Source organism: Rhodococcus sp. ACT016 (assembly GCF_050477185.1).
Classification (GTDB): domain Bacteria; phylum Actinomycetota; class Actinomycetes; order Mycobacteriales; family Mycobacteriaceae; genus Prescottella.
The window spans coordinates 2332723-2390393 of record NZ_JBEAET010000001.1; the positions used below are offsets into that span (position 1 = coordinate 2332723).

General features: G+C 68.1%; 59 protein-coding genes, 1 tRNA gene and 1 riboswitch (2 of these 61 only partly in view). Of the genes, 17 read left to right on the plus strand and 43 right to left on the minus strand.

Annotated elements, in window-relative coordinates; genetic code table 11:
- The 4 genes from ACQ5DX_RS10775 to ACQ5DX_RS10790 form a co-directional block, all read left to right on the plus strand.
- On the plus strand, window positions 1-66 hold the final stretch of the coding sequence (locus tag ACQ5DX_RS10775) for a hemolysin family protein (RefSeq protein WP_430332618.1). Its footprint begins 1023 nt before the window's first position; the window shows 66 of its 1089 coding nt (coding positions 1024-1089); its start codon lies off the left edge, out of view; its stop codon occupies window positions 64-66.
- A 4-nt stretch (window positions 67-70) separates the two neighbouring features.
- On the plus strand, window positions 71-943 hold the full coding sequence (locus tag ACQ5DX_RS10780; RefSeq protein WP_430332619.1) for a 3-methyladenine DNA glycosylase: 873 nt from the start codon (window positions 71-73) through the stop codon (window positions 941-943).
- Window positions 944-1128: 185 nt separating this feature from the next.
- On the plus strand, window positions 1129-1659 hold the full coding sequence (locus ACQ5DX_RS10785; protein ID WP_430332620.1) for a hypothetical protein: 531 nt from the start codon (window positions 1129-1131) through the stop codon (window positions 1657-1659).
- 164 nt (window positions 1660-1823) lie between these two features.
- Window positions 1824-2039 (plus strand): hypothetical protein, encoded by a 216-nt coding sequence (locus tag ACQ5DX_RS10790; protein WP_430335815.1) that lies wholly within the window; start codon window positions 1824-1826, stop codon window positions 2037-2039.
- On the opposite strand, the gene ACQ5DX_RS10795 is transcribed toward ACQ5DX_RS10790, so the two are convergent.
- Window positions 2012-2323 (minus strand): EthD family reductase, encoded by a 312-nt coding sequence (locus ACQ5DX_RS10795; RefSeq protein ID WP_430332621.1) that lies wholly within the window; start codon window positions 2321-2323, stop codon window positions 2012-2014. The two genes, ACQ5DX_RS10790 and ACQ5DX_RS10795, sit on opposite strands and share 28 nt — an antisense overlap.
- A 150-nt stretch (window positions 2324-2473) precedes the next feature.
- On the opposite strand from ACQ5DX_RS10795, the gene ACQ5DX_RS10800 reads away from it, so the two are divergent.
- Window positions 2474-3376: a LysR substrate-binding domain-containing protein gene (locus ACQ5DX_RS10800; RefSeq protein ID WP_430332622.1), complete on the plus strand. Its 903-nt coding sequence runs from the start codon at window positions 2474-2476 to the stop codon at window positions 3374-3376.
- Between the two features lie 65 nt (window positions 3377-3441).
- Here the strand turns inward: ACQ5DX_RS10800 and ACQ5DX_RS10805 are convergent, their stop codons facing one another.
- Window positions 3442-4491, minus strand: coding sequence for a lipoate--protein ligase family protein (locus tag ACQ5DX_RS10805; protein ID WP_430332623.1), 1050 nt, complete (start codon window positions 4489-4491; stop codon window positions 3442-3444).
- Window positions 4492-4597: 106 nt separating this feature from the next.
- On the opposite strand from ACQ5DX_RS10805, the gene ACQ5DX_RS10810 reads away from it, so the two are divergent.
- Complete coding sequence (locus tag ACQ5DX_RS10810; protein ID WP_430332624.1) at window positions 4598-5074, plus strand: hypothetical protein; 477 nt, start codon at window positions 4598-4600, stop codon at window positions 5072-5074.
- Window positions 5075-5119: 45 nt separating this feature from the next.
- Here ACQ5DX_RS10810 and ACQ5DX_RS10815 read toward each other — a convergent pair whose 3' ends face one another.
- Together ACQ5DX_RS10815 and ACQ5DX_RS10820 are read right to left on the minus strand one after the other, a co-directional pair.
- Window positions 5120-5455 (minus strand): VOC family protein, encoded by a 336-nt coding sequence (locus ACQ5DX_RS10815; RefSeq protein ID WP_430335619.1) that lies wholly within the window; start codon window positions 5453-5455, stop codon window positions 5120-5122.
- 141 nt (window positions 5456-5596) lie between these two features.
- On the minus strand, window positions 5597-6841 hold the full coding sequence (locus ACQ5DX_RS10820) for a methyltransferase domain-containing protein (protein WP_430332625.1): 1245 nt from the start codon (window positions 6839-6841) through the stop codon (window positions 5597-5599).
- A gap of 413 nt (window positions 6842-7254) precedes the next feature.
- Here ACQ5DX_RS10820 and ACQ5DX_RS10825 point away from each other — a divergent pair, with 413 nt between their 5' ends.
- The 3 genes from ACQ5DX_RS10825 (at window position 7255) to ACQ5DX_RS10835 (ending at window position 14085) form a co-directional block, all read left to right on the plus strand.
- The gene (locus ACQ5DX_RS10825; protein ID WP_430332626.1) at window positions 7255-9438 is read left to right on the plus strand and encodes a malate synthase G; all 2184 of its coding nucleotides are present in this window, start codon (window positions 7255-7257) and stop codon (window positions 9436-9438) included.
- Window positions 9439-9579: 141 nt separating this feature from the next.
- A complete protein-coding gene (locus ACQ5DX_RS10830; RefSeq protein ID WP_430332627.1) occupies window positions 9580-11328 on the plus strand; it encodes a substrate-binding domain-containing protein in 1749 nt (582 codons plus the stop codon).
- 144 nt (window positions 11329-11472) lie between these two features.
- Window positions 11473-14085 (plus strand): LuxR C-terminal-related transcriptional regulator, encoded by a 2613-nt coding sequence (locus ACQ5DX_RS10835; protein WP_430332628.1) that lies wholly within the window; start codon window positions 11473-11475, stop codon window positions 14083-14085.
- Between the two features lie 96 nt (window positions 14086-14181).
- On the opposite strand, the gene ACQ5DX_RS10840 is transcribed toward ACQ5DX_RS10835, so the two are convergent.
- The 14 genes from ACQ5DX_RS10840 to ACQ5DX_RS10905 form a co-directional block, all read right to left on the minus strand.
- Window positions 14182-14622 carry a hypothetical protein gene (locus ACQ5DX_RS10840; RefSeq protein ID WP_430332629.1) on the minus strand — a complete coding sequence of 147 codons (441 nt, stop codon included), beginning with the start codon at window positions 14620-14622 and terminating at the stop codon, window positions 14182-14184.
- A gap of 36 nt (window positions 14623-14658) precedes the next feature.
- Window positions 14659-15498, minus strand: a complete 840-nt coding sequence (locus ACQ5DX_RS10845) for a class I SAM-dependent methyltransferase (RefSeq protein WP_430332630.1) — start codon at window positions 15496-15498, stop codon at window positions 14659-14661.
- A gap of 256 nt (window positions 15499-15754) precedes the next feature.
- Entirely contained in the window at window positions 15755-18598 is a 2844-nt protein-coding gene (gene gcvP, locus ACQ5DX_RS10850) for an aminomethyl-transferring glycine dehydrogenase (RefSeq protein ID WP_430335620.1), read from the minus strand.
- Window positions 18599-18799: 201 nt separating this feature from the next.
- Window positions 18800-18904: riboswitch (glycine riboswitch) on the minus strand.
- A 53-nt stretch (window positions 18905-18957) separates the two neighbouring features.
- Window positions 18958-19575, minus strand: coding sequence for a MerR family transcriptional regulator (locus ACQ5DX_RS10855; protein ID WP_430332631.1), 618 nt, complete (start codon window positions 19573-19575; stop codon window positions 18958-18960).
- A 234-nt stretch (window positions 19576-19809) separates the two neighbouring features.
- Window positions 19810-20283, minus strand: coding sequence for a bifunctional nuclease family protein (locus tag ACQ5DX_RS10860; RefSeq protein WP_348605439.1), 474 nt, complete (start codon window positions 20281-20283; stop codon window positions 19810-19812).
- Between the two features lie 98 nt (window positions 20284-20381).
- Complete coding sequence (locus ACQ5DX_RS10865; protein ID WP_430332632.1) at window positions 20382-21119, minus strand: MerR family transcriptional regulator; 738 nt, start codon at window positions 21117-21119, stop codon at window positions 20382-20384.
- Window positions 21116-21613 (minus strand): oxoglutarate dehydrogenase inhibitor Odhl, encoded by a 498-nt coding sequence (gene odhI / locus ACQ5DX_RS10870; RefSeq protein ID WP_430332633.1) that lies wholly within the window; start codon window positions 21611-21613, stop codon window positions 21116-21118. The genes ACQ5DX_RS10865 and odhI overlap by 4 nt, the downstream gene beginning before the upstream one ends.
- A 211-nt stretch (window positions 21614-21824) precedes the next feature.
- Window positions 21825-22229 carry a glycine cleavage system protein GcvH gene (gene gcvH / locus ACQ5DX_RS10875; protein WP_430332634.1) on the minus strand — a complete coding sequence of 135 codons (405 nt, stop codon included), beginning with the start codon at window positions 22227-22229 and terminating at the stop codon, window positions 21825-21827.
- Between the two features lie 42 nt (window positions 22230-22271).
- Window positions 22272-23066, minus strand: a complete 795-nt coding sequence (locus ACQ5DX_RS10880; protein ID WP_430335621.1) for a DUF881 domain-containing protein — start codon at window positions 23064-23066, stop codon at window positions 22272-22274.
- Window positions 23067-23080: 14 nt separating this feature from the next.
- The gene (locus ACQ5DX_RS10885; protein WP_280763927.1) at window positions 23081-23440 is read right to left on the minus strand and encodes a small basic family protein; all 360 of its coding nucleotides are present in this window, start codon (window positions 23438-23440) and stop codon (window positions 23081-23083) included.
- Window positions 23437-24243, minus strand: coding sequence for a DUF881 domain-containing protein (locus tag ACQ5DX_RS10890; RefSeq protein ID WP_430335622.1), 807 nt, complete (start codon window positions 24241-24243; stop codon window positions 23437-23439). The genes ACQ5DX_RS10885 and ACQ5DX_RS10890 overlap by 4 nt, the downstream gene beginning before the upstream one ends.
- A gap of 56 nt (window positions 24244-24299) precedes the next feature.
- Window positions 24300-24923: a CDP-alcohol phosphatidyltransferase family protein gene (locus ACQ5DX_RS10895; protein WP_430332635.1), complete on the minus strand. Its 624-nt coding sequence runs from the start codon at window positions 24921-24923 to the stop codon at window positions 24300-24302.
- Between the two features lie 106 nt (window positions 24924-25029).
- Window positions 25030-26073 (minus strand): SMP-30/gluconolactonase/LRE family protein, encoded by a 1044-nt coding sequence (locus ACQ5DX_RS10900; protein WP_430332636.1) that lies wholly within the window; start codon window positions 26071-26073, stop codon window positions 25030-25032.
- A gap of 42 nt (window positions 26074-26115) precedes the next feature.
- Window positions 26116-26733 carry an NUDIX hydrolase gene (locus tag ACQ5DX_RS10905; protein ID WP_430332637.1) on the minus strand — a complete coding sequence of 206 codons (618 nt, stop codon included), beginning with the start codon at window positions 26731-26733 and terminating at the stop codon, window positions 26116-26118.
- 116 nt (window positions 26734-26849) lie between these two features.
- On the opposite strand from ACQ5DX_RS10905, the gene ACQ5DX_RS10910 reads away from it, so the two are divergent.
- The 4 genes from ACQ5DX_RS10910 to ACQ5DX_RS10925 are packed head-to-tail and all read left to right on the plus strand — an operon-like array spanning window position 26850 to window position 29422.
- Window positions 26850-28082 carry a hypothetical protein gene (locus ACQ5DX_RS10910; protein ID WP_430335623.1) on the plus strand — a complete coding sequence of 411 codons (1233 nt, stop codon included), beginning with the start codon at window positions 26850-26852 and terminating at the stop codon, window positions 28080-28082.
- A complete protein-coding gene (locus tag ACQ5DX_RS10915; RefSeq protein WP_430332638.1) occupies window positions 28082-28546 on the plus strand; it encodes a GyrI-like domain-containing protein in 465 nt (154 codons plus the stop codon). Before ACQ5DX_RS10910 ends, ACQ5DX_RS10915 begins: the two co-directional genes overlap by 1 nt.
- Before the next feature lie 56 nt (window positions 28547-28602).
- The gene (locus tag ACQ5DX_RS10920) at window positions 28603-29097 is read left to right on the plus strand and encodes a DUF732 domain-containing protein (RefSeq protein WP_430332639.1); all 495 of its coding nucleotides are present in this window, start codon (window positions 28603-28605) and stop codon (window positions 29095-29097) included.
- Between the two features lie 7 nt (window positions 29098-29104).
- The gene (locus ACQ5DX_RS10925; protein ID WP_430332640.1) at window positions 29105-29422 is read left to right on the plus strand and encodes a hypothetical protein; all 318 of its coding nucleotides are present in this window, start codon (window positions 29105-29107) and stop codon (window positions 29420-29422) included.
- Here the strand turns inward: ACQ5DX_RS10925 and ACQ5DX_RS10930 are convergent.
- Window positions 29357-30274: a LysR family transcriptional regulator gene (locus ACQ5DX_RS10930; RefSeq protein ID WP_430332641.1), complete on the minus strand. Its 918-nt coding sequence runs from the start codon at window positions 30272-30274 to the stop codon at window positions 29357-29359. The genes ACQ5DX_RS10925 and ACQ5DX_RS10930 overlap by 66 nt on opposite strands.
- Window positions 30275-30364: 90 nt before the next feature.
- On the opposite strand from ACQ5DX_RS10930, the gene mqo reads away from it, so the two are divergent.
- Complete coding sequence (gene mqo, locus ACQ5DX_RS10935; protein WP_430332642.1) at window positions 30365-31840, plus strand: malate dehydrogenase (quinone); 1476 nt, start codon at window positions 30365-30367, stop codon at window positions 31838-31840.
- Here mqo and ACQ5DX_RS10940 read toward each other — a convergent pair.
- The 3 genes from ACQ5DX_RS10940 to ACQ5DX_RS10950 form a co-directional block, all read right to left on the minus strand.
- The gene (locus tag ACQ5DX_RS10940) at window positions 31837-32220 is read right to left on the minus strand and encodes a hypothetical protein (protein WP_430332643.1); all 384 of its coding nucleotides are present in this window, start codon (window positions 32218-32220) and stop codon (window positions 31837-31839) included. The two genes, mqo and ACQ5DX_RS10940, sit on opposite strands and share 4 nt — an antisense overlap.
- Window positions 32221-33532: 1312 nt before the next feature.
- Window positions 33533-34519 carry an ABC transporter substrate-binding protein gene (locus ACQ5DX_RS10945; protein ID WP_430332644.1) on the minus strand — a complete coding sequence of 329 codons (987 nt, stop codon included), beginning with the start codon at window positions 34517-34519 and terminating at the stop codon, window positions 33533-33535.
- Window positions 34520-35537: 1018 nt separating this feature from the next.
- Window positions 35538-36701, minus strand: coding sequence for a hypothetical protein (locus ACQ5DX_RS10950; RefSeq protein WP_430332645.1), 1164 nt, complete (start codon window positions 36699-36701; stop codon window positions 35538-35540).
- Between the two features lie 1054 nt (window positions 36702-37755).
- Between ACQ5DX_RS10950 and ACQ5DX_RS10955 the strand changes: the two genes are divergently transcribed.
- The gene (locus ACQ5DX_RS10955) at window positions 37756-38289 is read left to right on the plus strand and encodes a hypothetical protein (RefSeq protein WP_430332646.1); all 534 of its coding nucleotides are present in this window, start codon (window positions 37756-37758) and stop codon (window positions 38287-38289) included.
- A 344-nt stretch (window positions 38290-38633) separates the two neighbouring features.
- Here the strand turns inward: ACQ5DX_RS10955 and ACQ5DX_RS10960 are convergent, their stop codons facing one another.
- From ACQ5DX_RS10960 to ACQ5DX_RS10980, 5 genes are all read right to left on the minus strand, one after another.
- A complete protein-coding gene (locus ACQ5DX_RS10960) occupies window positions 38634-38870 on the minus strand; it encodes a hypothetical protein (protein ID WP_430332647.1) in 237 nt (78 codons plus the stop codon).
- Window positions 38871-39171: 301 nt separating this feature from the next.
- Complete coding sequence (locus tag ACQ5DX_RS10965; protein ID WP_430332648.1) at window positions 39172-39540, minus strand: tyrosine-type recombinase/integrase; 369 nt, start codon at window positions 39538-39540, stop codon at window positions 39172-39174.
- 388 nt (window positions 39541-39928) lie between these two features.
- Window positions 39929-40054 (minus strand): hypothetical protein, encoded by a 126-nt coding sequence (locus ACQ5DX_RS10970; protein ID WP_430332649.1) that lies wholly within the window; start codon window positions 40052-40054, stop codon window positions 39929-39931.
- A gap of 393 nt (window positions 40055-40447) precedes the next feature.
- The gene (locus ACQ5DX_RS10975) at window positions 40448-41077 is read right to left on the minus strand and encodes an isochorismatase family protein (RefSeq protein ID WP_430332650.1); all 630 of its coding nucleotides are present in this window, start codon (window positions 41075-41077) and stop codon (window positions 40448-40450) included.
- Between the two features lie 297 nt (window positions 41078-41374).
- The gene (locus ACQ5DX_RS10980; RefSeq protein WP_430332651.1) at window positions 41375-41674 is read right to left on the minus strand and encodes a hypothetical protein; all 300 of its coding nucleotides are present in this window, start codon (window positions 41672-41674) and stop codon (window positions 41375-41377) included.
- 77 nt (window positions 41675-41751) lie between these two features.
- Between ACQ5DX_RS10980 and ACQ5DX_RS10985 the strand changes: the two genes are divergently transcribed.
- Window positions 41752-42069 carry a hypothetical protein gene (locus tag ACQ5DX_RS10985; RefSeq protein WP_430332652.1) on the plus strand — a complete coding sequence of 106 codons (318 nt, stop codon included), beginning with the start codon at window positions 41752-41754 and terminating at the stop codon, window positions 42067-42069.
- Here the strand turns inward: ACQ5DX_RS10985 and ACQ5DX_RS10990 are convergent.
- The 15 genes from ACQ5DX_RS10990 to ACQ5DX_RS11060 form a co-directional block, all read right to left on the minus strand.
- A tRNA-Pro gene (locus tag ACQ5DX_RS10990) sits at window positions 42051-42124 on the minus strand. The two genes, ACQ5DX_RS10985 and ACQ5DX_RS10990, sit on opposite strands and share 19 nt — an antisense overlap.
- A 186-nt stretch (window positions 42125-42310) precedes the next feature.
- Entirely contained in the window at window positions 42311-43753 is a 1443-nt protein-coding gene (gene der / locus ACQ5DX_RS10995) for a ribosome biogenesis GTPase Der (RefSeq protein ID WP_430332653.1), read from the minus strand.
- Window positions 43750-44442, minus strand: a complete 693-nt coding sequence (cmk, locus tag ACQ5DX_RS11000) for a (d)CMP kinase (RefSeq protein WP_430332654.1) — start codon at window positions 44440-44442, stop codon at window positions 43750-43752. Before cmk ends, der begins: the two co-directional genes overlap by 4 nt.
- Window positions 44439-45413, minus strand: a complete 975-nt coding sequence (locus ACQ5DX_RS11005) for a pseudouridine synthase (RefSeq protein WP_430332655.1) — start codon at window positions 45411-45413, stop codon at window positions 44439-44441. The genes cmk and ACQ5DX_RS11005 overlap by 4 nt, the downstream gene beginning before the upstream one ends.
- Before the next feature lie 13 nt (window positions 45414-45426).
- Window positions 45427-46122, minus strand: coding sequence for an SMC-Scp complex subunit ScpB (scpB, locus tag ACQ5DX_RS11010; protein ID WP_430332656.1), 696 nt, complete (start codon window positions 46120-46122; stop codon window positions 45427-45429).
- The gene (locus ACQ5DX_RS11015) at window positions 46119-46958 is read right to left on the minus strand and encodes a segregation and condensation protein A (protein WP_430332657.1); all 840 of its coding nucleotides are present in this window, start codon (window positions 46956-46958) and stop codon (window positions 46119-46121) included. Before ACQ5DX_RS11015 ends, scpB begins: the two co-directional genes overlap by 4 nt.
- The gene (locus tag ACQ5DX_RS11020) at window positions 46955-47836 is read right to left on the minus strand and encodes a ParA family protein (protein ID WP_430335624.1); all 882 of its coding nucleotides are present in this window, start codon (window positions 47834-47836) and stop codon (window positions 46955-46957) included. Before ACQ5DX_RS11020 ends, ACQ5DX_RS11015 begins: the two co-directional genes overlap by 4 nt.
- A gap of 156 nt (window positions 47837-47992) precedes the next feature.
- Window positions 47993-48922 (minus strand): site-specific tyrosine recombinase XerD, encoded by a 930-nt coding sequence (xerD, locus tag ACQ5DX_RS11025; RefSeq protein WP_430332658.1) that lies wholly within the window; start codon window positions 48920-48922, stop codon window positions 47993-47995.
- Window positions 48919-49569, minus strand: a complete 651-nt coding sequence (locus tag ACQ5DX_RS11030) for an NUDIX domain-containing protein (protein WP_430332659.1) — start codon at window positions 49567-49569, stop codon at window positions 48919-48921. The genes xerD and ACQ5DX_RS11030 overlap by 4 nt, the downstream gene beginning before the upstream one ends.
- 9 nt (window positions 49570-49578) lie before the next feature.
- Window positions 49579-51309, minus strand: a complete 1731-nt coding sequence (locus ACQ5DX_RS11035) for a CTP synthase (RefSeq protein WP_430332660.1) — start codon at window positions 51307-51309, stop codon at window positions 49579-49581.
- 145 nt (window positions 51310-51454) lie between these two features.
- Window positions 51455-52399: a copper transporter gene (locus ACQ5DX_RS11040; protein ID WP_430332661.1), complete on the minus strand. Its 945-nt coding sequence runs from the start codon at window positions 52397-52399 to the stop codon at window positions 51455-51457.
- The gene (gene steA / locus ACQ5DX_RS11045) at window positions 52396-53580 is read right to left on the minus strand and encodes a putative cytokinetic ring protein SteA (protein ID WP_430335625.1); all 1185 of its coding nucleotides are present in this window, start codon (window positions 53578-53580) and stop codon (window positions 52396-52398) included. The genes ACQ5DX_RS11040 and steA overlap by 4 nt, the downstream gene beginning before the upstream one ends.
- A 104-nt stretch (window positions 53581-53684) precedes the next feature.
- Window positions 53685-55463: a DNA repair protein RecN gene (recN, locus tag ACQ5DX_RS11050; protein ID WP_430332662.1), complete on the minus strand. Its 1779-nt coding sequence runs from the start codon at window positions 55461-55463 to the stop codon at window positions 53685-53687.
- 2 nt (window positions 55464-55465) lie between these two features.
- Complete coding sequence (locus ACQ5DX_RS11055) at window positions 55466-56407, minus strand: NAD kinase (protein ID WP_430332663.1); 942 nt, start codon at window positions 56405-56407, stop codon at window positions 55466-55468.
- Window positions 56404-57237 (minus strand): TlyA family RNA methyltransferase, encoded by an 834-nt coding sequence (locus ACQ5DX_RS11060; RefSeq protein WP_430332664.1) that lies wholly within the window; start codon window positions 57235-57237, stop codon window positions 56404-56406. Before ACQ5DX_RS11060 ends, ACQ5DX_RS11055 begins: the two co-directional genes overlap by 4 nt.
- Window positions 57238-57280: 43 nt before the next feature.
- On the opposite strand from ACQ5DX_RS11060, the gene ACQ5DX_RS11065 reads away from it, so the two are divergent.
- Window positions 57281-57448, plus strand: a complete 168-nt coding sequence (locus ACQ5DX_RS11065; protein WP_430332665.1) for a hypothetical protein — start codon at window positions 57281-57283, stop codon at window positions 57446-57448.
- Between the two features lie 83 nt (window positions 57449-57531).
- Here ACQ5DX_RS11065 and ACQ5DX_RS11070 read toward each other — a convergent pair whose 3' ends face one another.
- Window positions 57532-57671: the final stretch of an HAD-IIA family hydrolase gene (locus ACQ5DX_RS11070; RefSeq protein WP_430332666.1), read on the minus strand. 883 nt of this gene lie beyond the right edge of the window; only the last 140 of its 1023 coding nucleotides appear in the window; its start codon lies off the right edge, out of view; the stop codon is at window positions 57532-57534.

Consider the following 57671-nt stretch of genomic DNA (forward strand, 5'->3'; position numbering starts at 1 on the left):
GTCGGCACCGTGCGCGACGGCACCCACCGGATCGACGACGTCGTCCCCGGTCAGAAGGCGAGCTGAGGTTGTGAGTTCGGCGGTTCTACCGGAAGAGGTGTGGACTGCCCGACGGGACCGCCACCGCGATGCGGTGGCGGTTCTCGTCGGGGGGCACCTGCAGCGCCAGGCGGCGGGCGTCAAGCATCCGGTGCACGACTTCCTGTTCACCTACTACAGCGTGCGGCCGAACCATCTGCGCCGCTGGCACCCCGGCTTCGGGACCATGCTCGCCGGCCCGGCCGCGAAGGACTACCTGAAGTACGCGGGGTACGTCGGCACCGACGACGGCGTGACCGTCTCCCCCGACCTCCTCGAACGGCGACGCTCGACGGTCGAGTACGTCGCCGCGCTGCTGTCGGCCACCGCGTCCCGGCGCCCGCACCTGAGCTGCTTCGGCCTGCACGAGTGGGCGATGGTGTACCGCGGCGGCGAAGACGCGGTACGGCACTCGCAGGTGCCGCTGCGGCTGGGACACACCGGCACCGACGAGGTGGTCGAATCGATGCAGTTGCGCTGCACGCACTTCGACGCGTTCCGGTTCTTCACCCCCGATGCCGTGCCCCGCAACGAGATCCCCCTCTCGCGCGACGAGCAGGTCGCGCGCGAGCAGCCGGGCTGCCTGCACGCGGGCATGGACCTGTACAAGTGGGCGACCAAGCTCGGCCCGCTCATCGAGTCCGAGTTGGTCGTCGACTGTTTCCGCCTGGCAACGGCGGCGCGCGAACTCGACATGAGGGCCAGCCCCTACGACCTGTCCGAGTACGACTACGCGCCCATCCGGATCGAGACCCCGCAGGGCCGCGCCGACTACGTGCGCGAACAGGTGGCGCTGTCGGAGTGGGCCTCGGCGTTGCGGGCGCGCCTGCTCGAGCGGTGCCAGGGCCTGCCGTCGGCCTGCTGACCGCCTGATACCCACGGCACCAGGCGATTTCACGATTCGCCGATCGGCGCGTTAACGCACTCCCCGGTCTGGGGGGGACATTTCACGCAATTTCTCGCGCGTCACCGCAGCCTGCGGCGCCCGCCCGGGACGCCGATGACACCATCGCCGCGTCCCACGCGGCACCGAATTCAGGGGGAATTCTCATGGCTCGCCATGCTGCGAAGCAGAACAACTGGGCGCGACGCGCCCTCATCGCCGGCGCACTGCCCGTCGCCATCGCCGCCGCATCCACCGGCACCGCCCAGGCACAGGACACCGGATCCGCGAACATCCCGGGGCTGCCGAACGTCCCGCAGGTCCAGGTCCCGCCGCTGTGGAATCCGTACGACCTGACCGCGCATCCGTTCGCCGTTTTCATTCCGGGCTACGCACCCACTCCCGGGCAGCGGATCGCCGACTACAGCGACAGCGGCCGACACTTCGGCGGCGAGCTCGGCATGCTGGTCGGCGGATCCCTGGTCGGCGTCGCTGCCGGCGCCATCGCTACCGGAGCCACCGCGTTCGCTGGACCCGCGGGTGCGGCGGTTTTCGGCCCGGCGGTGGGAGCGGCCATGGCGGCCACTGCCGCCGGCACCATCGCCGGCGGCTCCGTGGGCGCCGAGCTGGGTGCGCAGGCGGGCGCCGACCTCGCCCACCAGCACAACGCCGAAGGCCGCGTCGGCTCGTTCTCGTAGTCGAAGCACCGTCGTCCGCGCTGCCGCGCGCGAACTGGCGTCCCGCGCACACGATCAGGGGTTCCGGTAGTAACCGCCGAAAATCAACGGATATGGCGTTGCCGCAGCGGAGCCTGGGTGAATCGAGGGTTCGGCCTGCGGGGGATGACTGGCTGCAGGTTGGCTTGGCTCCCAACGCTGTTGGTGAGGAGTTGGCGCGTCTGCGGGAGTTCCCGGAGATCAGCCGCGATGAGCTGTTCCGGTTCTTCACTCCGACTCCGGCCGACGTCGCGTTCGTCGATCCTGGGCGCGGCCGAGGGCCGGGTGACCGGCTCGGGATCGACGAACGCGTCCCGGAGCGTGCCGTCCTGCCTCAGCTGGTGCCGTCCTGCACCGGATAGTGGATGACGACCGCACCGCCGGTGGCGTAGTTGACGACATCGGCGGCCATCCGCCGGCCTTGCTGCGACGCCCGCGCCGCGGCCATGGCGGCGGCGTCAGCGAAGTCGCCTTCGAAGACCGCGAAATACGGCGCTTCTCCGTTGGTCGCCGCTACGTCGAAGCTGTAGCGCCACGCAAGCAGGCCGGGCATCTTCATGACCAGTGGAAGGTGGCTGGTCTCGTAGTAGTCGCGGAAGTGGTCAGGGTCGGCGGGCTCGGAATACAGAACTACCAACTTATGCATGACTGCCTCCCGGTGTGTGTGAGTGCGGTGTCCAGTACCGCGGTCGGTTGAATCGGCATATGCGCAGGTTAGGGCTTGATGTGTGGTCGAGGGAAAGACCGGGACGGGATAGACTCAGAACGGATCGTTATCAATCGGCGGGGAGGGCATGTGGCGCCGGATACGGTGAGCCTGCGGTACTTTCTGGTGCTGGCGCAGGAGTTGAACTTCACCCGCGCGGCCGCACGGATCGGTATCGCGCAACCCGCACTCAGTGCCCGGATGCGCCGATTGGAGGCGGAACTCGGTACGAGCCTGCTGGTTCGCAACACGCGTAGCGTCGTATTGACCACGGCCGGTGCGGCTTTGGCGGAGTCCGCGCCGCCCGCGCTGGCGGCGCTGGACCGAGCATGGGACACCGCCCGGAATGCGGGGGCCGGTGAACTGGGCACGCTGCGCATCGGATACAGCCTCAGCACGGGGGCCGAGACGGCACCAGCACTGGTGGACAGGCTCATTCGCAGCAGCCCGGGACTCGAGGTCGGCGCGGTCCCGATGGCGACACCGGAGATCTCTCCCGCGGTCGCCGACGGCCGCATCGATGCGGGGATCACCCGCGGTGAACAGCCGGGTCGTGGCGTGCGCCGGTTCCTGCTGCGGCGTGAGCGCGTCGGGGTCCAATTGGCACAGCATCATCCGCTGGCCGGACACCCGGAGATCGAGATCGCCGATGCGGCCGCGTATCCGCTGCGACTCCCCGACCGTACGGCCAACCCCGTGATCCACGATCAGCTGTCCGCACTGTTCCGCGACACCCGGCCGAGCCCCCGATTCCACACGCCCGCAGTCTCTTTCGACATGTCTCAGCGCGACCTACGCGACGGGCTCACCCTCGCTCCGGCCGGTGAAGTCGCGGTCACGACACAACCGGCCGGTCTCACGTGGCGACCGCTGCAGGGCGCACCCACCTTGACCATCCACCTGGTCCTCCCGCGCGTGCAGTCACCACTACACCGCCGCATCCGTACCGTAGCCAAATCCCTGGCACACGAGCTGCACTGGCTGCCGGACTGACGCGCAGCAGGTCACGCAGATTGCCGACGACGATGACGATCCCCTGCACCGCGCGGCGCAAGCGATCACGGCACTCGGTAGGTCCACTCCGGGTTGGCGAACTTCGCCTCGACCAGCTCGCGCGCGGCGGCCAGCTCGGCGTCGGTGTAGGCACTCGTGTGGGTGTCGTAGCGGGCGCGGAAGTGCGCGAGGAACGCGGCGATGATGTCGGCGCGGGCCATGCCGGTCTGCGAGCGCATCGGGTCGACCCGCTTGCCGGAGCTGGTGATGCCCTTGTCGGAGATCTTCTCCCGCCCGATCCGCAGCACGTCGGTCATCTTGTCGGCGTCGATGTCGTACGACATCGTCACGTGGTGCAGCACCGCGCCGGCGGCGAACCGCTTCTGCGCGGCGCCACCGATCTTGCCCTGCTCGGAGGCGATGTCGTTGAGCGGTACGTAACGTGCCTTGATGCCGACGTCGGCGAGCGCCCCCATCACCCACTGGTCGAGGAACGCGTACGACTGCTCGAAGCTGAGCCCGTCGACCAGCGAGGTCGGCACGGACAGCGAGTAGGTGATGCAGTTGCCGGGCTCCATGAACATCGCGCCGCCGCCGGAGATGCGTCGGACGACGCCGATGCCGTGCCGGGCCGCGGCCTCCTCGTCCATCTCGTTGCGCACCGACTGGAACGAGCCGAGCACCACCAGTGGGGAATCCCACTCCCAGAACCGCAGCGTCGGGCGGCGCTCGCCGGTGGCCACCTCGCGGGTGATCACCTCGTCCAGCGCGACGTGCATCGCCGGGTCGAGGACCACCGGTTCGATCACGTCGAAGGTGTGGTCGTGCCAGCCGGTCGCGTGGCCGAGGGCGCGGCGGATCGCGATGCCGACGGATTCGGGGGTGAACCCGATCATCGCCACCTGGCCGTCGAGCGCGTCGGAGATGGCATGACCCAGCTGAGCGGCATCCGCGGTAGTGGACATGCCGGTCACCGCGGCCGTGATGTCCTCGAGTGCCTCGTCGGGCTCGAGGAAGAAATCCCCCGACAGCGACACCCGGGACAGACGCCCGTCCTCCGCCTCGACGTCGACCACCACGAGCTTGCCACCGGGAACCTTGTACTCACCACGCACGACAGAAAGCGTATCGGTGACAGAGACACGACCGTGGCGCGGGAACCCCACGCCCCTATGGTGAGTTCGGCGGATCCGCCGAACTCACGGGACGAAGAGGGTGTCGATGACCGATATGACGACGCAGGAGGCGGCTGTAGAGCTGCAGGCGACGATGTTCGACCTGCTCGGTCGGATGGCGGCGCTCGAGCGCGACGTGTTCCGGGCGATCGGCGCCGACGACCCCGAGTTCGCGGCCACGCACCGCGCCGTCGTCGACTTCGCCGAGTTCACGCTGCGCCCGTGGCACCGCGCCGCCGAGGAGGCGCTGTACCCCGCGGCCGCGCCCGTCGTCCGGGCGCAGCTTCTGGTCGAGGGACTGCTCGGCGAGTGGCAGACGGTGGAGCAGGCGTACTCGCGACTGTCGTGCGTGAGCACCGACCGGGTCCGGATCGCCGCCGACATCAGCGCACTGCGGGTATTGCTGGTGGTGATGCTGGGCAAGTGCATGGACCTGCTGATTCCGGCGCTCGCCGACGACGGCGTCGAGCTCGCGGACGCGGCCGAGAAGCTGGCCACGGCAGCCGCCGGGCAACAGGCGTAGAGCAGTGACGGCCCGCCGCGTCGCACGCCGCGGGCCGTCACCGGATCACTTGCGGGCGAGCGGGCTGTAGAACACCAGGCCGTTGCCGTTGTTGTCGTACACCACGGCGCGACGCTCGTGCGCATCGTCGTACGGACCCTTGACGATGGCACCGCCGCCGGCCTCGATGGCCTTCGCGGCGGCATCGACGTCCGTGGTCTTGATGCCGACGACGACCTTGCCGGGGATCGGGTGGTCGACTGCGGTCGCGAGCGCGATCGTCACCGATCCCCCGTCGAGGGCGGCGAAGTGCGCGCCGTCCCGGAACTTGAGCGTCATCCCGAGGGTCTCGATGTAGAACTTGATCGCCTCGTCCAGGTTCTCGGTCGAAAGCATGATCATCTTGGCGTCGTAGTCGCTCACTTGGTACCTCCCTAGTGCTTGATCAACTTCAGTTGCACACGAAACGGGACGGACAACGCGGCGTCAACCGCCGGTCCCCGGTATCGAGACTGGCGGGCCGATCGCCGGGGTTCGCGGGAGTCACACGATGCCCACCCTCATGTTGACCGGCCAGGTGACCGAGCGAGTCGCTGCGGGGTCTCCCCAGAGCTCGGTCAGGTCGTCGGCAAAGGCCTGCAGCACTTCGGACTTTCCGGCTTCGTCGGCCCGGCGCACCGCAGACCAGGTGGAGAGGTAACCGAGGAGTTCATCGAGCGACCAGATCTTGCCGATCTCCATGGGTGGTGCGGAGAACTCGCTGAAAGGAAATTCGATGTCCGCGTACCCGTTGTCGACGAGCTTGCGTTCCGGTGGCCAGTAGGGACCGATTTCGCGCCGGTAGAAGCGTTGGAACCGTTCGTGGAGTTCGGGTTCGAGTTGCATCAAGCCGTAACTGATCAGCGCGATCACCGCACCCTCGGCGGCGATCCGTCGGGCCTCGGCGTAGAAGGCGGGCCGGTCGAACCAGTGTGCCGACTGCGCCGCAGTGATCAGCGCGGCACTTCCGTCCGGCACCGGGAGGTCCTCGGCCGGCGCCTGGACGTAGCGGATCCGCTCCTGGGGCCGGGCGTTCTCGAGCTGGTCGCCGCTGGGGTCGATCCCGATCGTCGTGTCGAAGTACCGCGCGAGCTGCGATGTCAGTTGCCCACTGCCGCAGCCGACGTCGACGGCGAGATCCGTGGACGGAGCCAGTGACGCGAGGAACATCGAGAGCCGCGCCGGATACTCGGGCCGGAATCGTGCGTACGCTTCGCCGCCGTGGTCGAACCAGTTCGTTCGGGGCGCGGTCGACCTTGCCGCCACCAGAGCCTCGCGCGCGTCGCGTCGTCGTCGAGCGTCGTCGATCCTGCCGGCGAACCCCCGGTTCTCCAGCGCCGCTGCGGTGTCGCCGAGAACCCGCCGTATCGGAAAACCGATCTCCTTCTCGAGCTCGACGATCGCGGTGAAGGTGATCTCCCAGTGCGGCCTGAGCAGCTCGACGAGCTCGCTGCCCATCTCGGTCAAGTGGATGGCGCTCTTCCGCCCATCCGCCAGTTGACGACGCTCGACGAGACCGTCGGTCACCATCAACCCGACGGTCTGGCTGATCGCGCCCTGCGTGACGTGGGTGGCCGTCGTGATGTCGGTGACGGTGGAGGCACCCAGGCTCATCGCTCGCAGTACCGGCGTGTATCTCGGGCGATAGGACATCCCGAGAGAGCTGTAGACGTCCTCCGCTCCGCGGTCGACGAGTTCGCCGACGTAGCGAAGCAACTCACCGAGACCCGGCGCTGCTCGTACGATCATGCCACCAAAATACATTAGTGCTAATCCACTTTGGTGGAGGTCTTCCGGCCGGCATGCGCGGCGCCGCTCGCCGCACGCCCACGACCGCTCGGCGCCCGTCGCCAGCCAGCGCGCAGCCCGTCGCGCGGCGGCCACGACCGGCCAGTATCATCTGTGCACGATCGGCCAACTCGCCTTTCATGATCGAGTCTGCATCCGGACGCGAACCGTTCGTCCCACCGCAGTCGGCGCCCACCTCACGCGCCTCAGCTCTTCAGCTGTATTCGTCGATGCCCTGGCAGCCCTGACCGGACTGATCTCCTCCGGAAGCTACCGCCGGGTAACATTGTTGTCGTCCCGTTCGGCGTCCGCGCATGTTCCAGGCACATGCCCATGTCGGTGCGCCGCTGGTACCGGAAAAGTGAGGCAGTTTCATGACTGAACGCGTGCAGGTCGGTGGTCTTCAGGTCGCCAAGGTTCTCTACGACTTCGTGAACGATGAGGCTCTTCCGGGCACCGGCGTGAGCGCCGAGTCGTTCTGGGAGGGTGCGGGCAAGGTCTTCGCCGACCTGGCCCCGAAGAACAAGGCGCTGCTCGCCAAGCGTGACGATCTGCAGGCGCAGATCGACGCGTGGCACCGCGAGCGCGCGGGCAAGCCGATCGACGCCGCCGAGTACAAGGCGTTCCTGCAGGACATCGGCTACCTGCTGCCCGAGCCGGCACCGTTCCAGGTCGCGACCGCCAACGTCGACGCCGAGATCGCCACCACCGCCGGACCGCAGCTGGTGGTGCCGGTCCTCAACGCCCGCTTCGCCCTGAACGCGTCCAACGCCCGCTGGGGTTCGCTGTACGACGCGCTGTACGGCACCGATGCCATCTCGGAAGAGGGTGGCGCCGAGAAGGGGAAGGGCTACAACAAGGTCCGCGGCGACAAGGTCATCGCGTGGGCGCGGAACTTCCTCGATACCGCCGCACCGCTGGCGAAGGGTTCGCACGCCGAGGCCACCCGCTACTTCGTGGTCGACGACAAGCTGGCCGTCGAGCTGGGCGGCGAGGTCGTCACGGGGCTCGCACAGCCGGAGAAGTTCGTCGGATACCTGGGCGACAAGGACTCCCCGACGTCGGTGCTGCTGCGCAACAACGGCCTGCATGTCGAGATCGAGATCGACCCGACCTCGCCGATCGGCCGGACCGACGGCGCCGGCGTCAAGGACGTCGTGCTCGAGTCCGCGATCACCACGATCATGGACTTCGAGGACTCCGTCGCGGCGGTCGACGCCGACGACAAGGTGGTCGGCTACCGCAACTGGCTGGGCCTGAACCGCGGTGATCTGTCCGAGTCGTTCGACAAGGGCGGCAAGACCGTCACCCGCACCCTCAACGGCGACCGCACCTACAGCACCCCGGACGGCGACGAGCTTGCGCTGCACGGCCGCTCGCTGCTGTTCGTCCGCAACGTCGGGCACCTGATGACCAACCCGGCGATCCTCGACGCCGACGGCAACGAGCTGCCCGAGGGCATCCTCGACGCGCTGATCACCAGCGCGTGCGCGGTCCATGGCCTGAGCATCGACGACGACCACGGCCCGCTGAACAACTCGCGCACCGGCTCGATCTACATCGTCAAGCCCAAGCAGCACGGCCCCGAGGAGGTCGCGTTCACGACCGAGCTGTTCGGCCGCGTCGAGGACGTCCTCGGCCTGCCCGCGAACACGCTCAAGGTCGGCATCATGGACGAGGAGCGCCGCACCACCGTCAACCTCGCGGCCTGCATCAAGGGCGCGGACCAGCGAGTGGTGTTCATCAACACCGGCTTCCTCGACCGCACCGGCGACGAGATCCACACCTCGATGGAGGCCGGCGCGATGGTCCGCAAGGCCGACATGAAGAAGCAGACGTGGATCACCGCGTACGAGGACTGGAACGTCGACACCGGCCTGGCGACGGGTCTGCAGGGCAAGGCGCAGATCGGTAAGGGCATGTGGGCCATGACCGATCTGATGGCCGACATGCTCGAGCAGAAGATCGGCCACCCCAAGGCCGGCGCCAACACCGCGTGGGTGCCGTCCCCGACCGGCGCGACCCTGCACGCGACCCACTACCACCAGGTGGACGTGTTCGCGGTCCAGGATGCGCTGAAGGGCAAGCCGCGCGCCACGGTCGACGAGATCCTCACGATCCCGCTCGCCCCCAGCACCGACTGGTCCGACGCCGAGAAGCAGCAGGAACTCGACAACAACTGCCAGTCGATCCTCGGCTACGTCGTCCGCTGGATCGACGCCGGTGTCGGCTGCTCCAAGGTGCCCGACATCCACGACGTCGCGCTGATGGAGGACCGTGCGACGCTGCGCATCTCGAGCCAGCTGCTGGCGAACTGGCTGCGTCACGGCATCGTGTCCGAGGCCGACATCGTCGCGAGCCTCGAGCGCATGGCACCGGTCGTCGACCGCCAGAACGAGGGGGACGCGGCCTATCGGCCGATGGCCCCGAACTTCGACTCCAACATCGCCTTCCAGGCGGCCAAGGAGCTGATCCTCGAGGGCGGCAAGCAGCCGAGCGGCTACACCGAGCCGATCCTGCACCGCCGTCGTCGCGAGTACAAGGCCGCCAACGCCTGATCCTCGCACTGCGCGCGGCCCCGGCACCTGCCCAGGTGTCGGGGCCGCGCGCATCCAGGATGTCCGTATTCGTCACTAGACTGCGTTGGTCAGGGCCGGTCGGGCGCCCGCCCGACGGCTAGAAGGCAAGGCGGTTTTCCAGTGGGGCAGCATCGCAGTGATCGGCGCACCCGCGGCGTCAGCAAGGGACCGATCATCGCGCTGGTGTCCGTGCTCGTGCTCGTGCTCGGTGTCGTCGGCTGGTTCCAGCTCCGGGACCACGCGAGCAGCGAGGGCAACGCCGCCGCCGGGGCGTGCGTCGAGGGCGACGCCACCCTGCAGGTGACCGCCGACCCCGACATCGCCCCACAGATCCGCGACCTCGCGGCCCGGTTCACCGCCACGAATCCGGTCGTGCGCGACCACTGCGTCACGGTGTCCGTCACCGACGGCGCATCGGGGCCGATCGCCGACGCGCTCGCCGCCGCCCCCCGCGGACCCTGGAACGAGAATCTCGGTCCCGCACCGGCACTGTGGATTCCCGCCTCGGGCGCTGCGATCAACCGGGTGTCCCCGGTGCCCGGTGTGCTCGACGGCCAGCCCAAGCCCATCGCAACCAGCCCCGTCGTGCTCGCCGTGCCCGCCGAACTCGGCCTCGCGCTCGACGCGGCCCGCTCCGGATGGCAGAACCTGCCGGCCCTGCAGACCGCTTCGGATTCGCTGACCGGGATCGGTCTCGCCGGCTGGGGCAGCCTGAAGCTGACGCTGCCCGCGGACTCCCCCACCGGCCACGCCCTCGACGCCGCCGCCGCGGCCGTCACAGACGCCGGGTCGGGACCGCTCGACGAGCCCCGGGCCGCGTCGCCGAAGGCCACCACCGCAATCTCCGGGCTGGCCATCGGGGCCGCCGCGATCCGCGACGCTCCCACCTCCACCACGGACGCCATCGCCGCGCTCTCTCGTCAGGCGAGCCCCGCCGGCGGTCCCTTCCACGCCGTCCCGGCCACCGAACAGCAGATCCGGGCGGCCGGCGACGCCGCATCCGGTCTCGTCGCGTTCGCCCCCGCCGGCGCCACACCCGTCGCCGATCACCCGGCCGCGATCCTCGCGACCCCGTGGGTCGACGAGACGCTCAGCCGGGCCGCCGCCCAGTTCGTGGACTTCGTGCGCCAACCGGATCAGGTGCAGTACCTCGTCGACGCCGGATTCCGGGTCGGCAACAAGACCCCGCCCGCGACCGACCGCACCCCGATGCCGTCGCTGGGACAGGTCCTCGCGCCGGCCACCGGGCCCGCGGCCGCGCGGCTGGCGCAGACCTTCGCCGATCCCGCTGTCCCGCAGGCCACGACGATCCTGCTCGACGTCTCCGGTTCCATGGGCGACACCGACGGAACCAAGCCCCGGCTGAGCAACACCGTCGACGCGCTGTCCACGCGCATCGCGGCACTGCCCGACTCGTCGAACGTCGGCCTCTGGGTCTACAGCCGCGGCCTCGACGGCTCCAAGCCGTACCTGGTCAAGGTCTCGACCGGTCCGATGTCCGACGGCGATCGCCGACAGCGCATCACGACCGCTCTGCAGTCGCTGCGCCCTGCCACCGCAACGTCCACGTACGCATCCGTGATCGCCGCCCACAAGAGCGCCGTCGACGGCTTCGTCGACGGTCGACCCAACTCGGTTCTGCTCATCACGGACGGACCGAACGACGACACCTCCACCTCCGCACGCCAGCTGACGACCGCTCTGGCCAACTCGAACCACCCTGTCCGGGTGGACGTCGTCTCGATCGGCGAGAACAGCGACCAGAAAACGCTCCGGTCGATCGCCGACCAGACCGGCGGGACGTTCGTCGCGGTGCAGTCCTCCGACGGCCCCGAACTGTCGGGCGCGCTCGAAGAAACACTGTCGTAGCCCTCGACGACATATCGTCCGAAGGCGCATAGCACGGTGAGGCAAAACCGACCGGCCGTTTGCCTTGTCCGATCCGCCCTGCTTGGATCGAACTGTTCGACCTTTTGACCATCCGAGCATGCGACCGGGACCCGAAGGACGGCGATGATCGAGCCTCGAGGCGGCCACCATTCCCGCGGTACCCGGCTACCTTCACGGCTGTCGGCGCGGCTCGGACGCAGCACGCCGCTCACCGTCGTCCGGGCACCCCACGGTTTCGGCAAGTCCGCACTCGCGGCGGCCTGGGCACTGTCCGCAGCCGACGCCGACCGAACCGGCGTCCTCGTGTCGCGGCCAGTCCCCGGAATCGGATCCGAGCAGTTCTGGCAGCACACCGCTGCGCACCTCGTCGCGGCCGGTGTGCTCGACGCCGAGCACCGCGCCGGCGGCTGGACGTACCCCGCCATCCGCGACGCGCTGGTGCGGACCGGCCGGCCCGTCAGACTCGCGCTCGATCGGGTCGATCTGGCCGCAGACCCCGAACTCGAGAAGCAGGTGCTCGAACTCGTCGACGACTGCGATTCTGTCGACGTCGTCGCGACCGTCGTCGGCCGATCGACGTTCGGCGACCCGCTCGCCCTGGGACCGACGCACGACGTCCTGTGCGGTGACGACCTACTGCTGACGCTCGACGACCTCGGCGAGGTGTTCGCAACCGACGGTGCCGAGCTCGACAACGACACGCAACTCACCGACGACCAGATCCACCTCGTCCACCGGCTGACCGGCGGCATGCACTCGCTCGTCGCCATCGCGCGCGAGATCGCCGGACACCTCACCGACCCGGAGGTCCGTCCGCGGCTGCTGGAACCCCGGCTCACCCAGGCGATCTCCCAGTACGTGCGCACGACGCTCCTCGACGCGCCGGATGTCACCCCGCACCGAGGATTCCTCGTCGACACCGCCACAGCGCACACCGTGACGGTCGAGACGGCACGCTTCCTCGGCGCCTCGGAGGACCCGGCCGGGCACCTGGAGGCCCTCGAGGCGACCGGTGTCGCGGACCGCCGCGAGACCGACCGCGGGCCGGAATGGCAGGTCCCGACCGCCGTGCGGCGAGAACTCCGCACGATCCAACGCGAGGACGGGATGGATCCGTCCGCCAGGTCCACACGGCTGGCACTGCGTCAGCGCGACCGGGCGGATTTCGCTGCCGCGGTTCTCTGCGCGACCGAGGCCCAGAACTGGCCCCTGGCGGTCGATCTCGTCGAAGAACACTGGCTCGCACTGATCGGCACCCACCTCGACCTGCTCCGCGACATGCTGTCGCAGCTTCCGGAGGAATTCCTCGACGCCCATCCGGGGTTTCGCGAGGGTCGGGAACTCGCGGTCGGACTCGGCGGCGATGCCCGGCCCGGCGGATCTCTCTCACTCGATCCGGACGAACTGCGACTCCTGGGCTCCGTAGAGAACGTCGGACTGACGATCGGCGTCCTCTCACATCGGACGTTGATGCAGCGCCTCGCCGGCCGGTACGAGACCGCGGCCGACTCGACCCGCCGCCTCTGCCGCGCGGTGGACGAGCTTCTCGAAGCCCACCCCGACGACCTGGCCGACTTCCTGCCCTTTCTGCGGATGCAGTGGGGCCTCACGTTCCAACTGGCCGGCGACTTCTCCGAATCGAGCGAGATGTTGCGACTGGCCTACCTTCTCGGCAGCGCTCGGGGCCTCGACTACATCTCCCGCAATGCTGCCGGGAATTCCGCGCTCAACTGGGCGCTGGCGGGCGAACCCGGACGGGTCCACGAATGGCTCGAGCGCGAACTCGCGCACCCCCCGACCGAAGACGCGGTGGAATCACTGATCGAGATCGGCGGGCTCACCGCCAGGGCGCTCACCGCACTCGATCGACTCGACGTGGTCGCGGCGGCGACTGCCCTCGGTCAGCTCGACGAACTTCCGGTGGTCGCCGAGCTGTGGCCCTTCGTCGTCTACGCCCGTTGCCGCCACGCCGTCGCGGCCGGTGAACCCTCTCGCGCGCTCGAGGCTCTGGCCTTGTTCACCGAGGAGTGGGAGCGTGCGGAGGGCAACTTCGTACGTTCCCTTCTGACGGCAGCGGAAATCGAGGCTCACCTCGCTGACGGAAACGGCAGTCGCGCCTATCTCCTCGCAACACGAGCTCCCGGCGATCACCCGTGGTCGGTCGTAGCCGCCGCCCGCACCCACCTGATCACCGGCAATTACCACGCCGCAATCAACACCGCTCGCCGGTACGACTGGTTCGCCACCCCCTACACCCGGTCGCATCTCGAGGCCCTCGTCATCGAATCGGCCGCCCAGCACGCACTCGGCCGGAGCGACCGCGCAGCCCAGCTGTGGCGGCGTGTGTGCGAACTTGCCGACCGCACCCAGATCCTGGCGGCGTTTGCCGGCATTCAACGCGAGCTCGTGATTGCTCTCGATGCGTCCGTGGCCGTACCTTCCACGTCGGTCGACGGCTTTCTGGCTACGGACGTCGCCGACCATTATCCGCAGTCGCTCAGCCACCCCGAGCTGACCGACCGCGAGAAGGCCGTCCTCGACGGGCTCGCCGACGGACACACCGCATCCGCCATCGCCGACGCATTGTTCGTCTCGCTGTCCACCGTCAAATCCCACCGGACCAGCCTCTACCGCAAGCTCGGCGCCCACTCCCGGCGCGATGCCGTCGCTATCGCCCGCGAGTTCGGCCTCCTCCCTGTCAGGGCTTCTGGCGACGGGCAACGTCGGAAACGGTAGATATTTCGACGAGCCGCTTGCTCTTTGTTCCGATATTCCGAGGATTCCGTCCCCTACTGACTTCTGCACGCGGTCCACCCCGGCGGCTCCGAACTGTCAGGCCGACGGACAGAGAACGCGCCGGGCCTGATCCCAGAACGGGAACAGCTGCGGACTCGACGCCTCCGGATGATCGATGCGCGCCTGCTCGGAGAACTCCAGGAACGTCTCCCCCGGCACGCTGGACGTCTCGCACGCCTCGAGTCCCAGCTTCGCGGCCTCCGGGCGGCTCACCCCCCTACCCCACGGCCCGAGGTCCGTCGCCCCGAAGACCTCGAGATGCCCACCCCATCGGTCGAAGGCAAGCTGCAGATCGAAGGTGCACCCGCCGGGAAACAGCTCCGCGCAGGTGACCGTCCGGCCGTCGAAGGGGACCGCCCGCTGCTCCAACGAGCGAGTTGCGTTCGTGCTGGACACATCCGACATCGCCCGAACGACGAGGACGCCACCGCCGAACATCGCCGCGACGATCAACACCGCAACCAGAATGCGCGACACGCCCTCCCCCTTTCGTCCGGCCGCGATGCGGCAGCGCTAAGGGCGCTGTGCGAGCGTCAACCTGATGCCGTGATGCGACGTGATGCGCCCCTCGTCGTCCCGCCAATCCTCGAGACGCTCGAACACCTGGCTCCGCACCTCGTCGAGTTCGTCGGCCGGAATCGAGTCCCACATCAACCGTTGTCCGTGGGACCGGGTCCACGCGTACCACTGGTCGGCGTCGTCGAACCGGAGCGCGAGATCGAAAACGGCCGACCGGGCGTCGACCAGGCCGGCGGAGCGCATCAGCCCCTCGACTGCGGCGTCGGATCCGAACGAACCGTTCGGATCCCGGGGATCGACGGTGAAGAACTGCTTGTCTCGGTACCGCGCGAACAGGTCCTCCATCTGCTCCCACCGTGGATCCCACGCGCTGAATGTCGACACGCCGACGGTCCCCCGCGGCACGAGTAGCGACCGCCATCGCGTCAGAGCCGCGGCCGGATCCGGCAGGAAGAAGATCATGAAGGATGCCGTTATCGCGTCGAACGTGCCTTGCGGGAGTACGGGATCCATCGCGTCCATGACCTGCACATGCACGTTCCCGAGCCCCCGCGCTCTCGCTTCGTGCGCCGTCGTCGCGACCATTTTCGGCGACAGGTCGATGCCCGTCACCTCCCCCGTCGGCCCGACCGCGGCAGCCAGACGGAACAGCACCGCCCCGCGGCCGCATCCGATGTCCAGCACCCTCGAGCCGGGTTTCGGACCTACCGCCGCCACCAGGCGTTCGGCGATGGGCCCGAAGAAGGAGACGCCGACGTTGTCGTAGCTGTCGACCACGAGATCGAACAGATCGGCGATCATCTCGGACCGTCTGGCGTCCGGTACCTCGACCATCCATCGATCATCTGCCCGGCTGTTCACGGTCGTCAACGACGATTTCGTATCGGCCGCCCACCGAGTAGATGACTTTCGAGACCCGGTGGCGTCGGAACGTGCGGTACGTCGGAAGTGGTCGGGTCGGCGCGCCGGATTGGCCTAGATTCGGTAATTCCATTGGTTCCGTCTCGTACCGACTTCCGCCCAAGTCTGTCGTCGGAACGACTGCGGCCCCGGACACTCGACGTGAGTGCCCGGGGCCGCAGACTGCGAATCAGCTGGTGAACGCCTCGATCGGCGGGCACGAGCAGATAAGGTTGCGGTCACCGTGCGCACCGTCGATGCGGCGAACGGCCGGCCACACCTTCGGCCGACCCTTGCCCCGCGGGTAGACCGCGATCTCCCGTGAGTACGGGTGATTCCATTCGGAAACGAGGCATTCCGCGGTGTGCGGGGCGCCGCGCAGCGGGTTGTCGTCGACCGGCCACTCCCCTGCCCCGACGCGGTCGATCTCCTTACGGATCGCGATCATCGCGTCGCAGAACTCGTCGATCTCGTCGAGGTTCTCGCTCTCGGTCGGCTCCACCATCAGGGTGCCGGCCACCGGGAAGCTCATCGTCGGGGCGTGGAACCCGTAATCGGCGAGACGCTTGGCGACGTCGTCGACCGTCACACCGGTCTCCTTGGTGATCGGCCGCAGGTCGAGGATGCACTCGTGCGCGACCATGCCGTTCTCGCCCGTGTAGAGCACCGGGAAATACTCGTCGAGGCGCCGCGCGATGTAGTTGGCCGACGCGATCGCCGTCAGCGACGCGCGGCGCAGGCCCTGTGCGCCCATCATCTTGATGTACGTCCAGGTGATCGGAAGGATCGAGGCGCTACCGTAAGGCGCCGCGGACACCGGCCCCGCGCCACCGAGTTCGGGGGCCATCGGATGGCCCGGCAGGAACGGGGCGAGGTGTGAACGCACGCCGATCGGGCCGACGCCCGGTCCGCCACCGCCGTGCGGGATGCAGAACGTCTTGTGCAGGTTCAGGTGGCTCACGTCGCCGCCGAAGCGGCCCGGACGGGCGAGACCGACGAGCGCATTGAGGTTCGCACCGTCGACGTACACCTGGCCGCCGGCGTCGTGCACGGCCGCGCAGATCTCCCCGACCTCCTCCTCGTACACGCCGTGCGTGGACGGGTAGGTGATCATGATCGCGGCAAGACGTTCGGCGTGATCGGCGATCTTGGCGCGCAGGTCGTCCAGGTCGACGTCGCCGTTCTCGCGGCACGCAACCACCTCGACGCGCATGCCGGCCATCACCGCCGACGCGGCGTTGGTGCCGTGCGCGCTCGACGGGATCAGACAGGTGTCGCGGTGGTCGTCACCGCGGCTCAGATGGTAGTTGCGGATCGCCAGCAGGCCCGCGTACTCGCCCTGGCTGCCGGCGTTGGGCTGCAGGCTCACCGCGTCGTAGCCGGTGATCGCGACCAGCCAGTCCTCCAGATCCGAGATCACCTTCAGCATGCCGGGGACGTCCGTCATCGGAGCGAAGGGATGCAGCTTCGAGAAGCCGGGCCACGTGATGGGTTCCATCTCGGCGGTCGCGTTGAGCTTCATCGTGCATGAGCCCAGCGGGATCATGCTGCGGTCGAGCGCGATGTCCTTGTCCGACAACGCGCGCAGGTAACGCAGCATCGCGGTCTCGGTGCGGTACTTCGTGAACGACTCGTGCTGCAGGTACACACTGGTGCGGTCGCCGAACGGCGCCGCCGTGTACGCGATCGCGGCACCGGTCGGCAGCCCGAACGCCGCCAGCACCGACGCCACGTGCGCCGCGGTGGTCGCCTCGTCGCACGCGATGCCGACGTGGTCGCCGTCGACCGGTCGCAGGTTGATGCCCCACGCCTTCGCCTGCGCGACGACGTCCGCAGCGCGGCCCGGCACCCGGGCGAGGACGGTGTCGAAGAAGTTGTCGTGAACGACCTCGACCCCGGTCGCACGCAGTCCTGCCGCGAGGCGTGCGGCGTGGTCGTGAACGCGCTGCGCGATGGCCTTCAGTCCCTCGGCGCCGTGGTAGCTCGCGTACATCGCGGCAACGACCGCGAGAAGCACCTGCGCGGTGCAGATGTTGCTGGTCGCCTTCTCGCGGCGGATGTGCTGCTCACGGGTCTGCAGCGCCAGCCGGTACGCCTTGTCGCCGTCGGCGTCCACCGAGATGCCGACGAGGCGGCCCGGGAGCTGACGGGCGTGCTTGCCGTGGACGGCGAGGTAGCCGGCGTGCGGACCGCCGAAGCCCATCGGGACGCCGAATCGCTGCGTGGTGCCGAAGCACGCGTCGGCACCCATCTCGCCGGGCGGGGTGAGCAGCGTCAGCGCGAGCAGGTCGGCGCCGACGGCAACCAACGCACCGCGTTCGTGCGCCGCATCGATCATCGCGGCGTGGTCGACGATCCGGCCGGACGCACCGGGCAGCTGCGCCAACACACCGAAGAACTCGCCGTCGGGCAGGCCCTGCGTGAGGTCGGCCTCGACGATCTCGATTCCGAGCGGTTCGGCACGGGTGACCACGATGGCGCGGGTCTGCGGGAACAGGTCGGTGTCGAGCACGAAGCGCGGCGACTTGCTGCGCGACGCGCGCCGCAACAGCGTCATCGCCTCGGCCGCGGCGGTGCCCTCGTCGAGCATCGACGAGTTCGCGATCTCCATTCCGGTCAGGTCACCGACCATGGTCTGGAAGTTCAGGAGGGCCTCGAGCCGGCCCTGGCTGATCTCCGGCTGGTACGGCGTGTATGCCGTGTACCAGGCCGGGTTCTCGAGAATGTTCCGGACGAGCACCGGCGGGGTGAGCGTGTCGTAGTAGCCTAGGCCGATCATCGAGGTGGCCGGCGTGTTCGACGCCGCCAACTCGGACAGTGCCGCAAGCGCGTCATGTTCGCCCAGCGGCGCGTCGAGCGCGTCCAGGCCTGCGGCGACGCCCTCCGTCGTGGGGTCGAGGATGCTCGCAGGCACCGCACGGGCCGCGAGTTCGTCGAGCGAGCCGACGCCGACGACGTCGAGAATCCGCGTCAGTTCGGCCGAGTCGGGACCGACGTGACGGTCGGCGAACGAATGGCTACGAGCGTCGATCAAGTGAACTCCCAGGCGGTTCGTCAGGTGCAGGATGCGCTCCACGAATGGAACGGTCCTCCCCCTCTGTCGCCTGCTCGGGATTCCCGAGCGCCTGAGAGATTCGGTCGCTGTGCTCGCCCCTGGACGTCCGAGACCTCCGTGGACGCTCACGCGCCTTTCCCCGTGGGCGGGTGGGTGCTCCCACCGCTTTCCAGAGGCGTCGGAGCCCGTACGGTCCTCGGTGCCTGAGAGATTGACGGGGAGGTGTTGCTCCTTCGGCGTCCGCGCAATCTACTGCCCTGCGCGGAACTCTCCCGTACGACGGCGACGCCCCGTCAGTCTATGCCACCTCGGGGCACCTGGACGAAAGCCCAGAACAGTCAGCCGGTCTTGCGGTCGCCGCGATTCCTGCGGCGGGACGCCAACTCGTCCTCGGGCCGCTCGGTGGCGTCGCCGCCGTCGGCTCGCTCGGCCGGGAAGTCGGCGATGGTGCCGGTCAGCTCGCGCATCGCACCGCTCACCGCGATGCCGAAGACACCCTGGCCGCCCTGCAGCAGGTCGACGACCTCCTCCGCGGAGGTGCACTCGTACACGGTGGTGCCGTCGGAGAAGAGGGTGATGCGGGCCAGGTCGCGCACACCGCGCTGACGGAGATGGTCGACGGCGACGCGGATGTTCTGCAGCGAGATGCCGGTGTCCAGCAGGCGCTTGACGATCTTGAGGACCAGGATGTCCTTGAATGAGTACAGCCGCTGGCTACCCGAACCGGCGGCGCCGCGGATCGAGGGCACGACGAGATTCGTGCGGGCCCAGTAGTCGAGCTGGCGGTACGTGATGCCCGCGATCTGGCAGGCACTCGGCACCCGGTAGCCGACGAGTTCGTCGGGAACGGAGTCGTCGGGGAACAACCCGGGCTGCATGTCCTCATCGATGCGCGGCGCCCCGACGGTCGTCTCGCCAGCGAGGTTCAACTCGTCCTGCTGCGGCCGATCTCCCACGGACTACTCCCTCTCGCGTGTTCAGCGGTGACCCGCGGGGATGGGGATATCCGCTTCCCCGCTACCTGCAAGTCACCCACTCGTGACATCGAGTAAACCCGAACGGTGGATCCACTCAGGGTACGCCCTGGACATTCAGCGTGGCGGGCGTTCAGACCGAGACGGTATGACCCCGACGCTGCGGGGTCAACGCGACACACCCAAGTCTCAACCTCAACTTCAGGTTTAGCTTTCTCAGCCGTCCGTCGCCTTGAAATCGTCCGGCGAAACCGACTCGAGAAACTCCTTGAACTTCTCGACCTCGTCCTCACGCTCGTCGGGCATCACCAGGCCCGCCTCGGCAAGGACTGCCTCCTCGACGAAGATCGGAACACCTATCCGCAGGGCGATCGCGACCGAGTCCGACGGCCGCGCGGAGACCCGCACGTCGCCCTCGAACACCAGGTCCGCATAGAAGGTGCCGGCCTGAAGATCCACGATCCGCACCTCGCGCAGGGTGTGCCCGAATGCCTCGAGCAGGTCCTTGATGAGGTCGTGCGTGAGCGGACGGGCGGGTTCGACGCCCTGCTGCTCCAACGCGATCGCGGTGGCCTCGGTCTGCCCGATCCAGATCGGCAGGTAGCGATCCCCATTGCTCTCACGCAGAAGCAACACCGGCTGGTTCTGCGGCTGTTCGACACGGATTCCGATCACACGCATCTCACTCATCGCGTCCTCCACCTCGTACCGGTGACCGGGTCCACCTCGGACGGCGAACGAGTCCCGTTTGACGTACTCCCCGATTCTATTCGTTCCCGCAGCGGCCGTCAGCGATCGAGCGCCCCGCGCACCGCCGCCTTGACGAGACAGGTGTGAAGCGTCAGCGACAGTGCCGCCAGTTCGCGGACCATCTCCTCGGCACGGTCCCGGGCACCGGCATCGCGCCCCTTCGCGACCGGGCCGGCGATCTGCGCGACCAGACTGGCCTCGCGGTCCGCGGCCAGCTTGAATGCCCGCAGGTGACGGACCTCGAGCCCGAACTGCGACATCGCCTTCGCGGTCCGCGCGAGCGTCACCGCGTCCTCGTCGAAGAATCCGGCCGGTCCGGGGACGACCAGTCCGCTCCGGAGCAGTTCGTTCAGGAAGCGGTCGTCGATTTCGGAGCGGCTGAGCAGATCGTCGCGGCTGACCCGCACCTCACGATCGGTGCGAAACTCCTCCGGCGACACCTCGCCGGGCGCGACCGCGAGCGTGCGGGGGCGCCGCGGAATCGAATCCACGGCGCCCACCGTCGCCACACCCTTGTCGATCGCCTCGAGCTGCTCCTTGATGACCTTGAGCGGCAGGTACTGATCCCGCTGTGCCGTCAGGACGTAACGCAGACGTTCGACGTCCGCGATCGAGAACCGCCGATATCCGGACGGAGTCCGCTCGGGGCTGATCAGCCCCTCCGACTCCAGGAACCGGATCTTGGAGATCGTCACGTCCGGAAACTCCGGGCGCAGCCGGTCGAGCACCGTCCCGATGGACATGCCCGTGGCGGCCTCCTGCCGAACGGCCGTCATTGGTTGCCCGCACCAGCCGCGGACTCACCGATCTGCGAACCACCGGCGTTTCCGCGCGGCCCGGTCAGGAACACGAGGCGGAACTTGCCGATCTGCACCTCGTCCCCGTTCGCCAGCACCGCGGAGTCCACCGGTTCCCGGTTGACGTAGGTGCCGTTGAGGCTGCCCACGTCGACCACCTGGAACTCGTCGTCGTCCTGACGGAACTCCGCATGCCGCCGGCTCACCGTGACGTCGTCCAGGAAGATGTCACTGTCGGGATGACGACCGGCGGACGTGGTCGGCTGGTCGAGCAGGAAGCGCGAGCCCGCGTTCGGGCCCCTTTTGACGACGAGCAACGCGGACCCGGCGGGCAGACCCTCGACCCCGGAGACGGGAGCCTCGGCCGTCTGCGCCGTCGAACTGTCCATCTCGTTGAGAAAATCCGCACGGAAAACCGATGTGGTCTCGGCCGGCGTCTCTCCGTAAACCGCATCGTTGCCGTTCTCGCTCACCGTTTCTCCTCCTCAGTCCGATTACCCGGGAACCCTCGCGGAGCCCCAGGGGCACGCGGTACAACTCGGCCCAGACGAATCTCGGCCACGATCACATTCCGATGCGGATATGCATACCGACACGGCACTGCGCTCACCTCGACCGTACCCTGAGAGTGGCGGTGCGTGTAGGTGGACAGGCCGTGTGAATACCCGCTGAACCGACGGAAAATCAGCTTCCGGAAACCGCGAGGTATGCGTCCGCATCCATGGTTCCGGCGAGCGCCTCGTCGAGCGCCGACTCGCTGTCGACCTCGAGGTCGACGAGCCATCCGCCGCCGTAGGGCTCGCTGTTCACCAGCTCCGGGCTGCCGTCCAGATCTGCATTGACCGCAACGACTTTCGCGGTGAGCGGAGCGAAGATGTCGGACACGCTCTTGGTCGACTCCACCTCACCGAACGAATCGCCGGCCGTCACGTCCTCGCCCTCCGCGGGAAGCTGCACGAAGACGACGTCGCCGAGCTGCGACTGCGCGAAATCGGTGATGCCCACACGAACCGTCGTCGGACCGGTGCGCCGCACCCACTCGTGCTCCGCGGTGTAGCGCAGATCGGCAGGCGTAGCGAGCTCACTCACGGTGGCTTCCTTTCGGGGACGATCCGACGAGCGGATCGAAGATCAGTTTCCGGGTTGAGCGTATTGGCGCGGTTTGATCTCCCGCAAGGCGGCGACCGTGACCTGCGGGGATTGCTCGATCCGGAGCTGTCCTCCGCTGCGTGCGACGGTGTCGACGACGCCGCCGGGGATGTTCAGCGCGGCCGCGAGCGTCGGCGGATCGCCGATTGCGACCACCCGGAACGGGGCCGCGACCTTCCGCCCGTCGATGGTGACGTTGCCGCCGCCCCCGCTCACCCACGAGTCGACCCCGATCCGGATCGGATCCGTTCCGGAGCCGCTGATCTCGATCGCCTCGGCGCCCGCGGCCCGCAGTTCCTGGATGAGGTCGAGCAGGACCTCCGAGCCGACCGATCTGCCCGGGTCCTCGACAGTCAGCACGACGCCGGGACCGGTCGCCGCCACGGTCCCCACCTGGATCGACAGGGCCGCCAGCTTGGACTTTGCCTCGTCGAGTGCGGCGCTGGAACTGCCACCGCCGGCCTCGAGCTTCGACAGCGTCTGCTCCAGTCCGGCGATCTCCTGCCGCAGCGCGGCCTCGCGCTGGTTCAGGTTGCCCAGGACGGCCAACAGGTCGGCGGGGCGCGCCGAGTCGAGGTTGTCGCCCGATCCGGTGCTGCTGACCTGGGTCACGATCGCGACACCGAGCGCCACCATCAGCAGCACGGCGAGCAGTCCGAACCCGAACCGGGCGCGGGTGCGAGTGGGCGCCGACGCGGGCATCTCGTGTCGGCCCTCGCTGCGTGGTCCCGCGGTGCCGTCGGCGCCCCCTTCGGGCTGCTGTGCGGTGTCCTGCATCTCCTCCATGCTCGTCACGCTCCGAACAGGCGTCGGCGCAGGGCTGCGGCGTTGCCGAAGATCCGGATTCCGAGCACGACGATGATCGCGGTGGACAGCTGGGTGCCGACACCGAGTTGATCACCGAGCCACACGATCAGCGCGGCGACGAGGACGTTGAACACGAACGAGACGACGAAGACCTTCGAGTCGAAGATCTCGTCGAGGTAGGCGCGCAGGCCACCGAACACGGCGTCGAGGGCCGCGACCACCGCGATCGGCAGATAGGGCTGGACGGCGTCGGGCACCTGTGGGCTGAACACGATTCCGACCACGATGCCTGCGACGAGCGCGAGCACTCCGTAGAGCGCGTATCCGCCTTTGACGGTCTTCACGGTGCCCCCGTTTCCTGTGCGAACCTCGATTCACGACCTGCCGCGGGCGGTAGCCGCAGGTCGTCGGACTCGGCGACAGTGAATCCCACGCCGTACAACTGTTGGACGGTCGACATCCGCAGGTATGCGTCGCTCACGACGAATCCGGTCTGCAGTTTCGCGGGCGGCCCGATCGCGGATACCCGGTACGGCGACGGCACCGGCTGGTTGTCGACGAGCATCGCCCCGCCGGCCTGCCGGATGGTGACCGCCGGCCCGACGCGGACGTCCCCGACCGCGACCGCCTCGGCGCCGCTCGCCCACAGCGCGTTCACGACGGACTGCAGGTCGCGGTCCAGGACGCCGGCCTGCGGCGATCCCGGTGTCCGCTGCGACGAGTCGGACAGGTCCGGACGAGCGGCCGGATCGGTGAGGGTCACGACCAGTCCGGGGCCGTGTACCGGTTCGCTCGCGGCGGCTGCCTCGAGGGTGTGCAGTTGGTCGAGCACCTTCGCACCCTCGGCGTCACCGGCCAGGACGCTCGCCCGCAGGTCGTCGACGCGGACGGTCAGGTCGGCGCGGTTCGAGGCGAGGTCGCGGCCGTGTTCCTCGGCTGCGCGAACCTTCGTCAGGATCTCGGCCCGGGTCGCGTCGGTGTCGCTCGCCGACGACGACGCCTGAGCGTACGCGACGCCGAACACCAGTCCGACCAGCGCCGCCCCCAGCGCGATCCAGGCACTCGCCCCGACCCGGGTCGGCTTCGCGTGGCCGAGTTCCCGGTCCTCGGCGGCCCCCGCGTAGCCGGGATCGAGGTGGTCGTTCATCAGCGACTTGAGGAGCGACGGAACGGGATTCCGTCGAACCTGCCGCGGCGTCCCCGTCACGGTCCACTCCGCGCGACGGTCGGCGGCACGGTGCGTGCGACGTCGACGGCCTTCGCGAGGTACAGCCCCCCGGTCCACACGTACAGGACGGTGCCCCAGATCAGCAGGGCGTAGCCCCACGCGTGCGCGAAGCCCGCGATGCCCCAGTCGCCCTGGGCGGCCAGCATCAGCGGCATCGCGAACATCAGCGCGAACGTCGCGGCCTTGCCGAGGTAGATGACCTCGGGCGGCGGGAGGCCGCGGCGACGGTAGATCGGCAACGTCAGGGCAAGGACGAGGTCACGGCCGATCAGGATCGCCGCGACCCACCACGGGATGATGTCGCGCAGCACGAACGCGATCAGCGTGGTGATCACGTACAACCGGTCGACGAAGGGGTCGAGGAGCGCGCCCAGGCGCGACGTCTGGTTCAGGAGGCGGGCGAGCTTGCCGTCGGCCCAGTCCGTGAAGCCGCTGAGCATGAGGATCAGCAGCGCCCAGCCGTCCGCGTGCGGACCCAGCAGCAGGTAGAGGAACAGCGGTACACCGGCGAGTCGGACCATGCTGAGAAGGTTCGGGACGGTGAGGATCCGATCCGCGGCCTGCTCCGAGCCGGACTTCTTCTGTCCTACCGCGTCCACCGACAATCCTCTCGATTCCTGTCCCTTGTCGGTGGCAAGCCTTGCACATCAGGTGTCGCATTTCAGGAACCGGCTGTTCGGCCGTGACCGAGAACGGGCCGGTCGGTCAGCGACCGAGAACGCCCCGCGGCACCCGCGCGACCGATCCGGCGGTGAGGCTGCCGAGGTAGATCCAGTCGGGCGTCTCCCGCACCCCCGTCACCGGCGAGTAGCTGCCCTTTCCACCCTGCAGGCTGTGCGCGACGCGACCGTCGCCGTCGAGGCCGAGGATCCACGTCCGGTGCTCTGGGTCGGGTTGCACACGGCTGGGAAGGTTCGCGGCGATCACCCGCAGGTCGGGATACGGGCCCAGCTGGTCGAGCAGGCGCATGCGCGGGCTGTAGAGCGCGACCCAGAAGATTCCGTCCGCGGTCTGGGAGGTGACGTTGTCCGGGATCCCGGGCAGGTTGTCGGCCCACACCGACACCGTTCCGGCGCGGGGTCCGGTCAGTTCGACGCGGCGGATCCGGTACGAACCGGTCTCGGCCACGATCACGTACGACTCGTCGCTCGACAGCCCGACGCCGTTGGCGAACTGCAGCCCGTCCGCCAGCAGATCCATCTCGCCGGTGCGCGGGTCCAACCGCAGCAACCGTCCGGTACCGCTGTGTTCGAGCAGATCGAGCCGGTGGTCGTCGAGGGTGAACCGCGACGACGAGTCGGTGAAGTACACGATGCCGTCCCGCGCGACGGCGGAGTTGTTGCACAACAACAGCGGCCGCCCGAGTGCCGTGTCCGCCAGCACCTCCACCCGGCCGGTCTCGTCCACGCGCAGCACGCCGCGCCGGCTGTCGCACACGAGGAAGCGGCCGTCGGCCAGCACCTCGACCCCGAGTGGACGCCCCCCGGTGTGGGCGAGTTCGGTGGCGCGGCCGTCGGCGTCGAACCGCCACAGGCGCCCGTCGTCGCCGCCGGTGATCACCCGCCCGTCGCAGTCGACGGCGACGTCCTCGGGTCCGCGACCGGTCGGCAGCTTCCACTGCCGCGCGCCGTCGAGTTCCCGGCTCGGCGCGAACAACCCCTTTTCGGCCGGAGCCCGCGGGGGCTGCCACGCAACCGGTTCGACACCGGTGCGGTCGACGGCGCGGAGGACCGATCGCAGGATGCTCACAGCGCTGACGCTAGTCCCGCGTGTCGACCTGCACCCCGGGTTTCACCGCCACGCGAAGCTCGGCTGCGCCAGTCCGTCGACGCGGGTGGGCCGCCCGTGCAGGACGACCTCGCAGAACTGGTGGATCACCGCCCCCGTCGGCGCGTGGATGTGCTCACCGCGGAAGGGCCAGCACGCAACGGGTTCGGGCGATCCGGGAATCTCGGTGAACTCGGTCGGCACGTCGAGTTCGTCGAGCGGCACCGCGAACACGTGGGCCACCTCGTCGGGGTTCGGCGTCAACTCGTCGACGGAGCGCTCGGACCACACCACGAACGGCGTCATGACGTAGCCCGACCGAGTCACGTAGTCGTCCAAGCGCCCCAGGACGCTCTCCGGACCGGCGGCGATGCCCAGTTCCTCGTGCAGCTCCCGCAAGGCCGCGTCGCGGGCCGTCTCGCCGTCGTCGAGGCGGCCGCCCGGCAGCGCGAACTGTCCGGCGTGGGCGCGCATCTTCGCCTGTCGCAGGGTCAACGGGAACACCGGGACGTCGCCCTCTCCCCGCATCACCGCGATCACGACCGCGGCCGCGCGCCGGTCCCCCAACGCCACCGTCCGGGCGTCGAAGGCACGCAACCTTGCCTCGAGGTCTGCACGAGTGAGCCTCGCCGCTTCCGTCATGTCGCCTCCTGCGCCCCGACCGTCGTTCGATCGATCGATCATGCCCCACCGCGGCGCCGGCCTCGTTATCGTGGGAGCCTGCGATTGGGGCCCAGATGCGCACGTCACCGCGATCGATCGTCCGTCGTCTCCTCGCCTGCGCCGTCGCCACGATCTGCGTGAGTCTCGGTCTCGTGACCACAGCCGATGCGGAGCCGGGTCCGGCGCCGTGCGCCTGGCGGTTCATGTCCGACGGCGACATCCTCAACGTCGCATTCCCGGACGAGAACGCGACCTACTGGGCGCTGCCGTACGCGCTCGGGCCGAACGACTCGATCGAGGTGTCCGGCACGTACCCAGCGGCACGGTACTTCTCCCTCAACACCTACGGCACCGACCTCGACACGACCGACACGCTGCGCGACGACCAGATCGTGCCCGACGCCGGCAGCGGCAATCCGTTCGCCGATCCGGGGGCACAGGCACTGCCACCCGATCGACGTCAGTGGCACGCGACGCTGGTGACCGGGCCGGCCAACCACGCACGCAACGAGATTCAGGCTCTGCGACCGGGCGGCGCCCCGGTCGGGTTCCTGATCATCCGTGTATACGTGCCGGACGACCCGGCCTCGCCGAGCGGCGCGGTTCCGCTCCCCGACATCGCCTACCGACTCGGTGGGGCGACGATGCCCGTTCAGCCGTGCTCGCAGCCGTTCGATCCGCGTGGCCTGCCCGGACCCGTCGCAGATGTGGGGCGGTCGGTCGTCGACCGCGCGATCGAGCGGGCGGCCTCGGGAGCCTTCCGTGCCGACACCCCCGAGGCCACGTTCGTGAATCCGGCGAGCACATCGGGCCTGTTCCCGAACGGCGACAACAAGTACATCGGCGCGGTGCTGACCTATCAGCCGGGCCGGATCGTGGTCGTGCGGGGCAAGGCGCCCGCCTTCCCGGACACACGTGCGGGCGTATCGCCGACCGAGGCCGGACAGCAGGTGCGCTACTGGTCGATGTGCCAGAACGACCTCGTCTCGCCGTACCCGGTGGTGGCGTGCGCGGGTGACTACCAGACGGCACTCGACGCCGACGGCCGGTACACGTACGTCGTGGCGGCACCGGAAGACGTTCCCGCGAACGTCGATCCGACCGTCACCGTGTTGCCGTGGGGGTCGACGGAGGTGCCGAAGAAACTGCTCATCCTGCGGAACATGCTGCCCACGGACGCGTTCTACCCGACGTCGATCCAGGCGTCGCAGGCGAGCGGCACCGATCCCGCGCTGACGATGGGCGACTACTACCCCGACGTCGTGTACTGCTCGGCCGCGACGTTCGGCGAGCGGGGGTACGCGGGGTGCTTCGAGGGCGCCCAGTGATGAGCTACGACATCCGGATTCGCGACCTGCCGCCGCGTCCGGCCGGGATCGTCCGCGGCGACGTCACCGTCGACGCGATCCCGTCGTTCCTGGGGCCGGCATTCGAGGCCGTGGCCCGCGCCGCGGCGGACCAGGGCATCGAGATCACCGGCCCGCCGTTCGGGCGGTTCCTCCCGCTGCCCGGCGGCCGCTGGAACATCGAGGCCGGGTTCCCGCTCGAGCGCACCCTCGTCGAGACCGGCCGCGCGGAGCCGGCGACGCTGCCGGCCGGACCGTGCGCCTGCACGGTGCATGCCGGCGGATACGACACCGTCGAGGAGGCCTATGTCGCTCTGACGCAGTGGATCACCGAGCACGGTTACGTGACGACGGGCGAACCCTGGGAGTGCTATCTCGATGCGCCCGACGTCGAGCGACCCCGAACCGAGGTGTTCATGCCCGTCGTGCGCCCGGAGTCGAACTGAGCCGACCGCCGACCCGGCAATGATCTTGTCGCCCTGGTAGGGCAAGATTTCGCATCGTGATTCGCTCGACCCGGCTCGGTCTCCTCGTCGCTGTCTCCGCCTCCCTCCTCGCCCTCACCGGGTGCAGCAGCACGCCCACGGACAGCGAACCCGTCGTCATCGCCCGGACGACACCGGATCCGACGACCCCGCACAGGGCGTCGGAGGTCCCGCGCCGCGTCACGACCGCGGCGGCGCCGGCGCCCGCCGAGGGCGTGATCGCCGAAACCCCGTCCGCCACCGCGCCCGACGTCAGCCGTTTCACCGAGCCGAGTGACACGCTCAACAGCGAGGACCTGCTGTTCCTGTCGTACATCACCGAATTCACGCTCATGGAGAAGCCCGAGAGCGACCAGATCCGGCTCGGCCTCGCGATGTGCAACTCGCTCTATCGCGGGCAGAGCAAACCCGACCTCACCGCCGAGTACCTCGGCGACGGCCGCTACACCCGGGCCGAGGTCGCCAATGTGCTGAGCGCCGCGACTGTCGCGTACTGCCCCGAGTTCGTCTGACGCAGCCGTGTCCGTAGTGAGCGAGCCGATCCCCTACGACCACATGCGCCGGCTTCTCGGCCTGCCCGATCTGCAGGTCGGCCTGTCCGTTCGATGGGCGGTGCGCAAGATCCGCACGGGCGCGCGGGCGGGCCGGTGGGGCGTGTGGCGGCACACCGGTTCCGAGACCGCGAACTGCGCACTGGACGAGTCATTTCCGACGTGGCCGGAGGCGATCGACTGGGTGCGCGGTGCCGTCGGCGGGTCCCGCCGCGGCACCTCACTCGCCGAGCGGACGTCCGACGAACACCGCCGCGTGCGCGACGAGGTGCTCACGCAGGCGTGACACCGCCGGCGTCGGCCGATGGTGCCCGGACGCGAGTCCGATACCTCGATCGCGTGCACCCGCGAGCGGGACGGCCACAACGCCGTCGTGCGGCGTTTCCGCGGTCGGCAGCAACGCGACGCCCAGACCGTGACCGACCAACGCCCTGATCGTCTCGAACTCGGTGATCTCGAACGACACCCGGGGCGTGAATCCCGCCTCGGCGCACCACGAGTCGACGAGCTGACGCAGGTGGTAGGTCGCCGGATTGGCGATGAACGCCTCGTCCGAGAGTTCGGCGAGGTCGACCTGCGACCGACCCGCGAACCGGTGGGAAGTGGCGACGTGCAGGTGGATCGGCTGGCGCCCGAGGACGACGACCGGCAGGTCCTGCGGCGGTGGAATCATCACGGCCAGGTCGAGTCGGCCGTCCCGCACCATCCCGGCGAGCGCGTCGCCGTGAGCCTGGACGAGGTGCAACCGGATCCGCGGCGCCACCGCATGGAACTCCGCGAGCACCGACGGGATGCTCACCGGCCCGAGCGTGAGTGGAAACCCGAACGACACGAGTCCGCTCTCCGGATCTGCGTTGCTCCGGACGACGCCGACCGCGTCGTCGAGCGCACTCACCAGGCGGTGGGTGCGCTCGAACAGGTCGCGCCCCGGCGCGGTGAGTGCGATGCCGCGGCCGACCTGCTGGAACAACTGAACTCCGAGTGCTCGCTCGAGCGCCTTGAGTCTCCTGCTGATCGACGACTGCGGGACACCGAGCAGGTCGGCCGCGCGCGTGACGTGCCCTTCTGCAGCAACGGCATCGAACGCGGCGAGCAACGGCGCGAGCGCCTCTGCACCGGCCGTACGGAATTCATCCATATTCGGATCATAAATCGGTTGAATTCTCATTGGACGGATTGATTGGGCGCGGGCGACGATGAGGCGTCCGCAACTAGGGAGGGCAGGAAGATGACGTCACCGACCCCGGCCGCCAACGCCGAATCCGATACCGCAGCAGAGGTCGTGGACGTCGTTCTCGTCGGTGGCGGCATCATGTCCGCGACGCTCGGCGCCCTGTTGTCCAGGCTGCGGCCCGACTGGTCGATCGTGATGCTCGAACGCCTCGGGGCACCGGCCGGCGAAAGCTCCAACGCGTGGCGCAACGCCGGGACCGGGCACGCCGGGTTGTGCGAACTCAACTACATGCCCGACCCGGCGGACCCCGCCCGGGCGGCCGACATCGGCCGTCAGTTCCGGATGTCACAGCAGTTCTGGGCCGCGCTCGCCGAGAACGGCGATGTCGCGGACCTCCGATCGTTCGTCAACCCTGCCCCGCACATGGACGTCGTCTTCGGTGAGCGCGACATCGCCTATCTGCGTGAGCGGTTCGCCACGCTGCGGCGCCACCCGCTGTTCGCCGGCATGGAGTACAGCGAGGATCCGGAGACGATCCGCGCATGGGCGCCGCTGGTCGGCGACGGCCGCGACCCCGCCCAGCCGATGGCGGCGACGCGTCATCCGGCCGGCACCGACGTCGACTTCGGCGCACTGACCCACGCCCTGGTGAACGCGATGACGAACCGCGGCGCGCAGATTCGAACACATCACGAGGTGACCTCGCTGTCGCGGTCCGCGGACGGCACCTGGGCGGTCGGGGGTCGCGACCGCCGCGCGAAGCGCCGGTTCCGTCTCCGGTCGCGGTTCGTGTTCGTCGGCGCCGGCGGCTACGCCCTGAAGCTGTTGCAGAAGGCGCGGATCCCGGAGGTGCGTGGATACGCGGTCTTCCCGCTCGGCGCCCAGTTCTTCCGCACCGACGACCCCGACGTGGTCGCTCGGCACGACGCCAAGGTGTACGGGCAGGCGGCGCTGGGTGCGCCGCCGATGTCGGTGCCGCATCTGGATCGGCGGATCGTCGACGGGCGGCCGTCTCTGTTCGGCCCCTACGCCACGTTCAGCACCAAGCTCCTGGAACACGGCCGGCTCAGGGATCTGTTCACGACCATCCGATTCCACAACGCCGCACCGCTGCTCGCGGTGGGGTTCCAGAATCCGGGCCTGGTCCGCTATCTGGTGGGGCAACTGGTCGCGACCCGCAGGCGGAAGTTCCGCGAGCTCACGCGCTTCTGTCCCACCGCCGACCGATCGGCGTGGGAACTGATCCAGGCCGGGCAGCGCGCACAACTGATCAAGCCCGACAAGAGGAAGGTAGGTGTCCTGACGTTCGGCACCGAGATCGTCACCGGCGCCGACGGCACCATCGCGGGGCTGCTCGGCGCCTCCCCCGGCGCTTCCATCGCCCCGCCCCTCATGGCCGGTCTTCTCGAGCAGTGCTTCCCCGACGAGTACTCACGTTGGCGGCCGACACTGCATCGGTTGATGCCGGGCCTCGCGCCGCTGGTGGACGCCGAGCCCGGTGTGGGCGAGCACGACATCGGCCAGACCTAGCTCCCCGTCTGCACTACCGTGCCGGTCGAGTCCACGAGATTCCGGTTCCACTCGTTGAAGAGCCATGCATCGGGTGCGAGGGACTGGAGTGCGGCCTGCAGTTCGATCAGGGTATTGATCTCGTCCAGCGCTTCGTCCAGGTCGCCGATCCCGATCCGAAAGCACCCGGACCGTCGTCGCGGAATGGACAGGCTCTCGGCGAGCGCGCCGGACGCCTCCGGGCCGAGGAATTCGACTGCGAAGACCGGGCCGCCCTCACCGTAGGAGACCTCGAGAACGCTGCCGTGATCGACTACGGACAAGCCGATCTCCCGGAGGTGTTCACCCGCCTTGGGCAGCGACACGTCCGATGTCGTGGCATCGAAGAGGACAAGACTCACACTGCCGGCCACGGATCCTCGCTCGGGTAACGCGAACCCACGCTACCTGCGCACCGGGAAACGCCCCGTCCGCGCGAGTCGAGTCGAGTCGAGGAGAGTTGAGGAGAGTTGAGTCGACCCTAGGTCAACAAAGCGGCAGCGACGCCTATCGCAAGCGCCGTCCATGCCGTCGTCCAGAAGATTCCGTAGGGCGAGAGACCGTTGGCCGCGGCGATCGCGCCAGGTACCAACGGGAGGAGGAAGAAGGCAAGCACCCACAGCACGTGGGTCGCCCGTCGATCTGCGCTGGGCCGGCTCGCGCGTTGCGTGTCTCTGGAGCGGTCCACCATGACGTCTCCGGAGTTGGTCAACCGGTGTCGGTGATCCCATTCTTGTCCGAAGTGCACCGTTGTGGGGCGGTGCGGACCACGATTCCTGTGGCACGTCTCCGCTACAGGGCGAAACCGATCCCACCGCCGGCAGGAGCGACAGCGAATACGGGCTGCCTGCCACGTCCGCGGTGCTGGCGGAGCTCGACACGGACACCGGACTCCCGGCACTGCGGCCCGACGATCCGGGCTGCGCACCACTCGCCGGTATCCAGCGATACGAAGGTCCTGCGTTGTCGTCGAATCACCATCGTCTGCTCCCTTGCGGCCCGAAGTTGAACAATCTCAGAATCCCGCTCGGGAGGGACCCGAACGACGGCGGAAATACCTGTTCGGCTACCTGTCCCTCAACACGCACGTAATCGGCGGTCTACCCGGACCGGCGGGAATGTCGACGCTCGCGAAACGACTCCACAGACATCGAGGACGGCATCGCGCAGTCTGCTTTGGATCAAGGCGAGTCGCGGTGCCGTTCGAATCGCCGACCCACGCGCACTGCGCTGCCGCAGCGACGAATGTGGGGGCGAGTTCTCGTCACGACCTGGTTCGAAGTGGGAAGAAGGACGGGAATCGCGCTTCTTCTCGATGCTCGCGGAACTGGACCCTCAGACCAGGCACGATGTGGCGGCAGCCATGGATCCATGCGAACGCCCACTGGCCGCTGTCCAGTGCAACGATCGCCATCCTGCGTGCTGCGGGCTCCCACGCCGGCGGCACGTCTCGGAGCGGCCGAAGAGCGACGACCGTGCCCGTCTTCGATGGGTCCCGAGTAGCGCATGAGTCGGCTACTGGTTGAAGGTTTTCGCCAAGCATCTCGGCCGCTCCCGGTCGTGGACTGTTCGAGCAGATCCACGTTGCTCCTTGCCGTCCGGGATCGCGACGGTAGAAATACGCGGTTGGCTACGTGGACCGATGCACCGTGACCGCCGGCTGATCGTCGTGCGCTACGCGAGCGCCCGAGCGATGCGAGGGACGATCGAGTTCAGCGCCCAGGGAATCGAGAGCACAGAATTGAACGAGATTGCCCCGCGCTCGTCGAGCGTGGTCGCAATGACTCCGTGATGCTGCGTGGCTGCGAGACTTGCCATGGCAGGGTTCTCGGCAACCGCGTCGTAGGTCTCGTCGGGTCCGAGGATGAGGACGATGTCACCGTCGAATGTACGAACGTTCTCGGCCGACACCGGCACGAAGAAGCTCACGCCGTCGTCCTGGGCGGTGATTGCCTCCGGAATGGTGAATCCGAGCGACGTGAGGAACTGTCCGCGCCCCTCGCGAGGACCGTAAACTGCGTACTGCCCGTCGTACGGCAAGACCGCCACGCCAGTCTTGTCGGCGAACGCTGGGTTCGCGGTGATGGCAGCCTGGAGCGCTTGATCGGTCTCCCGATTGAGAGCGACCCCGCGTTCCTTCTCCCCCAGCGCTGTCGCGATGAGTTCGGTTTGCTCAGCTCGCCCAACCGCATACTCGGCAGTTCCGGCAGGTCGGGCGATGGTCGGGGCGATCTTGCTGAGCTGGGCGTAGATGTTTTCGTCGAAGGCCGCGGTGACACCGACGATCAGATCAGGGTCGAGACTTGCGAGTTGTTCGAGGTTCGGCTCGGAGTCGGACTCGAGGTAGGTCAGCTTCGCGTCGCCGACCGCGTCATTCGTCCACGGCCCCAGCCCAGACTCGTAGTACTGGTACCCGGTGTTCGCGATAGGGACGGTACCGAGAGCGAGTAGGACATCGGCGTCCGAGATGCCCAGTGCGACAACTCGCTCGGGCCTCTCCGAGATGGCAGTCGATCCGAAGATGTGCTCGATCGTCACGGGAAATGCGCCGGCCGCGGCGCTTTCGGAGGTGGTGTCCGCCGCGTCGGTCGAGCACGCGGATACCAGGCCGACCGCGAGTAGCGCGGTCAACCCGAAGCGGATCATTCTTCCAAGTCCCATGTCCAAGCCTGTCGTCGAGCAGTCAGAAACAATGGTGAGGATAACCTAACTATTCGCGGATCGTGGCGAGCCGCTCCGTCGGTGCGGATCTGTTGGACTTCGGGTCGAGGTCGCCCGAGGCGCAGAAGGCCCAGCTGAGGCTTTGAGGCCTCGACGGTCCCGCTGATCGGCGATCCTGTGGTCAGATCCGTTGAGTTGGCGCAGCGAGTACCCAGCAACGTGATCTTCCGCAGATGAGCGGGGCCTGCGCATCAACCAACAACCCCAGCCCACTCCGGGCGTGCTCGAGGCTCTGACATTTGCGGCGTCCCGACGGGCGCCCGCGGGGTCGGTCTCCGACGGTGAGCGGTCGATGGCGGTTGCGGTGCACGTTCCACAAGTGCCGCGACGACGAGCTGGGCCTCACGGCGATTGTCGAGGCGCGCTCTACCGCACCGCATTTTTCGCGAAGGTTGGCGAGCTGGTGCATCCAGCACCCTTCCGAAACGCCCGGGCCGGCACGCACGATTCGACGCGTCCACCGAATCACCTCACCGCGAACGCGCGAGTCCCACTTCCGCGGAAGCTGCGTTGAATGTGAACATTAGGAAGATTGCCGCCTGGAGGAGATGCAATTCGCAGTCGACAGCAAATTCGACACTCCAGGAATCGAACCGCTCCTACGCAAGCCACTCCGGCACCGAAACAACCAAAATTCGCGACATCTGGCACATTCATCGCGGAACGGATAAAACGCTCACCGTTCCACTTGACTCGCATCATTAAACGATGATGCCGGTGGTTTGTTGCCATGTAAGGCGACAAACCACCGGCATCATTCGCGCAAATTCGTTTCCTCGTGAGGACCACGACGCCTTCACGCAGCCGCCGTACCAGCCGCTGGTGAAAGAAGTAGCGCGTTACCGCCACCTGAGCGGCACAGGCGATCGGTTGTGGTAACGCCGGCGGCGCCGGCGAGCATTGGCGTCACAGAGCAACGCCACCGAGACATCCAACGCTGCCGAGGCCGCTCTCACTGCTACCCCCGCGGCTTGCCGCCGTGGTTGCCGTGATGACCGCCGTGATGACCACCGTCATGGCTGCCATCGGCACTGCCATCGTGGCTGCCATCAGCACTTCCCGAGCTGCCATCGGAACTGCCATCGTGGCTGCCATCAGCACTTCCCGAGCTGCCATCGGAACTGCCATCGTGGCTGCCATCAGCACTTCCCGAGCTGCCATCAGCACTGCCATCGTGGCTGCCATCAGCACTTCCCGAGCTGCCATCAGCACTGCCGTCATGGCTGCCGACCGCGCCGAGGCTACCCAGAGCACCGAGGCTTCCGACCGCGCCGAGGCTTCCCAGAGCACCGAGGCTGCCGACCGCGCCAATGCTGCCCACGGCGCCCAAGCTACCTAGAGCACCGAGGCTGCCCAGGCCTCCATCGGCACTGCCCAGACTGCCCTGACCCCCGTCGGCGCTGCCCGAGCTGCCCTCGTGGCTTCCATCCGCACTACCCAGGCTGCCTAGGCTGCCCTGGCCCCCGTCGTGGCTGCCATCGGCACTCCCCGAGCTTCCCTCATGGCTGCCATCCGCACTACCCAGGCTGCCTAGGCTGCCGAGGCTGCCCTGACCGCCATCATGGCTGCCATCGGCACTCCCCGAACTGCCCTCATGGCTGCCATCCGCACTACCCAGGCTCCCGAGGCTGCCCTGACCGCCATCATGGCTGCCATCGGCACTCCCCGAACTGCCCTCATGGCTTCCATCGGAACTGCCCGAGCTGCCATCGGAACTGCCGTCGTGGCTGCCATCGGCACTACCCGAGCTGCCATCAGCACTGCCGTCATGGCTGCCATCGGCACTGCCCGAGCTGCCATCGAAACTGCCGTCATGGCTGCCATCGGCACTACCCGAGCTGCCATCGGAACTGCCGTCATGGCTGCCATCGGCGCTGCCCTTGCCCACGCTGCCCTCATGGCTACCGTCGGAGCTGCCGGAACCACCCAACCCGAGCTGGGCGAGGAACGCGGGATCCAGTGCCGCCGCAACGCTCCCCAGTCCACCCTGCCCAGTTTCGCTGCCGGCGCCTTGGCGAGCGCCGCCGGGTCCGGCAGGATCAGCCTGCCCGACAGCAAGCGAGCCGATCGAGAGCACGGTGACCGCCGACGCGGCGAGCATGATGCGGGTCTTCATCTTCAAAGTGCGAGGGTTTCCGCTCCTGTAGCTTGGCATCGTTTCATAACCTCCTCGATTGGCCTGAACAGCAATTCAAAGACGATCCGCCCAAACCGCATGAAAGCAATTGATCGAAACGCCGCCACTGCCCTCACGAAACTCCGCCAGACCCCGACCGAACGGCTGACGCCCCCATGCGTATAGGCGAAATCAACCTAGCATCTCGATCGAGCAACAGACGGAGTAATTGGATTTTGCTGGCTTCAGCGCGCACGACCTGAAGTGGTTGGGCCGGTCACGAATTCGGAAACCGACACCACCCGCCGCCCAGTGCGGTCGAAATGGTGGCGCGATACGCTACCGAAATAATCGGACCGGGCGTTGACATTACTCGAAATTCACTGTGCGCCTACGAGTCCGGGAAGTGCAGCTCCGCGCAGTTGCGCGAAATCGGTGGTCTGGCACGGCCCGCGACGTTCCCGACCCTGCAACGAGCACAAGGCCACCGGGCGGGGGCGAAGTCACGGAGGCGCCGACGTCCCGGGACACCGTCGAACTCCAACGTTCCGCGCTGTCGCGGCCCGGGATGGGCACCACTGGGGCGTCGGGGTTCCCGCGTTTCCAGTTGGAATCATCAAGCCCAACAAGCGTCCATGCCCTTCCGACCCGAGCAGCGACTTCCCGTCGCTGCCCAGCGACGCGGTGCCACTCGCTTGACGGTCGCGAGCGTCCAAGAGACGTGTGCCGTGGGATAGGTGCTCGATGCCGCGTACCCGCGGCTCGTGAATCTGCCTCGATAGGGAGGGGAAAGGTCGGCCCGCACCATCCTCGCCTCGAATCAGCCGGCGATGTGCCTTCTGTGCATCCCGGCGCAGAACTCGATTTGGCGCAGAAGGGGTTTCGGCGCGGCGCAGCCGCTCCACTGTGGCGACCGGTGTCGATCTCGCGTTGCCGGCAAGCGCGCGATGCGGCCGCCGCGCGCGAAGCGACACATCCGTAGATGCATCCAGCAGTACGCGCGGGACACGGTCGGTGTGCCCGCCGGATCGCCTGGAGCTCTGGCCGCCTTCCGTCGCTAGTGTCACGTGGTGCGCGGCTGAAAGCCAGGCCTGCCGGAAAGGACGATGAAATGGGCTTCTCGCTTGGTTTCCACAGGATCGACGGCAATGAGCTCGTGGATGCCGATCGGGAGGGCATCGCCGAGTTCTTGCACAGTCGAGGGCTGAGAATGGAGGATCGTTCGATCGTCGACGCAGACGGTTCCGTGCTTGCGTTCGACGGCGCTTGGAGCGACCTGCATCTCGACCCGTTGGATCAGGACGGTCCGCTCGGCGGCGGCATCGACCATGCGACGCTCACGCCGGCCGAATGCGAGTTCATCTACGGACTGTGTGTTGCCGGACGCCTGATGGTGGTCAATCCGCAGGGCGATCCGATGTACGTGGTACCCGGACGCACCCATCAGGCTGCCGCACTGCCCGACCCTGATGAGACGGTGTGGGTGGACAGTCCGGACGAGCTGGCGATCGCGCTCGGGGCGGGTTTCGGCGAGTTCCGGAACTATCTCCGCCGCGTGATGGACTCGTACTCGTCCGACCCGTCAGAGGTTTAGGAACGGGCGGGTCACCGACTCGACCGGTCGACCTTCCGCCGACACCGCATGCAGCGCCACGGCATCTGCGGAATAGGCTCGCCCATGCCGACGTTGTGATGGCCGGATCGGATGCGTTCCGTGTCCCCCGGGCTCAAACCCTTGCCTTCGCAGAGTTCCGTGCGGCTGTAGCTGCGTTGCGCGTTTCGCCGAGAGGCGACCGAGCACATCCGATCCCTTCTCATGCCCGTGACGCGCTGACCCGCACACGTATTCGGCCACGGCTGGGGCTGTCGTTCGCGAGTGGCACCTGCCACGAGGGGATACCCGAGTGGTGGCGGTCGTCGCCGGCGGTTCGTCCGAGGTCAGCTACGTTCGCTCGCGATGGTGCGGATAGCTGCCTCGAGTTCGCCAACGATCTGTATGAGGCCGAGGATCGCCGTGCGGTCGACGTCGTCGACGTTGCCACCGACTTCGGCGGCGGCACAGAGAATGGCCTGCAGCTTCTTGGTACGCGCGGCGGCCTCGGGGATCCGCAGGTCGCTGTATCCAAAATGGTCGGCACCGACGCTGACAGGTTCGGATTTGGAACGCTTGAGCACGCGAAGACTCCTGCAATTGGTGGGGTGAACTCCTCCAAGGTAGGCGAACCTGCCACCGCGGCGCCGAAACGGACGCGTTGCGGACGTGCCAGCTCGACGAACTCGACCAGTCGACGGCTGACTGCACCGGCAGAGTCGGTCATCGTTTGGGTTGCTCGAGTTTCCTCCGGAGATGACCCGGAAAGGCAGAAGAACCCAGGTGAGATGTTCTCTCACCTGGGTTTTCTCGGCCGGGCTGACGGGATTTGAACCTGAGACCACTTGACCCCCAGTCAAGAAGAATAACCCTCTGACCTGCAGGTCATGAAGTCTTGGTGTCTGCCTGGTGTCTGGCAGCTCTCAGTCGTCGCTGCTCGAACCGCTCCCGCTCGGCCTTCATGTGCTCGCTCATCCGCTGCGGAAGTGCATCCAATTCCTCGTCCCACAAATGTCCGTAGATGTCGAGAGTCATGGCAGCCGACCGGTGTCCGAGCATTCGCTGGACAGTCTTCACATTCGCACCAGAATGGATCGCAAGCGACGCCGCCGTATGGCGCAATTCGTAGGTATCTAAGCCGGGAGTTACGAACGCGCACCCAGGTTCTGCCCGAACGGCGACCGACTCGGCCCCGACCGCGTCGTCGTCGGCTGGATGGCATGCGGATGCACCGGCCCGCGGCGGGCATCGCACCTAGGAATGCCGTGAGTGCGGCGCGATCCTGTACGTGCCGGCGCACGACGGGCCGATCACGTTCGGGGAGCGCTGGCGGCGGAAGTAGGGAACGGCACCACACATCTCCCTTCAATACAGTCTGACGAAAGGCCCCCACCCTCACGGGTGGGGTCCTTCGTCGTCTCTGAAACCGGGCGATGCTCGCCGGCGCCCAACCCTGCATGTACGAATCATGGGCTATCGCGCTCTGGCAGATGGAGATGGACCAGTGGTTCCGTGAGCAGGGCGAGGAACCCAGCTAGCCGCCGAGCACCTTCGGCAGCACGAACACGGCCAGAGCCCCGAACCATCGCACCATCAGGATGCGACATCGTGGGAGCGGCGCGAAGGCCGATTCGCGTGTCGGTCAGCTAGCGGAGCTCAGTGAACCGGCGACGGCACCGGCGACGCCGAGCATGACGAGACTTCCGAAAGCCCAGCTGGCAAATCCGGCAATGTTTTCGACCGGCGTGAACTCGGGGGACGAACCCATAGCTAACTCCTTCAAGTGATAGTGGCTGCACGGCGACATCCGCCGGACGCCGAAAAACTAGCCGCTCGTGCTGGCTGTGTCACGCTGAGGTGCGAGGAGGGTAGAAAATGGAGTGGTGCCAAGCTACGAACGCGCACCCCACCACTGCCCAAACGGCGACCTACTCGGTCCCGACCGAGTCGTCGTCGGATGGATGGCATGTGGATGCACCGGCCGCGGCGGGCACCGAACCTACGAGGGCCGGACGTGCGGCGTGATCGTGTACGTGCCAGCACATGACGACCCCTCGACTTCGGGGAACGCTAGCGGAAGAAGCAGCGCAGACTTCTTCGTTATCCAGGTGGGCGGGCGCGCGTTGTTCGCGGCTCTCTATAGCGAGCCTGAAGATGTCTGTCACACGGTCAGGGTTGTGAAATCGCAGGCAGGGATGGCGTGCCCGGTGGATCGCGCGACCTGGGTCAGCGCGAGTTCATGCAGGGTGGCGTTGTAGTCGGCGACAGCATCGGATACGACGAAGAACTGGATGTCTCTTGCCAAGGCGTCGAAGCTTGTCGCGACGATCCCCTGGGACGCGAAGACACCACAGACCACAAGCTGGTCCCTGCCTCCACGCCGCAGTTCCACCTCGAGGTCGGTGGCGTAGAACGCACTGAGAGATCGTTTGTGGACCCACGGAATGGCTGGATCGTCCATGCCGCGCAAGCAGGACTGTTTGACATCGGCCGCATCCGGCCCCCGACCCCACTGCAGGCCACCGAGTCCGCGCTGCCGCGTCGTCGTGGCGGGGCGTGGTGCCGAAGCGATGACCGGCACATCGTTAACGAATGCCCAGTCCACCACGGATTGGCACCGATCGACTACCGCTGCCCGAGTCTCGGCAGCGAGCACGCTCACGTAGTACGGGAGTAGGTCATGCACCAAGACCGCGCAACGATCCTGCTCGATCTGCCACCCCAGCCCGCCGCGAACGTCGGCGAATATAGCCGGCTCATAGGGACTGACCTCAGCTGTGAACGTGACCACACCGACGATCCTGCCAAATCCTATGGGCTGACCATCGACTGCTTCCCGTCGACGGACTAGGCCGGAGTTGACGATGGCCTGCTCGGGGTTGCCAGTCGAGTTCTCGAGAGGTGCAGCAATACCGGAGTAGGTGCAAGTTCCCCGTCGCGAGTGTCGGCGTGATCACGCGGTTTCACGAGGTGATCGGACCCTTGCAGCCTTCGTCTGCCCCTCACGGAATTTCGATTACTACTGCTCGATTTCGTGAGTTATCCGCGAGTTCATGGCGGAATCCGCGACTAACCCCCGGCTACGCGCTCACCCCGCTCGCTCGGTGGTCCCGTCACCTCCGCGCCGCTGAGCACTATCAGGGTTGATGTTGAGCCGAACACCCTCATACACCACCGTGTACGGCACATCGTCGTCGTTGTCCGGGTCGCCGGAGTCCGCAGGGTCCGGCAGTTCCGCTCTCTCCTCGATGACGATCTGCGCTCGCGCCGCACCGGGATCAAACATCTCCTGAAACGGCCCGACGAACGACCCCCCAAGCCCGCGGCGCTTCGCCCGAACAGCCGCCCACCCGAACAGCACCAACGGGCCGATCATGACGATCAGCACCAACAAGTCCCCCATGCCCGCGAGCGTACCGACGAGATCCTCCGCTGCGCTTAGAGGAGAAAGGAACCCGCACGGGTTTGCAGATCGGCGACCGCGTTCGCATCCGCCCCAGTGAGGCATCGCCCTTCACTATCATCGACACCACCGAGGACGACCGGTTCCTGATCGAAGCCGTCGATTACGTGCCGGGGCGCTACCCATTTTCGATGAAGCCCGAGGACTTGGCCCCCGCGGAGGTAGCCGTCGCACAGTACTCGCGTGGACCGACAGTCAGCTTTCCGGGCGGTACTGCCCGTACAGGCCCGCGCTGTCCGGTAGGTATCCGGAGATACAGAAAAACCCTGGTGAGAAGTACTCTCACCAGGGTTTTCCTCGGTCGGGCTGACAGGATTTGAACCTGCGACCACTTGACCCCCAGTCAAGTGCGCTACCAAGCTGCGCCACAGCCCGTCCACGCCCTCGTTCGGGCGCCTCAGAAGATTACAACAGTGTCGCTCGGGAAAGCGAATCGCCTGGTCAGCGAGCTCTTTCCCGGCGGGCGGACCGCCGTCGCACAGGCCCCGCGCCCGTCACACACCGAATCCGCATGAATTCCAGTGTGGTTGGGGGCACGACTTGCACGACGGCGGCCTCGCGTCAGCGGTTGCGGCGGTCCCGCTTCTCCCGGACGCGCACCGAGATGCGCACGGGGCTGCCGTCGAAGCCGAACTCCTCGCGCAGACGACGCTCGAGGAAGCGGCGGTAGCCGGCCTCGAGGAAGCCCGTCGTGAACAGCACGAACGTCGGCGGGCGGGTGCCGGCCTGGGTGGCGAACATGATGCGGGGCAGGCGACCACCACGCATCGGCGGCGGCGTGGCCGCCACGACCTCCTTGAGCCAGTTGTTGAGGCGTCCGGTCGGGATCCGCTTGTCCCACGACTCCAGCGCCGTCTCGATCGCCGGCACGAGCTTCTGAATGGCGCGGCCGGTGTGCGCGGAGATGTTGACCCGCTGCGCCCACGGCACGCGAACCAACTCGCGGTCGATCTCCTTCTCGAGCATCAGACGCCGGTCCTCGTCGACCAGGTCCCACTTGTTGAAGGCGAGCACCAGCGCACGACCCGTCTCGGCCACCATGCTCAGCACGCGCAGGTCCTGCTCGGTGATCGGCTTCGACGCGTCGATCAGCAGGATCGCGACCTCGGCGGCCTCGATCGCCGACTTCGTGCGCAACGACGCGTAGAACTCGTGGCCGCTCGCATGGCTGACCTTCTTGCGCAGACCGGCGGTGTCGACGAACTTCCACACCTTGCCGCCCAGTTCGACGAGCGAGTCGACAGGGTCGACGGTGGTGCCGGCGACGTCGTGGACCACCGAGCGCTCGTCGCCGGACAGCTTGTTGAGCAGGCTCGACTTGCCGACGTTCGGCTTACCGACGAGCGCCACGCGCCGCGGACCGCCGCCGCCGGTGCCCTCGCGCGGGGTCTCCGGAAGCACCCGCAGAACCTCGTCGAGCAGGTCGCCGGTGCCGCGGCCGTGTGTCGCACTGACCATGTACGGCTCGCCCAGGCCGAGCGACCACAGGGCCGCGGCCTCTGCCTCGGTGCGGGCATCGTCGACCTTGTTCGCGACGAGGATCACCGGCGTCTTCGACCGGCGCAGCACGCGCACGGCCGCCTCGTCCGTCGCGGTCGCGCCGACGACGGCGTCGACCACGAGCAGGATCGCGTCGGCGGTGTTCATGGCCAGCTCGGCCTGACGCGCCACCGACTGCTGCAGACCCTTGGCGTCGGGCTCCCAGCCGCCGGTGTCCTGCACCATGAACCGGCGTCCGGCCCAGTTGGCGTCGTAGGAGACGCGGTCGCGCGTCACGCCGGGGATATCCTCGACGACGGCTTCACGACGGCCGATGATGCGGTTGACCAGCGTCGACTTACCGACGTTCGGCCGTCCGACGACCGCCAGGGTCGGTACCGCGACGTGCTCCTCGGCCTCGTCGCCCTCGAGGAAGTCGGCGAGGTCCCAGTCGGACTCCTCGCTCCAGATTCCGTCCGCGGCATACCCGCCGCCGGACACGTCACTCACGAACTCGTCGGTCACTGCACTGCTCCAGTTCTGTCGCTTACCACCAGCAGCAACCTGCCGATCACGTCTTCGATGCCCAGTTCACTCGTGTCCACCGTCACCGAATCCTCCGCCGGACGCAACGGAGATACCGCGCGGGTGGAATCGAGGTGGTCGCGGCGCTGCACGTCGGCGAGGACGCCGGCGAAGTCGTCGCCGCGTCCTTCAAGGACGTTCTGGGCGTTGCGTCGCGTGGCCCGCGCCTCCGCGGAGGCCGTCAGGAAGATCTTCACGTCCGCATCCGGAAGCACGACGGTGCCGATGTCGCGCCCCTCGACGACGATGCGCCCGGCCTGCTCGACGATGCGTCGCTGCAGATCCACCAGGAATGTCCGCACGTCGGGAACGGCCGACACCGCCGACACCGCCTGGGTGACGGCGGCGCCGCGGATCTCGTCGGTGACGTCCTCGCCGTCGAGTTGCACGCCGTCGACTTCGGGATCGGTGCCGATGGTCAGCGGCAGCGAGGCCGTGGCCCGCGCGATGGCGACCGGGTCGCCCACATCGACGCCCTGGCGCAGCACGTGCAGCGTTGCGATCCGGTACATGGCGCCGGTGTCGAGGTAGCGCGCACCCAGGCTGGTCGCCACCCGGCGCGACACGCTGGACTTGCCGGTGCCCGACGGGCCGTCGATCGCAACGACCAGCGCCGCTCCGTCCGTCACAGGCCGACCGCCCCGTACAGGCTGCCGACCTCGCCGCGGCCGAGCACGCGCAGCGTGCCCGGACGGCCGTCGCCGAGCGCGACGGCACCGATGTCGGTGCGCACCAGGCGGACCACCGGGTGACCGACGGCGTCGAGGAGTCGGCGCACGATGTGCTTGCGACCCTCGTGCAGGACGATCTTCACGAGCGACTTGCCGCCGTTGATGTCGAGGAGCTGGAACGCGTCGACCTTCGCCGGCCCGTCCTCGAGCTCGACGCCGGCCTTGAGCGTCTTACCGAGGCTGCGGTCGACGACTCCGTTGACCGTCGCCAGGTACGTCTTGGGCACCTCGTACGACGGGTGCATCAGCCGGTGCGCGAGGTCGCCGTCGTTGGTCAGCAGGATCAGCCCTTCGGTGTCGGCGTCGAGACGTCCGACGTGGAAGAGTCGCTGACCTGCGGAGACGCGTTCGGAGACGATGTCACCGATGCACGGGCGGCCGAGGTCGTCGGACATCGTGGACTGCCAGCCGCGGGGCTTGTTCAGCGCGATGTGGACCAGGTCCTTCTTGACGACGACGCGGATGCCGTCGACGCGGACAACGGCGTTTTCGGGATCGACGCGTAGGCCCTGTTCGAGCACGATGCGGCCGTCGACCTCGACGCGGCCCTGGTCGATGAGTTCTTCGGCGGCGCGCCGTGAGGCGACTCCGGCCTGCGCCAGCACCTTCTGCAGCCGTACCCCGTCGCCCTTCATGGGCGCGAGATCGCGGTCGACCTCGGAGTACTGGTGCTTCGCGGGCTTCGCGTTGCTGATCTTCGGAGTATGCGCCTGCGTCTGGGCGCGCTGGGGCTTGGCCGACTTCGGCTTGCCCCGCTTGTTCAGCTGTTTGCTGGGAGCGCCCTGGCGGGCTGTGTTCTTCGTGCTCTTGGCAGCAGGCTGCCTCTTCTTGCGGTCCGGTGTGCCATCACGGCGAGCGGGCTTGTTCACTTTTCGATCCCTGTCAGTTTTCGATGTCGATCTCGGGGTCCGGCGTATTCGCGGACCCCGGTGACGATGGAGTCCTGTCTATTCTCGCAAATCGTGGATCCGCTTCGAGACTCTCGGTGATGTCGTCGATCACATCGACGTCCGGGAGCAGCGGCGCGAGCGGCGGCAGATCCGCCAGCGACGCCAGCCCGAGCCGCTCGAGGAACAACTCGGTGGTCGCGTAGGTGGTGGCGCTGGTCTCCGGGTCCGGGCCGGCCTCGGTGATCAGTCCGCGGGCCAGCAGCGTGCGGATGACGCCGTCGACGTTGACGCCGCGCACCGCACTGATCCGGGCCCGGGTGAGCGGCTGCCGGTAGGCGATCACCGCGAGCGTCTCGAGCGCGGCGCGGGTCAGCTTCGACCGGGCACCGTCGAGCAGCAGGCGTTCGACGTACGGCGCGTACTCGTTGCGGGTGTAGAACCGCCACCCGTCCCCGGCGAACCGCAGGTCGATGCCGCTGCCCCGGGCGGTGAGGTCGGCGGCAATCGTCCGGAGCGTCGTCTCGACCCGCGCCTCGGGCTCGCCGAGTGCCGCCGCGAGAATCGCCGGCGTCGCCGGCGTGTCGATGACCAGCAGCATCGATTCGAGCGCCGCCGCCAGACGGTCGTCGGACATCTCGTCGAACTCGTCCTCGAACGCGGCCAGATCGTCGGCATCGCCGGATGTCATTGGTAGTCCTCCTCGCTCGCGGGCACCGCCGCACTCTCGCCGGTCCAGCTCACCAGCAGATCACCCAGCGGCTCGGGCTGCTCGAACAGCACCGACCGCTCGCGGTACAGCTCGAGCAGAGCCAGGAAACGCGCCACGATCTGCACCGGGGTCTCGCACTCGGCGACCAGCTCACCGAACGGCGTCCACACACCGACGCCGCGTTCCCGCAACAGTTCCAGGATCCGGGCTGCCTGCTCGGGCACCGACACCGTCGGGACGTGCAGGTGGTCGAGCCCGACTTTGGGGACGGGCCGGGGCCGGAACGCGGTCGCGGCGATCTCGGCGAACTGGCGCGGGTCGACGCCGAGCAGGACCTCCGGCAGCAGGTCGACGTAGCGGTCCTCCACGGACACCGACCGCGGGTAGCGGCGCAGCGCGGCCGCCTCGAGTTCGCCGAACAGCTGCGCCACCTGCTTGTAGGCGCGGTACTGCAACAGGCGCGCGAACAGCAGGTCGCGGGCCTCGAGCAATGCCAGGTCCTCGTCGTCGTCCACCTCGCCCGCGGGCAGCAGTCGCGCGGCCTTCAGGTCGAGAAGTGTCGCCGCGACGACGAGAAACTCGGTGGTCTGGTCCAGGCCCAGTTCGCTTCCGAGGCTGCGGGTGTAGGAGATGAACTCGTCGGTGACCTCGTGCAGTGCCACCTCGGTGACGTCCAACTGGTGTTGGCTGATGAGCGTCAGCAGCAGGTCGAACGGTCCCTCGAAGTTGCGCAGGCGCACCCGAAATCCCGACCGGTCCCCACCCGTTGCCTCCGCGTTCGCCGATTCGACCCCCGAAGCGACGTCCGTACTCACCGTGCGCAGCGGTGGATGACCTCGCGGGCGAGGGCCCGATAGGCCTCCGCGCCACCGGACTTGGGCGCCCACGTCGTGATCGGCTCCCCCGCGACGCTCGTCTCCGGAAAACGGACGGTGCGGTTGATGACGGTGTCGTAGACGAGGTCACCGAACACCTCCACCACCCGTGACATCACCTCGCGCGCGTGCAGGGTACGGGCGTCGAACATCGTCACGACGATGCCCTCGAGCGACAGCCGCGGATTGAGCCGGTCGCGCACCTTGTCGACGGTGTCGTTGAGCAGTGCGAGCCCGCGCAGCGAGAAGAACTCGCACTCCATCGGGATGATCACGCTGTCCGCGCACGCGAGCGCATTGACGGTGAGCAGGCCCAGCGACGGCTGGCAGTCGATCAGCACGTAGTCGTAGCGGTCGAGCACCGGATGCAGGACCCGGCCCAGCGTCTGCTCGCGGCCCACCTCGGTGACGAGTTGGATCTCGGCGGCCGACAGGTCGATGTTGCTGGGCAGCAGGTCGAGCCCCTCGATCCGGGTGCGCATCAGCACGTCGTCGATCGACGTGCGCTCGACCAGCAGGTTGTGGACCGTCAAGTCCAGATCATGGTGTGCCACACCGAGTCCCGCTGACAGCGCGCCCTGCGGATCGAGATCGACGAGCAGCACCCGTCGTCCGTACTCCGCGAGCGAGGCACCCAGGTTGATCGTCGACGTGGTCTTGCCCACACCGCCCTTCTGGTTGCACATCGCGACGATCCGGGCGGGGCCGTGACTGGCGACCGGTCCGGGCTCGGGCACCTCGCGCAACGGCCGACCGGTGGGGCCGAGCGGAATCACGTCCCGACACTCGACGTCCCTTGCATCCCTTGCATACGACAGCGCATCCCCGGAAAACGGGTGCGCGGGCTCAGCCTGTTGCGGCTGCGGTGTCACCACGGTCCGATGTCCCCTGTCCTGTCGAATCCGTCCTGTCTTCCAGCTGATTTCGTAACGCTACCGCTTCGTGACATCAAACGACGGCCAACACGCACCGCGTCAGCGGGCCCGCGGGTGCGCCTGTGCCCACACTTCGCGTAGCGCTGTGACGGTCACCATGGTGTAGATCTGCGTCGTCGTCACCGACGAATGTCCCAACAATTCCTGGACGACACGCACGTCCGCGCCGCCGTCGAGCAGGTGCGTGGCGAAGGAGTGCCGCAGTGTGTGCGGCGACACCGCGACCACGATCCCGGCCTTCTCGGCGGCGTCGTGCAGGACCTGCCACGCGCTCTGCCGCGACAGTCGTCCACCGCGGGCATTGAGGAACAGCGCCGGCGTGCCGCGCGCCACCAAGCCGGGCCGCCCCCGCACCAGATAGTTGTCGATCGCCGCGATCGCGGGCCGGCCGACCGGCACGACGCGTTCCTTGCCGCCCTTACCGCGCAGCAGAATCGATCGCGACTCGGTGTCGAGGTCGTCGACGTCGAGCCCGACGGCCTCGGAGATGCGCGCACCGGTCGAGTACAGCAACTCGAGCAGCGCCCGGTCCCGGAGCGTGCGCGGATTGTCGGATGCCCCGTCGCCGCCGGCCGCGTCGAGGATCGCGAGCACGTCGTCGAGTGGGAGAGATTTCGGCAGCCGCCGACCGGGAGTCGGGGGCTTGACGGCCCGCGCGACGTCCGCGGGTGTCACGCCCTCCGCGGCGGCGAAGCGGTGCAGTCCGCGCACCGCGATCAGCGCGCGTGCCGCCGAACTGGGCGCGAGCGCGACCGTCCCGGAATCCGGATCACCACGCCGCAGCGCGACGACGAACTCGCTGACGTCGGACTCGCCGACCGAACGGAGATCGTCGATGCCGCGGTCGGAGAGGAAACGCGCGTACCGGTCGAGGTCACGACGGTACGAGCTGAGCGTGTTGCGCGCCGAGCCACGCTCGACGGCCAGATGATCCAGGTACGTGTCGATCTGACCGCCCAGCGCGGTCATGCGGATTCGCTGTCGGTCCGACCGTGCTTGCGCCGCGCGAACGTCTCGGGACGATCGACCCACGGCGCGTCCGACGACCGCAGGCCGTCTCCCCGGACGCGTGCCGCGGCGAGGGCGAGGATCCCGGACACCGCGGTGGCGTTGACGATTTCTCCGCGCAACGCCATCGTGACGGCCTCGTCGAGGGGCACGCGAGTGATCTCGAGGTCGGCCTCCTCGTCGTGGGCGGCGGGCCGGTCGACCTCACGCAGCCCGGTCGCCAGGAACACCCGAACCGATTCGTCGGTGAATCCCGGCGACAGTGCGATGTCCACCAGGACGGACCAGTGGCCGGCTGCCAGCCCCGTCTCCTCCTGGAGTTCGCGGCGGGCGGCATCGAGCGGATCCTCGCCCGGCTCGTCGAGCAGCCCGGCCGGCAGCTCCCAGAGCCGACGTCCGAGCGGATGCCGGTACTGCCGGATGAGGACCAGCCGATCGGCGTCGTCGAGCACCGCGACGGCAACCGCGCCGTGGTGCTCGACGACCTCTCGATCGGCTTCTCGCCCGCCGGGCATAGCGACGCGATCCACACGCAGCGCGACGACCGCGCCGCTGTACACGTCACGCGAGTCGAGGGTGTGGAACTCGTGCTCCCCGGGCAGGCTCATGGGCGGCCGCTATCCGACGCTGTCCGCAGTGGTCGACTCGACGGACGCCTCGGGTGCGACATCGACCGGCAGCTGCTCGGCGGCCTTGTAGTCCAGCGCGGCACCGATGAACGCCGAGAACAGCGGGTGCGGGCGGGTCGGACGGCTCTTGAGCTCCGGATGTGCCTGCGTCGCAACGAAGAACGGGTGCTTGTCGGCGGGCAGCTCGACGAACTCGACGAGGTGTCCGTCCGGCGAGGTACCGGAGAACTGCAGTCCGCTCTTGGCGATGCGGTCGCGGTAGGCGTTGTTGACCTCGTAGCGGTGGCGATGACGCTCGGAGACGTTCTCGGCGCCGTACGCCCTGGCGACCACCGAACCCTTCGCCAGCACCGCCGGGTAGGCGCCCAGACGCATGGTGCCGCCCAGATCGGCCTCGCCGGCGACGATCTGCGCCTGATCGGCCATCGTCGAGATGACGGGGTGCTTGGTGTCCTGGTCGAACTCCTCCGAGTTCGCATCCTTCAGGCCCACCGAGCGGGCCGCCTCGATCACCACGGCCTGCAGACCCAGGCACAGGCCCAGCAGCGGGATCTTGTGGGTGCGGGCGTAGGTGATGGCGCCGAGCTTGCCCTCGATGCCGCGGATACCGAAGCCACCGGGGATCAGAACCGCGTCGACGTCACCGAGCGCGGCCTGAGCGCCCGCCTCGGTCTCGCACTCGTCGGACGGCACCCACGAGATGTCCACCTTGGAGTGGTGCGCGAAGCCGCCGGCGCGCAGGGCCTCGGTCACCGACAGGTAGGCGTCGGGCAGGTCGACGTACTTGCCGACCAGCGCGACCTTGACCGTCTCGCGCGGGTTGTGGACGCGGTCGAGCAGGTCGCCCCAGACGGTCCAGTCGACGTCGCGGAACGGCAGCCCCAGCTGGCGCACGACGTAGGCGTCGAGACCCTCGCGGTGCAGCACCTTCGGGATGTCGTAGATGGACGGCGCGTCGGGCGTCGAGATGCAGGCGTCGACGTCGACGTCGCACATCAGCGCGATCTTCGCCTTGAGCGCCTGCGGCACCTCGCGGTCGCAGCGCAGGATCAGCGCGTCGGGCTGGATACCGATGTTGCGCAGCGCCGCCACCGAGTGCTGCGTCGGCTTGGTCTTGAGCTCACCGGACGGGCCGAGGTACGGCACCAGCGACACGTGCAGGAAGAAGACGTTCTCGCGGCCGACGTCGTGGCGCACCTGGCGGGCGGCCTCGAGGAACGGCTGGGACTCGATGTCGCCGACCGTGCCGCCGATCTCGGTGATCACGACGTCCGGGACCTGCCCCTGCGCGTCGGCGCCGGCCATCGCGATGATGCGGCTCTTGATCTCGTCGGTGATGTGCGGGATCACCTGGACGGTGTCGCCCAGGTACTCGCCGCGGCGTTCCTTCGCGATCACCGCCGAGTAGACCTGCCCGGTCGTGACGTTGGCGAAGGCGTTGAGGTCACGGTCGAGGAAACGCTCGTAGTGTCCGACGTCGAGGTCGGTCTCGGCGCCGTCCTCGGTGACGAAGACCTCGCCATGCTGGAACGGGTTCATCGTTCCGGGATCGACGTTGAGGTAGGGGTCGAGCTTCTGCATCGTCACGCGCAGTCCGCGCGCGGTGAGCAACTCGCCGAGGCTGGAAGCGGTCAATCCCTTACCGAGGGAGGAGGCGACACCCCCGCTCACGAAGATGTGCTTGGTGGCGCTACGCGAATGGATGCGTGACTGTGGCAAAGGGGCTCCCGTGACGACTGTGCAGGACTTGGTCTGAGTTGAGCATGCTGGGGCCTGCCGACCCACGGGACTTCACGGTAACACCTGTCGCCCGGGAACCGTGCACGACGCTCCCGGTTTCCGAGCGACAAGCGTCACATGCGTGCTACGGCCGCGGCACACCCACGGTGATCGCAGCGGCGCCGGGGCCGGTCCCGTAGCGTCCGGAAACGCCTCCCAATTGCTCCTGAAGTGCGAGAACGGTCGTGATCCGCCCCGCCTCGCGGTCCACGTCGTCGACCGTCGTCAGCACCGCTGCCAGCGCGGCATCGGCGCGCGCGACCGCGATCGGGCCGTTGCCCTCTGCCGCGGCCGGCGGTCCGGCCAGCACGGTGCCCGCGCCGCGGCCGTCGACCGCGCCTGCGAACCGGGCGATCACAGCGCCGCGGTTGCCACCGTCGTTACCCGGGTCGCCGCGTCCGGTGAGGACTACCGCCAGCTGCGCCGGCTGGACGTTGCCGTCGTAGTCGATGAACCCGCCGCCGCGGAGCGTCTCGAGAGCCAGCGTCCGCTCCTCGGGCGTGGTCTGCGGCTGCGCCGTCTGCGGATTGAGCAGCAGCACCGAACCCAACAGGTCGCCGGCCAGGCTGCCCTGGTCGACGGCACCGGTCCGCAGCTGGATCCCGGCCGGGATGATGTTGGTCACCGTCGTGCGTAGCTGGTCGCCGTTGACGGAGTCGACGAACGACTTGGTCAGCGCGACCCGGCCGGTGACCGCACCGCCGGCTTGCGTCACGGACCGCTGCACGCCCTCGATGTCACCCGGGTCGGCGTCCGGGGTGGTGATCACGATCACCGAACGCTGCGCCAGCGTGTCGCGGAGGATCCGGTCGGACACTGCGGAGTCGAATCCGTCGGCTGCGGTGAGCTGCTCGCCGAGCTGGTTGTTCTGCTCGTTGAGGTTCTCGATCTGGTTCTGCAGTTCGGCCTTGTCGTCCCGCAGTCCCGAGAGCATGCCGTTGGAGAGCAGGCCGGAACCGAGGACCACGCCGATCGCGAGGGCCAGGAAGATCGCCGCTATGGAGATGGCGTGTTGACGCATCGAAATCACTTGAAGAGCCCCTGTACCCACAGCGCAAAGCTGTTCCACGTATCGATTGCCCAGTCCATTGCCTCGCCGCCGATGTTCGAGACGACCAGCGCGACGATCACCGCGGTCAGCGCCGCGAGCACCAGCAGCGCGATGGCCGCACCGGACACACGGCTGCGGTACAGCGTCGCGACGGCCTTGGCGTCCACCAGTTTCGGCCCCACCTTCAGGCGGGTCATGAACGCGGCCGGATTGGCGTCACGACGCCCGCGGTCGAAGAACTCGTCGAGCGAGACCGTGCAGCCCACCGTGACGATCAGCGACGCACCGTGATGGTCGGCCAGCAGCAGCGCCAGATCCGACGGCGAGGCCGACGCCGGGAACGTCATGGCGCCGATACCGAGGTCCTGGATGCGCGACAGGCCCTGCGCGTGCCCGTCCGGGTCGGCGGGCAGCACGACCTCGGCGCCGGACTTGAGCGTCTCGCTGGTGATCTGGTCCGGGTCGCCGACGATCAGGTCGGGCCGGTAGCCGGCCTTCGTCAGCGTGTCCGCTCCCGCGCCGACACCGACGAGGATCGGCGAATACTCCTTGATGAACGGCTTGAGTGCCTTCAGATCGGCCTGGTGATCGGGGCCGTCGCCCACCACCACGACGTGCCGGTCCTTGAGGTCCACATCGATGTTCGGCACCCCCACGCCGTCGATCAGCAGCGGACTCTCCGACCGGATGAACTCGATCGTGTTGCCCGAGAACGCCTCGAGGTGGTCGACCAGACCGGTCTTGGCTTCGATCATCCGATCGGAGATCTCGGCCTCGGTCTGTTCCTCGCCCTCGGCGAGCTTGCGCTCGCCGGCGTACACGACGCCCTCGTGGATCCGGATCTTCGATCCGTCCTTGATCGCCTTGAAGATCTCGGTGCCGGCCGAGTCGATCAGCACGATGCCGTTCGCGACGAGAACCTCCGGACCGAGGTTCGGGTAGCGGCCGGTGATCGACGGCGACGCGTTGACGACGGCCAGCACGCCGGACGCCACGAGGGTGTCGGCGGTGACCCGGTCCAGGTCGATCTCGTCGAGTATGACGACGTCGCCGTGCCCGGCCCGCCGTAGCAGCTTGCCGGTGTCACGATCGACCCGAGCGATGCCACTGATTCCGGGGAGGGACTCGGTCTTACGGGAGAGCAGCGCCGGCATCTTCATGAGCTTGATGATCGCCCGTCGGAAACGGATGTTCGGGGAGGCGCGCCGTACCAGATACCACACCCGTCACAGCTTCACCAGCCATGAAGTCAGATTCCGTGCCGTCACGCGGGGGCGGTGCTGCGCTCCTGCCCGGCGATCGCGAGCAATTCCTCGGCGTGCGCGCGGCCGGTCTCGGTGTCGTCGAGCCCGGCGAGCATGCGAGCGAGCTCCACCACCCGCTCGTCCTCGGTCAACGTCCGGACGCCGCTGTCCACGCCGCTGCGCACATCGTCGGTCTTGTCGACCACCAGGTGCGTATCCGCGAACGCCGCGACCTGCGGCAGGTGCGTGACCACGATGACCTGGTGCGTGCGCGCGAGCCGCGCGAGCCGCCGCCCGATCTCCACCGCGGCCCGGCCACCGACACCGGCATCCACCTCGTCGAACACCATGGTCGCGCCCCGGTCGGATCCCGCGAGCACCACCTCGAGCGCCAGCATCACGCGGGAGAGCTCACCACCGGACGCGCTCTTGCTGATGGGCAGCGCCTGCGCGCCGCTGTGCGCGGCGAGACGGAACTCCACTTCGTCGATCCCTGACCCGCCGGCGTGCACCTCGCGACCGTCGACGGTGAGCGGCGCCGAATCGTTGGGTCCGGCCTCCCGCACCCGGACCGAGACGTCCAGCGCGGCCCGGCCCATCGCGAGTCCCGCCAGTTCGTCGCTGACAGCCTTCGCGAGCTTCGAGGCGGCCTTCGAACGCGCCGACGACAGCTTCACCGCGGCCTCGGCCGTGAGCTTCGCCGACTCCTCCACCCGCGCGGTGAGCGCGGCCAGGGCGTCGGCGGAGGTGTCGATCCGCGCGAGACGCTCCCGCGCCGATTCGGCCCACTCCAGCACGCCGTCGATGTCGGCGGCGTACTTGCGCGTCAGGGTCTTGAGCTCGGCCTGACGGGTCAACAGGTTGTCGAGTGCGCCCGGATCGCTCGGAAGCCCCGACAGGTACCCGGACAGCTCACCCGAGACGTCGGCGACCACCGCCATCGCCTCACCGAGCCGCGGGCCCAGCCCGGACAGGGCGGGATCGTCCGACGACTCGATCCGCGCGCGGGCCTCGCCGAGGAGGTCCAGGGCGCCGGTGCCACCGTCGACTCCCCCGTCGTCGAGTCCGACCAGAGCCGCCTGCGCGCCCTCGGCGGCCGTGTGGAGCGAATCGAGATCCCCGAGACGGCGGACCTCGTTGACGATGTCGGCGTCCTCGCCGGGCGTCGGCGCGATCCGGTCGATCTCCTCGAGCGCGAAGGTGAGCTGATCGGCTTCCTGGACGAGTTCGCGGGCGCGGCTGGTTCGTTCGATCAGTTCTGCACGCGCCTCGGTCCACTCCCCTCGATGCTTGCGATACCGCGCGAGCAGAGGCGCGATCGTCTTGTCCGCGAAGCGATCCAGGGCGCCGCGCTGCTGGTCGGGCCGCAACAGCCGCAGTTGGTCGTTCTGGCCGTGCACGGTGAGCAGCGGATCGGTGAACTCCGACAGGACACCCGCCGGAACGCTCCGTCCGCCCAGGTGGGCGCGCGATCGGCCGTCACCGCCGACGGTCCGAACCGCGATGATGCTGCCGTCCTCGTCGCGCTCGGCGCCGCAGGATTCGAGCAGCCTGGCCACCTCGCGGTCGACCTGCGGGGCTGACTCGTCGACGTGGAACCGGCCCTCGACGATCGCGCGGGCCGCCCCCACCCGGACTCGACCGGCGTCGGCTCGCGCGCCGCTGAGCAGATGCAGGCTCGTCACGACCATCGTCTTGCCGGCACCGGTCTCACCGGTGAGGACCGTGAGTCCGGCGTGGAACTGTGCGCAGGCCGACGAGATGGCCCCGAGGTTGTCGATCCGAATCTCCGCCAGCACCGCTACCGTTTCCTCCCTCGCCACCCCGTCACCGGAAGATCGAACTTGCGCACCATTCGGTCCGCGAACGGAGCCGAATCGAGTCGGACCCACCGAATCGGATCCTTGCCCCGGACCACCTCGACTCGTCCGCCCGCCGGTAGCTCCAGTGTGCGGCGGCCGTCGCAGAAGACGAGGCCGTCGTGGCTGTCGGCGACCGTCTCGACCGCGATGATCGACTCGGGGCTCGTGACCAGTGGACGCGCGAACAGCGCGTGGGCGTTGCTCGGAATCACCAGCAGCGCTTCGAGTTCCGGCCACACCACTGGCCCGCCCGCGGAGAAAGCGTACGCGGTGGACCCGGTGGGTGTCGCGATGAGCACGCCGTCGCAGCCGAACGCGGACACGGGCCGGCCGTCGACCTCGAGCACCACCTCGAGCACGCCAAGGCGAGAACGATTCTCGATGCTCGCCTCGTTGAGCGCCCATCCGCGCTGCACGATCCGGTCCTCGACGCGGATCAACACATCGACCGTCATCCGGTGCTCGATCCGGTACTCGCGGCGGACCACCTGGGCCATCGCCGTCTCGAGATGCTCGGCCTCCGCCTCGGCCAGGAATCCGATCCGGCCGAGGTTGATGCCGAGCACCGGCACGTCCGCGGACTGGGCGAGTTCGGCTGCGCGAAGGAAACTCCCGTCGCCACCGAGCACGATCACCATCTCGCAGTCCGCGGCAGCCCCGGGACCTTCCGGGACGACGCTGACCACCGGCTTGCCCGGTCCTGCCTCGAAGGACTCGATCCGGTCGACGTCCACCTCGTTCTCGAGCAGACGCAACGCGATCCCGGCGCGCGCACAGATCTCGGCCACACGGCGGGCGGTCTCGGTGATCTCCGCGCGGCCGGTGTGGGCCACCAGGAGGATCTGGCGCTCGGGCGCAGCCGAAGCCGACAGACCAGTCACTGGGGCCCCTCTTCGACAGCGCGACGAACCAGTTCCTCGACCGACGGGCCTTCACCCGTGTCGGCGGCCGCCGCGACGGTCTCCTTGCGCAACCAGAGGAAGTACTCCACATTGCCCGACGGGCCCGGCAGCGGACTCGCGACCGCGCCGACCGTCCGCAGACCCAGCTCGGCGGCAGCCTCGGCGACCTCGATGACGGCGGTGGCACGCAACTCGGGGTCACGCACCACGCCACCGGATCCGACGCGTTCCTTGCCGACTTCGAACTGTGGCTTGATCATCGGGACCAGATCGGCCCCATCGTTGACGCACGCGACGAGCGCGGGCAGCACCAGCTTGAGGGAGATGAACGACAGGTCGGCCACAACGAGATCGACCCGACCACCGATCGTTTCGGCGTCGATCGACCGGACATTGGTGCGGTCGACGACGTGCACGCGGTCATCCGACTGCAGTCGCCACACCAGCTGGCCGTATCCGACGTCGACCGCGACGACCTCGCGGGCGCCGTTGTGCAACAGGACGTCCGTGAATCCACCCGTGGACGCTCCCGCGTCGAGGCAGCGACGCCCGTCGACCGTCAGCCCCTGTGGCACGAACGCGTCGAGGGCACCGAGCAGCTTGTGCGCACCCCTCGAAGCCCACGAGATCTCTTCGTCGACGTCTGTGACCAGCAGCGGGGTCCCCGCCTCGATCGCGGTTGCGGGCTTGGTCGCTACGGTTCCAGCGATGAGGACGCGACCGGCCGCAATCAGTTCCACAGCCTGCTCACGCGAACGGGCGAGACCTCGCCGCACCAGTTCCGCATCGACTCTTGCTCGACGTGCCACCTCAGACCTTGTCCACTGCTGCCAGGGACTCAACGAGAACATCGTGAGCCCGTTCGAGAATCTGCACCTGCACCCCGAGCGTCGAAGCGTCGTCGACGTCGCCACTGGCGTCGTTCAACCGCTCGAGCAGGGCGTCGACACGGTGGTGAACATCCGCCGGATCGACACCGCCGCCGGATCCCGGGAGGTGCTGGCCTGGAAGTGGTACTGACGTGCTCATCGGTGCAAACCTAGCCCATTCGCACGACAACGGACCACCGACGACAGCCCCCAGCGGGACAGTTCGCCGTTCGGTCACATTACGCCGACCAGGACGGAGACCGCCGCCCGTGCCGTGTCATCGGCTGCCCGTAACCGGACGAACTCGGGATGATGCCACGCGGCGTCGAGAACCGCCAGGAATGCCCCGGCCCGATCGGCACCCGAGGTGCCGG

Bases quoted from the DNA above. Each gene is read 5' to 3' on its own strand.
- ACQ5DX_RS10785 (WP_430332620.1), top strand. From the start codon at position 1,129: ATGGCTCGCCATGCTGCGAAGCAGAACAACTGGGCGCGACGCGCCCTC.
- ACQ5DX_RS10795 (WP_430332621.1), bottom strand. From the start codon at position 2,323: ATGCATAAGTTGGTAGTTCTGTATTCCGAGCCCGCCGACCCTGACCAC.
- ACQ5DX_RS10810 (WP_430332624.1), top strand. From the start codon at position 4,598: ATGACCGATATGACGACGCAGGAGGCGGCTGTAGAGCTGCAGGCGACG.
- ACQ5DX_RS10815 (WP_430335619.1), bottom strand. From the start codon at position 5,455: ATGATCATGCTTTCGACCGAGAACCTGGACGAGGCGATCAAGTTCTAC.
- ACQ5DX_RS10820 (WP_430332625.1), bottom strand. From the start codon at position 6,841: ATGATCGTACGAGCAGCGCCGGGTCTCGGTGAGTTGCTTCGCTACGTC.
- ACQ5DX_RS10825 (WP_430332626.1), top strand. From the start codon at position 7,255: ATGACTGAACGCGTGCAGGTCGGTGGTCTTCAGGTCGCCAAGGTTCTC.
- ACQ5DX_RS10835 (WP_430332628.1), top strand. From the start codon at position 11,473: ATGATCGAGCCTCGAGGCGGCCACCATTCCCGCGGTACCCGGCTACCT.
- ACQ5DX_RS10845 (WP_430332630.1), bottom strand. From the start codon at position 15,498: ATGGTCGAGGTACCGGACGCCAGACGGTCCGAGATGATCGCCGATCTG.
- ACQ5DX_RS10860 (WP_348605439.1), bottom strand. From the start codon at position 20,283: ATGAGTGAGATGCGTGTGATCGGAATCCGTGTCGAACAGCCGCAGAAC.
- ACQ5DX_RS10865 (WP_430332632.1), bottom strand. From the start codon at position 21,119: ATGACGGCCGTTCGGCAGGAGGCCGCCACGGGCATGTCCATCGGGACG.
- ACQ5DX_RS10880 (WP_430335621.1), bottom strand. From the start codon at position 23,066: ATGCAGGACACCGCACAGCAGCCCGAAGGGGGCGCCGACGGCACCGCG.
- ACQ5DX_RS10890 (WP_430335622.1), bottom strand. From the start codon at position 24,243: ATGAACGACCACCTCGATCCCGGCTACGCGGGGGCCGCCGAGGACCGG.
- ACQ5DX_RS10905 (WP_430332637.1), bottom strand. From the start codon at position 26,733: ATGACGGAAGCGGCGAGGCTCACTCGTGCAGACCTCGAGGCAAGGTTG.
- ACQ5DX_RS10915 (WP_430332638.1), top strand. From the start codon at position 28,082: ATGAGCTACGACATCCGGATTCGCGACCTGCCGCCGCGTCCGGCCGGG.
- ACQ5DX_RS10930 (WP_430332641.1), bottom strand. From the start codon at position 30,274: ATGGATGAATTCCGTACGGCCGGTGCAGAGGCGCTCGCGCCGTTGCTC.
- mqo (WP_430332642.1), top strand. From the start codon at position 30,365: ATGACGTCACCGACCCCGGCCGCCAACGCCGAATCCGATACCGCAGCA.
- ACQ5DX_RS10945 (WP_430332644.1), bottom strand. From the start codon at position 34,519: ATGGGACTTGGAAGAATGATCCGCTTCGGGTTGACCGCGCTACTCGCG.
- ACQ5DX_RS10970 (WP_430332649.1), bottom strand. From the start codon at position 40,054: ATGGGTTCGTCCCCCGAGTTCACGCCGGTCGAAAACATTGCCGGATTT.
- scpB (WP_430332656.1), bottom strand. From the start codon at position 46,122: ATGACATCCGGCGATGCCGACGATCTGGCCGCGTTCGAGGACGAGTTC.
- xerD (WP_430332658.1), bottom strand. From the start codon at position 48,922: ATGACCGCGCTGGGCGGTCAGATCGACACGTACCTGGATCATCTGGCC.
- ACQ5DX_RS11030 (WP_430332659.1), bottom strand. From the start codon at position 49,569: ATGAGCCTGCCCGGGGAGCACGAGTTCCACACCCTCGACTCGCGTGAC.
- steA (WP_430335625.1), bottom strand. From the start codon at position 53,580: ATGAAGATGCCGGCGCTGCTCTCCCGTAAGACCGAGTCCCTCCCCGGA.